We start from the raw sequence: 56,605 nt of genomic DNA on the forward strand, positions 1-56,605 counted from the left end.
GATTGAGCCCTTCGAACTGCTGGCTGACCACCACGGCCTTGAAATGCGTCTGCAGGCCACGGCTGTGCATGTGGCTTTCATCCAGCACTTGCAAGTGCTCGGGCTGCAAGAGCCCGAGTGTCGATTCGATGCGTTGTTGCATGCTCATACCGGGCTCCGCTTACGGCTTTTTCTTGGCTGGGGCGGCGGCTTTTGGCTCGAGCTCGGCCGTCATGTCGGCCAGCAGCTTGTTGACCACCGGCACCGCGCTTTCAAGCTTGGCCTGGGTCAGCTGGGCCGATTGCTGGGTCAGCTGTGGCATTTTTTCCAGGACTTTCTTGCCCAATGGCGATTGGTAGAAAGCCACCAGGTCCTTGAGCTCCGACTCGTTGAAGTTGCTGGTGTAGAGCTTGACCATGTCAGGCTTGAGCTTGTTCCAGCCGATGGCTTGGTCCAGCGCGGCATTGGCCTTGGCCTGATAGGTTTCCAGGGTGGCTTTTTTCGACTCAGGGGCCTTGGTCTGTTCAAAGCGCTGGGCAAACATTTGCTGCACTTGCATGTACACCGGAGTGCCCAGTTTGTCAGCGTGCGCCAGGGTCAGGAACGCTTCGGCGCTGGCGTTGTGGCTGGCGGTATCGGCGAAAACAGGGCCGCTGGCACACACCAGAGCAACTGCGGTACAGATGGCACGAAGACGGGTCATCGAGTTTCCTTTGTTTACAGGCGAGGTAAAACCCCAAGGGCGACCATTCTGCGCCTAAAAAACGCCGGGCCTCAACCCCGATGCTTGTCGGGTCCGATTGACGGAGCGAACACACCGCTCCTGGATTGAGCGATGATTGAGGGAACCGGTGCCGCCCATCTGGGCCTAAACTGCGCATTCAGCCTTTAAGGAGTTTGACCCGATGAGCCGTATCGAAACCGACAGCCTTGGCCAGGTTGAAGTCCCGGATGAGGCCTACTGGGGAGCCCAGACGCAGCGTTCCATGATCAACTTCGCCATTGGCAACGAACGCATGCCGCTGTCGGTGCTGCATGCCTTGGCACTGATCAAGAAGGCCGCCGCGCGGGTCAATGATCGCAATGGCGACCTCCCCGCCGACATCGCCCGCCTGATCGAACAGGCCGCCGACGAAGTGCTCGCCGGCCAGCACGACGACCAGTTCCCACTAGTGGTCTGGCAGACCGGCAGCGGGACCCAGAGCAATATGAACGTCAACGAGGTGATCGCCGGGCGCGCCAACGAACTGGCCGGCAACCCCCGCGGCGGCAAGAGCCCGGTGCACCCCAACGACCACGTCAACCGCTCGCAGAGTTCCAACGACTGCTTCCCCACCGCCATGCACATCGCCGCCGCCCAGGCTGTCCATCAGCAATTGCTGCCGGCCATCAGCGAACTCTCCGGCGGCCTCGCGGAACTGGCGGCGCGCCACATGAAGCTGGTCAAGACCGGCCGCACCCACATGATGGATGCCACGCCAATCACCTTTGGCCAGGAGCTGTCGGCGTTCATTGCCCAGCTCGATTATGCCGAACGGGCGATCCGCGCCGCGCTGCCGGCCGTCTGCGAACTGGCCCAGGGCGGCACAGCCGTGGGCACCGGGCTCAATTCACCCCATGGTTTCGGCGAAGCGATTGCCGCTGAACTGGCGGCGCTCTCGGGCCTGCCGTTCGTCACCGCACCGAACAAGTTCGCCGCGCTGGCCGGCCATGAACCCCTGACTTCCTTGTCCGGCGCCCTGAAGACCCTCGCCGTGACCCTGATGAAAATCGCCAACGACCTGCGTCTGCTGGGCTCAGGCCCCCGGGCCGGCTTCGCCGAGGTGAAATTGCCAGCCAACGAACCGGGCAGCTCCATCATGCCTGGCAAGGTCAACCCGACCCAGTGCGAAGCCTTGTCGATGCTGGCCTGCCAGGTCATGGGCAACGACGTGACCATTGGTTTTGCCGCCAGCCAGGGGCATTTGCAGTTGAACGTGTTCAAACCGGTGATCATCCACAACCTGCTGCAGTCGATACGCCTGCTGGCCGACGGCTGCAGCAACTTCCAGCAGCACTGCATCGCCGGTCTCGAACCGGACGCCGAGCAGATGGCCGCGCACCTGGAACGTGGGTTGATGCTGGTGACCGCACTGAACCCGCATATCGGCTACGACAAGTCAGCGGAAATCGCCAAGAAAGCCTACGGCGAAGGGCTGACCTTGCGCGAGGCGGCGCTGCAACTGGGGTACCTGACCGATGAAGAATTCGATGCCTGGGTGAGGCCGGAGAATATGTTGGAGGCCGGTAGCCAGGGCTAACGCCATCCCTCCTGTGGGAGCGAGCCTGCTCGCGATGAGGCCGGCAGGCTCGACATCCTCATCGCCTGCCAAGCCGCTTTCGCGAGCAAGCCCGCTCCCACAATGGATCTTCAGTGTATGCAATACTACGGCTCACATAGATTCCCTGTGGGAGCGGGCTTGCTCGCGAAGAACGATAACGCGGTTTAACGCCCGACAGCCAAACGCTCGCGTCGGGCCTTGAGCCCGGCGATCAACGAGGGGCCCAGGGCGACCAGCGCCGAACCCAGCACTACCAGCACCGCCCCGCCATAGCCCAGCAGGTTGATCTGCTCGGCATGGACATAATCAGGCCACCACCAGGCCGCCATCGCCACTGCGGAGAAGGTCACCAGCGGCGTGATCGCCAGGGTCGCGCTGACCCGCGACGCTTCCCAATGGGCCAGGGCTTCGGCAAACGCGCCATAGGCAATCAAGGTATTGAGGCAGCACGCGAGCAACAACCAGCCTTGCAGCGGGCTCAATTGCAGCGCCTCCAACGGATGCACCCAGGGCGTGAGCAGCAGCGCGCAGAACAGGTAGATCACCATCATCACCTGCAGCGAATTCCACACCGTCAACAATTGCTTCTGGCCCAGGGCGTAGAACGTCCAGACCGTCGATGCCAACAACACCATCAACACCCCGGCGGTGTATTCGCTCAGGGACGTCAGCAACTCGCCCAGGCGCTGGTTGAAAAACAGCGTGAAACCGATCAGCAACACCAACAGGCCAATGCCCTGCCCCACGCTGAACCGCTCCTTGAACACGAACAGGCTGGCGACCAGCAACATGATCGGCCCCATCTGCACCACCAGTTGCGCGGTGCCGGGGCTCAAGCGGTTCAGGCCCATCAGGTACAACACGTAGTTGCCCACCAGCCCGAGCACGGCCATCGCCACCAGCCAGCCGCCGCGCGGGCCGAGCACCTTGCGACTGGGCAGGCGCCGAGTCGCCGCCAAATAAATGAACAGCAAACCGCCGGACACCAGCAAGCGAAACCAGGTCACGGTGACCGGGTCCATCACTTGCAGCACTTGCTTGAGCTTGATCGGCAGGATTCCCCAGAGCAGGGCCGTCAACAGGGCGAGGAACAAGCCGTAGACCCAGCGACCGGACGATATGTGCATGCAACCCTCGAAGCCCTAGACAAAGAACGCCCATTCTAGGCGCCTGCGACCGAGCAACACAGGAACAGTTGGGGATTAATTGAACCGGTTACCGGCATGGCACATGGCCGCCTATCGGCTCGCCAAGCAACGGTCCACGCCAGCCTCTAAACTTCACTCAACCTGTTCCCGCCGCCCCTTTTGGAGCCCCTCATGCTTGGCAAACGCGCCCAGGACCTCGCCCCGGCGATGGTCTTTCCCAGTGACCGGATTTGCCGCATCAACGGTGAATTTTACTTCAACACCCGGGAAGGCACCCAGGAAGGGCCGTTCGCCAATCGCGAGGAGGCGTTGCGGGAGGTGGAAGCGTATGTACAGCGGATGTTGCAACTGACTCAGGTCGCCAGCTAGCGCCGTACTCCTGTGGCGAGGGAGCTTGCTCCCGCTGGGTCGCGAAGCGGCCCCCTGCCCCATTCAATAAACCGCATCGACAGTTTGGCGCCTGCTTCGCAGCCGAGCGGGAGCAAGCTCCCTCGCCACAAAAGCTCTGTGCAAGCATACTTTTTGCGGTTATCTCACCGCCTCGAACAACCCCGTCGCCCCCATCCCGCCGCCCACACACATGGTCACGATGCCGTAGCGCAGGTTGCGCCGTTGCAGCTCACGCACCAGATGCCCGACTTGCCGCGAACCGGTCATGCCGAACGGATGGCCGATGGAGATCGAGCCGCCGTTGACGTTGTATTTCTCTGGATCGATTTCCAGCCGGTTGCGGCTGTACAGGCACTGGGAAGCAAACGCCTCGTTGAGTTCCCACAGGTCGATATCGGCGATCTGCAAGCCCTTGGCCTTGAGCAGCTTGGGCACTGAAAATACCGGGCCGATGCCCATTTCGTCCGGCTCGCAACCGGCCACGGTGAAACCACGGAAAAATGCCTTGGGCTTGAGCCCCAGCGCCAAGGCCTTTTCCAGGCTCATGACCAAGGTCATCGAGGCGCCGTCGGACAACTGCGACGAGTTGCCCGCCGTCACCGAACCGTCTTCGGCGAACACCGGCTTCAGGCCCGCCAGGCTTTCATAGGTGGTGTCCGGGCGGTTGCAATCGTCATGATCGACCACGCCTTCAAGAATCTGCACCGCACCGGTCTGCTTGTCCTCGACCCGGTACTTGACCGCCATCGGGATGATTTCATCATCGAACAATCCCGCCGCCTGGGCCTTGGCGGTGCGTTGCTGGCTCTGCAAGGCGTAACGGTCCTGCTCCTCGCGGCTGACCTGGTAACGGCGAGCGACGATCTCCGCTGTCTGGCCCATGGGGAAATAAATCCCGGGCACTTGCTCCTTGAGCAGTGGGTTGATCAGGTTGTCGGTATTGACGCTTTTCATCGTCAGGCTGATGGATTCCACACCGCCCGCCACAATGATGTCGCTGCAACCGGAAGCGATCTGGTTGGCGGCGATGGCAATGGCTTGCAGGCCCGAGGAACAGAAACGGTTGAGGGTCATGCCGGCCGTGCCGATGCCCAATCGCGAGAGCACCGCCACGTTGCGCCCGATGTTGTAGCCCTGGGCGCCCTCATTGGAGCCGGCCCCGACGATGCAATCCTCGACGCTGGCCGGGTTGATGTCGTTGCGCGCCAACAAGGCATCGACACAATGGGCCGCCATGTCGTCTGGACGGGTCATGTTGAACTTGCCACGAAAGGACTTGGCCAGGCCGGTCCGTACGCTGTCGACGATCACCACTTCACGCATGGCTGTACCTCATTGTTCTGGTCGGTTGAGAGTGAATCGAGCATAGATCCACTGGATAACCGACCGCGACAATCATTCACCTCGCGTATGCGTACCCATCGCCCTAGCGCTTCTTCTTGCGAGCCTGTTTTGCGCTGCGCTCGAAAGCCGCCTCCAATGCCTGGTTAAGGGTGCGCAGTACCTTGACCCGCGCCCAGCGCTTGTCGTTGGCCTCCACCAAGGTCCAGGGGGAAATCTCGGTGCTGGTGCGGTCGACCATGTCGCACACTGCGGCGCGGTAGGCGTCCCACTTGTCGCGGTTGCGCCAGTCATCCTCGGTGATCTTGAAACGCTTGAACGGGATTTCCTCGCGCTCCTGGAACCGCTCCAGCTGGGTTTCCTTGTCGATGGCCAGCCAGAACTTGACCACCACCACACCGGCGTCGGCGATCTGCTCCTCGAAGTCGTTGATTTCCCCGTAGGCCCGCAGCCAGTCGGCCTGGCTGCAAAACCCTTCGACCCGCTCCACCAACACCCGGCCATACCAGGAACGGTCGAACATGGTGAACTTGCCGCGGGCAGGAATATGCCGCCAGAACCGCCACATGTAGGGGTGGGCGCGCTCTTCTTCCGTGGGGGCGGCAATCGGCACGATGCTGTATTGGCGCGGGTCCAGGGCCGCCGCAACCCGTCGGATCGCCCCGCCCTTGCCTGCCGCGTCATTGCCTTCGAACACCGCGACCAAGGCATGCTGGCGCATGCGTTTATCCCGCAGCAGGCCGGCGAACCGCGCCTGCTCGGTGATCAGTTGCTCTTCGTAGTCGGCCTTGTCCAGGCGGCGGGTCATGTCCAGGCTGTCGAGCAGCGTGACCTGGCCGTCCAGCGCAGGCAACGGCGCCACGTTGACCTTTTGCGGCTTGATCTTCGACCGGTCCAGGGCCTGTCGCAAGCCGTCGAGCAGGATCCGCCCGACGGTGAGGCTGCGATAACAGCTGTCCATGCCTTCGATGACATGCCACGGCGCGTAGTCGCGACTGGTGCGGCGCAGCACACGCTCGCCGTATTTGACGAACTTGTCGTAGGTCTGGGACTGCTGCCAGTCCAGCGGGCTGATGCGCCAGCTGTGCAGCGGGTCATCCTTGAGCCCCTTGAGCCGAGCCTTCATCTGCTTCTTGGAGAGGTGGAACCAGAACTTGAAGATCAGCGCGCCTTCATCGCAGAGCATTTTTTCCAGGCGCTCGGCACCGGCGATCGCCTGGTCGAGCCGCGGGTCCTTGAACTCGCCATGGACCCGACCTTGCAGCATCTGGCTGTACCAGTTGCCGAAGAAAATCCCCATGCGCCCCTTGGCCGGCAGCATCCGCCAATAGCGCCATGCGGGAGGCCGCGCCAGCTCCTCGTCGGTCTGCTGGTCGAAAGTGCGCACCTCGATCAGCCGCGGGTCCATCCATTCGTTGAGCAACTTCACCGTCTCGCCCTTGCCCGCGCCTTCGATGCCGTTGATCAACACGATGACCGGAAACCGGCCCTGCTGCTGCAACTCGAACTGCGCTTCCAGCAGCGCTTCACGCAGGGCCGGCACCTTGGCCTCAAAGGTGTCTTTATCGATCACATGGCCGATTTCAGCGGATTCAAACATGGGCAGCTCCTTCCAAGGATGGCTCAAGACTAGCGGATTGGATGCGGCCCTGTGCAGCAGATTCCATTCAGATGCGCGCTCTGTTGCGATGGGTCAAGCAAGCCGATACCGATCGGCTAGAATGGCCGCTCAGTTTTGACCGAGCCTGCCATGACGCCCATCCAGCAACACGCCCAACTCGACTGGGATGATCAGGGGCGCCCGCGTTCGCGGGTGTTCGACGATGTGTATTTTTCCGATCAGTCGGGCCTGGATGAAACCCGTTATGTGTTCCTCGAGCAGAACAACCTGGCCGAGCGCTTCGCTGCGCTGGCCGCTGGCGGGCGGCTGGTGATCGGCGAGACCGGGTTTGGCACCGGCTTGAATTTTCTCTGCGCCTGGCAATTGTTCGAACAGTGCGCGCCAGCAGGCGCTCGGCTGCACTTCGTCAGCGTCGAGAAGTATCCCTTGAGCCCCGAAGACTTGCGCCGGGCCCTTGCCCTGTGGCCGCAACTGAGCCTTCAAGCGGAACAATTGCTTGAGCAGTACGTGGCGATCCACCAGGGTTTCCAGCGCTTGGTCCTGGCCAATGGCCGGGTGACGCTGACCTTGTTGATCGGCGATGCCCTGGAGCAGTTGCCGCAGCTGGACGGGCAGATCGACGCCTGGTTCCTCGACGGTTTTGCGCCGGCCAGGAACCCCGAGATGTGGACCGCCGAGCTGTTCGCCGAACTGGCCCGGCTGGCCGCACCCGGCGCGACCCTCAGTACCTTCACCAGCACCGGTTGGGTTCGGCGGTTGCTGAACGCGGCGGGCTTCAAGATGAAGCGCACGCCCGGCATTGGCCATAAATGGGAAATCCTGCGCGGCGTGTTTCTTGGCTGGCCCGAGCAGACACCCGCGCCGTCCCTGGCAAAACCCTGGTATGCCCGCCCCTTGCCGCCCACCGGCGAGCGTCGGGCCTTGGTCATCGGCGGCGGCCTGGCCGGGTGCGCCAGCGCGGCGAGCCTCGCCGCCCGTGGTTGGCAGGTGACGCTGCTGGAGCGTCATGCCGGGTTGGCCGAGGAAGCGTCCGGCAATCCCCAAGGCGTGCTGTACCTCAAATTGTCGGCCCATGGCACGGCGTTGTCGCAGATGATCCTCAGCGGCTTCGGCTACACCCGCCGTGTGCTGGAGCAACTGCAACGCGGCGTTGACTGGGATGCCTGCGGCGTCTTGCAACTGGCCTTCAACAGCAAGGAAGCCGAGCGCCAGGCGCAACTGGCCGAGGCGTTCCCAGCGGACTTGCTGCATTCACTGGATCAGTCCGAGGCCCAGGTTCGCGCCGGCATCGGCCTGGCCTGTGGTGGCTTGTTTTATCCCGAAGGCGGTTGGGTGCATCCGCCGGCGCTGTGTCGCTGGCAAGCTTCGGAGCCCGCCATTGATGTGCGAACCCATCATGACGTGCTGCACCTGCGCCGAGTCGACGGCCAATGGCTGGCATGGGACGGCGAACGCTGCCTGGCCAGTGCGCCAGTGGTGATCCTCGCCAGCGCTGCCGAGATCAAACGCTTCGAACCTGCCGCTGGTCTGCCGCTCAAGCGCATTCGCGGGCAGATCACGCGGTTGCCGCAAACCCGCCGCAGCCAGAGCCTGGCGACGGTGGTCTGCGCCGAAGGTTATGTGGCGCCGCCACGGCTGGGCGAACATACCCTGGGCGCCAGTTTCGATTTCAATAGCGACGACCTGACCCCCACCGCTGCCGAGCATGCCGGCAATCTGCAGATGCTCGAAGAGATCTCCCACGACTTGGTGGAGCGCCTGGATGCTGGCACCCTGGACCCGCACCACCTCGAAGGCCGCGCGGCGTTTCGTTGCACCAGCCCCGATTACCTGCCGATTGTCGGACCGCTGGCCGAGCGCCAGGCCTTCACCGAGGCCTACGCTGCCCTGGGCAAAGATGCACGCCAAGTGCCGGACGCCCCCTGCCCATGGCTCGATGGCCTGTACATCAACAGCGGCCACGGTTCCCGCGGCCTGATCACCGCGCCCCTGTCGGGCGAACTGATCGCCGCCTGGCTGGACAACGAACCCCTGCCACTGCCCCGCAGCGTGGCCGAGGCCTGCCATCCGAACCGGTTCGCGTTGCGGGCCTTGATTCGGGGCAAGACCTGACACAGATGGATGACCCGCCACAAACCCTGTGGGAGCTGAGCTTGCTCGCGATAGCGATGTGTCAGCCAACTAAGATGCCGACTGATCCACCGCCATCGCGAGCAAGCCCACTCCCACAAAGAGCCTGTGCCAGACGCATCATTTCTGCGGTCGATGAAAATCAACGGTGGGAGCGAGCCTGCTCGCGATTGCGGTGTGTCAGTCGCTTAGATACCAACTGATCTACCGCAATCGCGAGCAGGCTCGCTCCCACAGGTTTCGCTCTATTCTTCAGTCATGCAGCAGACCAAACGGGCCCCACCCCGCCGGCTTATAACGCATTGATCTAAAACTCACAGCAATCCCTCCGGTCAGTTTCAGAGTACCCGCCCTTTCGGCGCGTGCTGCTTGACCCCTCCCCAACGGAAACACCGGTAAGGACTTATGTGCGGATTAGCTGGAGAGTTACGTTTCGATCAACAACCTGCGGACCTTGCGGCCGTAGAGCGAATCACCCATCACCTGGCCCCTCGCGGCCCTGATGCCTGGGGTTTTCATAGCCAGGGACCGATTGCCCTCGGCCACCGACGCCTGAAAATCATGGACCTGTCGGACGGCTCGGCCCAGCCGATGATCGACAATCAATTGGGCCTGTCGCTGGCCTTCAACGGCGCGATCTACAACTACCCGGAGCTTCGCACCGAGCTGGAAGGCCTGGGCTACACCTTCTATTCCGGTGGCGACACCGAAGTGCTGCTCAAGGGTTACCACGCCTGGGGCGAAGCGCTGCTGCCCAAACTCAACGGCATGTTCGCCTTCGCCATTTGGGAGCGTGATGCCAAGCGGCTGTTCATCGCCCGCGACCGCCTCGGCGTCAAGCCGCTGTACCTGTCGCGCACCGGCCAGCGCCTGCGCTTCGCCTCGGCATTGCCGGCGCTGCTCAAGGGCGGCGACATCAATCCGATGCTCGATCCGGTGGCCCTCAACCATTACCTGAATTTCCACGCGGTGGTCCCGGCGCCCCGCACCTTGTTGGCCGGTGTTGAAAAACTGCCGCCCGCCACCTGGATGCGCATCGAAGCCGACGGCACCACCGAGCAGAAAACCTGGTGGACCCTGCCCTACGGCCCTCGCGCCGACGAACAGCACCTGAATCTGGAAGACTGGATCGATCGCGTTCTCGACAGCACCCGCGAAGCGGTTGCCATTCGCCAGCGCGCCGCCGTCGACGTCGGCGTGCTGCTGTCCGGCGGCGTCGACTCAAGTATGTTGGTGGGCCTGTTGCGGGAAGTCGGCGTCGAGGACTTGTCGACATTCTCCATCGGTTTCCAGGATGCCGGCGGCGAGCGCGGTGACGAATTCCAATATTCGGACCTGATCGCCAAGCACTACGGCACTCGCCACCACCAACTGCGCATCGACGAAAAAGAGATCATCGAGCAACTGCCCGCCGCGTTCCGCGCCATGAGCGAGCCGATGGTCAGCCACGACTGCATCGCCTTCTACCTACTGTCGCGGGAAGTCGCCAAGCATTGCAAAGTGGTGCAAAGCGGCCAAGGCGCGGATGAGCTGTTCGCCGGTTATCACTGGTACCCGCAGGTCGACGGCGCCAGCGATCCGTACGCCGCCTATCGCGCGGCATTCTTCGACCGCAGTTACGCAGAATATGCCGCCACTGTGCAGCCCAACTGGTTGACGGCCAACGACGCGGCCGGGGACTTCGTCAAGGAGCATTTCGCCCAACCCGGCGCCGATGCCGCGGTGGACAAGGCCCTGCGCCTGGACAGCACCGTGATGCTGGTGGACGACCCGGTCAAGCGCGTCGACAACATGACCATGGCCTGGGGCCTGGAAGCGCGCACACCGTTTCTCGACTATCGCCTGGTGGAACTCTCGGCCCGGGTCCCGGCGAAATTCAAGTTGCCCGATGGCGGCAAGCAGGTGCTCAAGGAAGCCGCCCGACGGGTGATTCCCAGCGAAGTGATCGACCGCAAGAAAGGCTATTTCCCGGTGCCGGGCCTCAAGCACCTGGAAGGCGACACCCTGGCCTGGGTTCGCGAACTGCTGCTGGATCCGAGCCAGGATCGCGGCCTGTTCAACCCAGCCATGCTCGACCGCCTGCTCACCGACCCCAACGGGCAACTCACGCCGTTGCGCGGTTCGCGACTATGGCAACTGGCGGCGCTGAACCTGTGGCTCAGCGAGCAAGGAATTTGATCGATGAAACCTCACGCAACTGTTCACAACCAACGCCTCTTGCGCGGCCAGGCGCCCTCCTATGAACGCCTGCAGGCACGCCTGGCCGAAGACGGCAGCGAATTGGGCGCCGACCCGATCGCGGTGCATTGCGGCTGGGGCCGACTGCTGATCGGCCACACCTTCCCGGACGCGGCGTGCCTGGCCCGGGAACTGCTCAACGAACAACCCGGCGAACGCGACATTGCCTTGTACGTGGCCGCGCCCCAGCAGGTGCTGGGGCTGGAACCGGCGCAATTGTTCCTCGATCCGTCCGACACCTTGCGCCTGTGGTTCAGCGACTATCGCCAGTCCACCCGGGTGTTTCGCGGCTTCCGCATTCGCCGCGCCCAGAGCGAGACCGACTGGCAGGCCATCAACCAGCTCTACCAGGCCCGGGGCATGCTGCCCATCGACCCGCTGCGACTGACCCCGCGTCACGAAGGCGGACCGGTGTACTGGCTGGCTGAAGACGACGATACCGGTGCGGTGATCGGCAGCGTCATGGGCCTGAATCATCAGAAGGCCTTCAACGACCCGGAAAACGGCAGCAGCCTCTGGTGCCTGGCCGTCGATCCGCAATGCCCGCGACCCGGTGTCGGCGAGGTGCTGGTGCGTCACCTTATCGAGCATTTCATGAGCCGTGGCTTGAGCTACCTCGACCTGTCGGTGCTGCACGACAATCGCCAGGCAAAAAATCTCTACGCCAAACTCGGCTTTCGCAACCTCTCGACCTTCGCCATCAAGCGCAAGAACGGCATCAACCAGCCGTTGTTCCTTGGGCCCGGCCCCGAGGCGGAGTTCAATCCGTATGCGCGGATCATCGTCGAAGAAGCTCACCGGCGCGGCATCGAAGTGCAGGTGGACGATGCCGAGGCCGGCTTGTTCACCCTGGTCCACGGCAGCCGCCGGGTGCGCTGCCGCGAGTCCCTGAGCGACCTGACCAGCGCCATCAGCATGACCCTGTGCCAGAACAAAAGCCTGACCCACAAGGTGCTGAAAAACGCCGGCCTGAACCTGCCGGCGCAACAGCTGGTGGGGAACGCCGATGACAACCTGGCGTTTCTCGATGAGCACGAACGGGTGGTGGTCAAGCCGCTGGACGGTGAGCAGGGCCAAGGCGTGGCGGTGGACTTGCGCACTATCGAGGAGGTGCAGAGCGCCATTGAAGCGGCTCGGCAGTTCGATAGCCGGGTGCTGCTGGAGAGCTTCCACGAAGGGCTGGACCTGCGCATCCTGGTGATCGGCTTTGAAGTGGTGGCCGCGGCGATCCGGCGCCCGGCGGAGGTGATCGGCGACGGCCGGCACACCATCGGGGCCCTGATCGAAGCCCAGAGCCGCCGACGGCAGGCCGCTACGGGGGGTGAAAGCAAGATACCGATGGACGCCGAGACCCTGCGCACCCTCAATGCGGCGGGGTACGACTACGACAGCGTCCTGCCGGCCGGAGAGCACCTGTTCGTACGCCGTACAGCGAACCTTCATACCGGCGGCGTCCTGGAGGATGTCACCGGTATCCTGCATCCGACCCTTGCCGATGCGGCGGTGCGTGCCGCGCGGGCGCTGGACATCCCCATGGTCGGCCTCGACCTGCTGGTGCCGGCGGCCGATCAACCCGAGTATGTGTTCATCGAAGCCAACGAACGCGCAGGTTTAGCCAACCACGAACCCCAGCCCACCGCCGAGCGTTTTGTGGATCTGTTGTTTCCTCATAGCCAGACGGTGGCTTAGCCCTTCTTCCGTGGCGAGGGACCTTGCTCCCGCTCGACTTTGTAGGAGCTGTGTAGGAGCTGTCGAGTGCAACGAGGCTGCGATCTTTCCCCAGACACTTGAATCCCAAGCGAAAGATCAAAAGATCGCAGGCTTCGCCAGCTCCTACAGAGCTCAGCGGGAGCAATCTCTGACCACAGGGTTCCCCTATTTCAACCTAATGTTCCGAGAGGAGTTTCCATGATCAGCAAAATTCCCGAACCGGATCTCGAATACCTGCAAAAGGTCCTGCTGGAAATGCTCGCCATCCCCAGCCCGACCGGCTTCACCGACACCATCGTGCGCTACGTCGCCGAGCGGCTCGAAGAGTTGGGTATCGCCTTCGAAATGACCCGTCGTGGCACGATCCGCGCCACGCTCAAGGGCCGCAAGAGCAGCCCCGACCGGGCCGTGTCGGCGCACCTGGATACCATCGGTGCCTCGGTGCGGGCCATCAAGGACAACGGTCGCCTGACCCTGGCTCCGGTGGGGTGCTGGTCCAGCCGGTTTGCCGAAGGCAGCCGGGTCAGCTTGTTCACCGACACCGGCGTGATTCGTGGCAGCGTGCTGCCATTGATGGCATCCGGTCACGCGTTCAACACCGCCGTGGATGAAATGCCCATCAGTTGGGACCACATCGAGCTGCGCCTGGACGCCTATTGCGCCACCCGCGCCGATTGCGAAACCCTGGGCGTGGGCATCGGCGATTACGTGGCCTTCGACCCCTTGCCGGAATTCACCGAAAGCGGTCACATCAGCGCCCGGCACTTGGACGACAAGGCCGGGGTCGCGGCACTGCTGGCGGCGCTCAAGGCGATTGTCGACAGTGGCGAGGAACTGCTGATCGACTGTCACCCCCTGTTCACCATCACTGAGGAAACCGGCAGCGGCGCAGCGGCCGCACTGCCCTGGGACGTCAGCGAATTCGTCGGTATCGACATCGCGCCCGTCGCCCCTGGCCAGCACTCGAGCGAACATTCGGTCAGCGTGGCGATGCAGGACTCCGGCGGCCCTTACGACTATCATCTGTCGCGGCATTTGCTGAAACTGGCCAAGGAGAACGACATCTCGGCACGCCGCGACCTGTTCCGCTATTACTTCAGCGACGCTCATTCGGCCATCACCGCTGGCCACGATATCCGTACCGCCCTGCTCGCCTTCGGCTGCGACGCCACCCATGGCTACGAACGCACCCACATCGACAGCCTGGCCGCCCTCAGCCGCCTGCTCGGCGCCTACATCCTCAGCCCACCGGTGTTCGCCAGCGACGCGCAGCCGGCCCAAGGCTCCCTGGACCGCTTCAGTCACCAGATCGAGCACGATGCCCAGATGGAAAGCGATACCCGGGTGCCGTCGGTGGACAGCCTTGTGGGGCAGCGGTCGGACAGCTGATCCCGCTCGCGATGTCGGCTGACACATGACGCTTTCGGAGTCTACACAAATCAAATTGTGGGAGCGGGCTTGCTCGCGAAAGCGGTGGGTCGGCTAGCATAGAGTTTGAATGTACCGCCGCCTTCGCGAGCAAGCCCGCTCCCACAAGGATTCGCAATGGTCAAAACCCAGGCTAGCCGCAAAAGCCCATTGGCCGTAGCATCGCCCTATTGTCTAGCCGAGGTCCCCCATGCTCATCCCCCACGACCAACTCGAAGTCGACACGCTCACTCGCCTGATCGAAGATTTCGTGACCCGCGACGGCACCGACAACGGTGACGACACGCCCCTGGAGACGCGGGTGCTGCGGGTCCGACAAGCCCTGACCAAAGGCCAGGCCTTGATTGTCTTCGACCCGGAAAGCGAACAGTGCCAACTGATGCTCAAGCACGACGTGCCCAAGCACCTATTCGACTGAACAGGCCTTGCGGGCGGCGTTAGCCTTTTTCCTCTGGATCTTTTCATAGATTTCGAAGCGATGGACATCGACGTGCCGTGGCGCTTCGACGCCAAAACGCACGGTGGTGCCACTGACCGACAGCACCCGGACGGAAATATCGTCACCGATGGAAATCAACTCGCCCACAGCACGGCTTAATACGAGCATGGTTCTTGTCCTTAAGAATGTCTGGACCCTGACCATGCCCGGCCTGCTTTCCGTTCTCAAGACACCAGCGAGAATTCAGTAAGGCCCTACAAGCAAAGTTCTCGCGACTGAAGGAAACGTCCTGCAAAAACCTGGCGAACCGTAGGTTATTTCAGGAAGCTGAGAGCCGTGGGCCGAATAGAATCACGCTCGCCCCCAACACGCAGAGCGCCACGCCAATCCAGTCGGAACCCAGTGGCCGGACCCGCTCCACCACGGCCAGCCAGCCGATCGAGGCAATGATATAGATACCGCCATAAGCGGCGTAGGCGCGCCCGGCGTAGGTCGCTTCGATGCGGGTCAGCAACAGCGCGAACAAGGTCAGGCTGAGCAGCGCCGGGGCGATCCACCAGGCGCTCTTGCCCTGGCGCAGCCACATCCAGAAGGCGTAGCAACCGGCGATTTCAAACAGCGCGGCGAGAAAGAACCACAGGTAGTTGAGCATGCAGATGTCCATCAAGAGGGCCGAATGGCGCCATCCTGAGGACATCGCGCAGCCAGGTCAATTCAGGTTCTGGCGGGCCTTGGCGCGCATCTTGTCGGCCATGGCGGTCATTTCGTCGTAGAGCAACTGTGGGTTCTTCTGCTTGAGCGCCCAGGCCATGCGCCCCTGTTCATGGGGCAGGATCATGAACTGCCCTTGGGCCACTTGCTGGTAGATGTAGTCGGCAATGTCAGCGGCGCTGATCGGTGAGCTTTCCAGCAACTTGCCGACCTGAGCCTTCATGGCTGGGGTCGGCCCGCGGAAGGAGTCCAGCAGATTGGTCTGGAAAAACGACGGGCACACCACGTGGACGCCGACTTCCTGCTGCGCCAACTCTACCAGCAGGCTCTCCGATAACGCCACGACGCCTGCCTTGGCCACGTTGTAGTTGCTCATGGCTGGCCCCTGCATCAAGGCCGCCATGGAGGCGATGTTGATGATCTTGCCGCGGCTCTTTTCCAGCAATGGCAGGAAAGCCTTGCAGCCCTTGACGACGCCCATCAGGTTGATCGCGATCTGCCAGTCCCAATCTTCCAGGGACAGTTCGCTGAAGAACCCGCCCGAAGCGACGCCAGCATTGTTGACGATGATATCGATGCCGCCGAGTTTCTCTTCGCAAGCCTGGGCGAACGCCGTCAATTGGCTGTAGTCGCGCACATCGCAACGCTGGATGAAGCCTTCACCACCGGCAGCGCGCACCAATTTCAGAGTTTCCACCAGGCCTGGCTCGCTGACATCCGACAAGGCCAGGCGCCAGCCTTCACGAGCCCAGCGCAGCGCGATTTCGCGACCCAGGCCGGAGCCGGCCCCAGTGATCATCATGCGATTTTGCATAGCAAACAGCCTTGTTCCGGGAGAGATAGGCCGAGTGTAGCGAAGGCGTCTGCCGGACCCACGCTCCATCAGATTGCTGAATGGCGAGGGCAAACTGTAGGAGCTGGCGAAGCCTGCGATCTTTTGATCTTTCGCTTGGGATTCAAGTGTCTGGGGAAAGATCGCAGCCTCGTTTCACTCGACAGCTCCTACACAGCGCCTACCGGCGCCTACAAAAACTTTGAATTTTTTACAGGACGTTACGGTCGGACTTATTAAGCCGCCCGGATTTAACGCATGCGTGCTGGTAGTTGGAAGTTGCATCAATCCAAAACTGACCAATAAGGAAATCTACAATGGGCACAATACTTATCATTATTCTGATCCTCCTGCTGATCGGTGGTCTTCCGGTCTTCCCGCACTCCAGAAGTTGGGGCTACGGTCCGTCCGGTATCATCGGTGTAGTGTTGGTGGTGCTGTTGGTCCTGCTATTACTGGGCAAGATATAAACCACTAAGTAAGCGCAAAAAAAAGAGGCCTCTGCAGGCCTCTTTTTTATGCTCGCCGTTTCTCAGTCCGGCTTGCCGTCAATCACGCCGGCCGTGTTATCCAGCAGGCTCTTGGTCGCGGTTTGCAGGAACGATTCGAGCTTGAGTTTCATCTCAGCCGTCTCCGGTGCATCCGGGATGACCTCTGCGTGTGGATTGGCGCCCAGTTGATAACGGAACAGTTTCGGTGCCATTGCCTTTTCCTCTGGCAACACCAGGATCTTGTCGTCGTGGATAAGTGCCGTGGTCTGATCGCTACCCGACGGTTTGATCACGCCAAAACCGGTGTCGCCTGGCGGCAGATTCAACAGGTCGCGGCCCCAGCACTGGTTGCGCACTTCCCCGCCGAGCCGGCCCATGATGGTCGGGACGATATCGACCTGGGTGCCAATGGTGTGGTTGCGCTGGCCGAATTTCTCTTGGACGCCCGGCCCGATCAGCAGCATCGGCACATTGAAGCGGCCCAGGTCCATCTCGGTGATCTGGCGCTCGTTGCCGAAGCCATGGTCACCGACCACGACGAACAGGGTTTCCTTGAAGTAAGGTTCCTTGCGCGCCTTCTCGAAGAACTGGCCCAGCGCCCAATCGGCGTAACGCATGGCGGTCAGGTGTTCGTTCAGGCGGCCACGGTCAGTGACCGGCTCCACCGGCAACGGCGTCGGCAGCGCATAAGGCGTATGGTTGGACAGAGTCTGCAGCAACGCATAGAACGGCTTGCCGTTTTCCCGCGCCTTGAGTTCGATCAGGCCCCGGTCGAACATGTCCTGGTCGGACACGCCCCAGGTCGGGTCGGAGAACACCGGGTTCACGAAGTCGTTACGCCCAATAAATGTTGTCATGCCTTGGCTGCTGAAAAAACCCGACTGGTTGTCCCAGGCAAAATCGCCGTTGTAGACATACACATCGTCGTAGTTGCGGGCGCTGAGCAGTTGCGGCAGGCCCGACAGCTTGTGGCTGCCCTCCGGCGTCTGCATCAGGTATTCGAAACCCGGCAGGTTCGGGAAGCACGCCATGGTGGCGAACATGCCTTGGTGAGTGTGGGTGCCATTGGAGAAAAAACGATCGAACAACAGGCCTTCCTTGGACAGTTTGTCCAGGTAAGGCGTGATGTTGCCTGGCGCGCCCAGGGCGCCCACCGAGTGACCGGCCATGCTCTCCATGAGAATCACGACCACGTTCTTAATCGGCAGGGTCTTGTCCGCTGGCGGCGTGTAGTCGCGGCGCACGGCGGCTGTCTCGGCGTCCACGAGTTTGTCGTCAGGCATCACCAGCATGTCGCGCACGGTCTGCTGTGCCAGCGGTTGCTCGAGTGTGGCCTTCCAGATGTTGTCACGGTGTTCGGACAACCGGCTCTTGGCCGCCGCCACCAATGACAAGGTGCCATTGAGGCCCAACTGGTTGGCGAAGTTCGAATCGGTGGTATAGACGTCGCCCCAACGCAGTGGCGGACCTTGGCGCAGGGTACCGCGCGCAGCGGCCACGGCCACCAGCAGGCAAACCATGAACACCGCGACACGTCCGTACCACGGCGCGAGCTGACGCGTGCCGATGCTGCCGCCGCTGAACGGCCCACGCGGGCGGGTGGCATGGTCGGCGCCCTTGAACGCCAGGCTCAGGATAAGGGTGCCGCCCACCCAGGCCAGCAGGTAGCGCACTACCGGGAAACCGTACCAGAGCATGCTCATCACGGTTTTCGGGTCTTCCTTCACATACTGGAAGACCAGGCCGTTGAGGCGCTGGTGGAATTCACGGTAGAAGTCCATCTCCATCAAGCCGAGGAACAGCGCAACACTGGAGGTAATGGTCAGCCAGAAACGAAAGAAACCACGGGCGGCCATGGCCCTTGCGCTGAACAATGCCAGCAGCAACGGGATGCTGAGGTAGACCACCAGGCGCAAGTCAAAGCGCAGGCCATTGAAAAACGCTTCAACGAAGGTCGAGGCCGGGGTGTCGAGGATCATCTCGCGGTTGTAGACCAGCAGCGCCACGCGCAGCAGGCTCAGCATGACCATCATTACCAGGGCGCAAAGCAACGTGTAGGCCAGGTGCGATTTGACGGTCGGTTGCAGCAGGCGATGCGTGGTGCGCTGCTGACTCAGGGCGTCCGGGATTGCCATGTCGTTTAAGGACCCTATTGGAGTTGGAGTGTCAAAAAAAGAAACAACGGCGCGCCCTCTGTTGGCCAAAGCCTGGCCCCGGGGCTTGCGCGAGTGCGCAAATGTTGCACGAACGGCTATGGCATTGCCATTAAATAACCGGCGGCGATATGAGCGCGGGGGATTGTCCGCAAGATTTGGTGAAAATTTCGTTCAAAGAATATTCGGAAACACAAAAAGCCCGGCCTACTGCACGGATGTGCCGAACGCCATTGTGGTGGAGGACTTGATTGTGGCGAGGGAGCTTGCTCCCGCTCGGCTGCGCAGCAGTCTTAAAATCTGGATAGCGAAATATGCCTGACAGACCACGGTGGCTGGATTGGGGCTGCTTCTCAGCCCAGCGGGAGCAAGCTCCCTCGCCACAGGGTTGCCGATCACTTCCAGATCAGTGTGAAACGATCACTTCAGTGGAACTTGCGCCCCAGCCCCGCCGGCACGCCTTCAATGGTGGTTTCTTCCCACGGGCCGTTCGGGCTGACGGAACGGCTCCAACCGTTGTTCCAGCGGAAATAGGTGCGCTGGCGGTAGAACGTATTGGTCTGGTTATCCAGCACATAGACCCCCAGCTTGGCGTCCCAATGGCTGTTGCCACCCGGTGGCGGGGCGAAACTGGCGGAAGTACGTGGCACCGGCTTGGCCGGTTTGTTCGGGATGACTGGCTTGCCAGGAGGCGTGGACGGGGCCGGCTTGGTGGTCGGGGTCGACGGTGGAATCGGTGGCAGTGGCGCCGAGGGCTCCGGCGGACGCTGGACCGCGCAAGCGCTCAGGCCCATGACGAGCGTGAGCAGGGTGATACGAGCGATGGCGGTCATGGTGCGAATTCCTGTTATTTATCCGGGCTGTCGATGGTCAATTGTTGTTGCGCCGTGGTGCTGCTCGCCAGGGGCTGGCTGCGGCCGATCCACTCACCCGCGGTCGGCTGGCCGGCCCGGGAGACGCGCGCCATCAGTTGGACTTCGGGGAAGTTCGACAGTTTCAACTGGGGCATCATGGCGTCTGCATCGCCCAGTTCAACCGTGACCGGCAGATCGGCCACTGTCAGGCGCTTGGCGGCCAGGGGTGCCGGCGGGCCGGACACGGCGCGGGCAAAGATGAACACGCTGTCGCCAGGCTGAACCTTGGCCTTGAGCTCCGGCGCCAGGTCGACGCGAACCTTGAGCACTGCCCCGGTCTTGGCCGGCGGGGCCTGGACGACTTTGCCACCACTGGCCTGCAGCTTCTCGGTGGCCCGGGTAATGCCGCCCTGCAGCGCCTCGCGGGATTTGTCGCCTTCCGGCAGTTGCGCGAGCAGGCGCCCCCAGTAATCGATCGCTTCCTGATAGCGTTCGCCTTCAAACGCGGCGATGCCCAACAGGCCGAGGCTGGTGACTTCCTTCGGATCGAGCTTGAGCGCTTCGTCGGTCAAGGCCTGGACTTTATCCGACCATTTCTTGCCATCGGCGAAATACTGCGCCTGGGCCCACTGGCCCAACAGTTCCGGTTGGCGACCGGCGACCGCCACGGTGCGCTCGAAAATCTTCGCCGCATCCGCGGGCCGATCCTGGGCCATGTAGGTACGCCCGAGGAAATACAGGCCTTCGGCCGAGTCTGGCTGTGCCGCCACCGCGCGCTCCAGGCGCTGGGTCATCTCTTCCATCGACTGCGGCGCCTGGGCGAATTCGCGCGTCAGCTCGACCTTGTCACTGGCACCGAAATGCAGGTACAGCGCCAGGCCCAGCACCGGCACCAATACGGCGGCGAGCAACGGCAACGGTTTGCCTAGCCGGGATTCGCGCGGAGCATCGGCGCCCTCGGTGTCGGCGAGCAGCTCCCGGGCGGCTTCGGCACGACCGGTGTCCAGTTGCGCGGCGTTGAGCACGCCCTCCTCCCGCTCGGCTTGCAGTTCGGCCACGCGCTCCTGATACAGCGCCACGTTGAGTGCGGTGCGGTCCTCTTCGCGTTGAGCGCGACGACCGCGCAGTACAGGGATCAACAGAAAACTCAGGGCAACCAGAAGAAGCAGACCTGCGGCGAGCCAGAAATCAATCATGCTTGGTTTTATCCAACAGTTGGTCGAGGCGCTGGCGCTCTTCGACAGAAAGCGTGTCCGGTGCGGCCGTGCGCTGGACCCGGCGCCGGCGCACGATGACTGCGATGATCACGAGACCACCGAGCAACAGCCCGGCGGGGCCGAACCAAAGCACCGCGGTCTTGGAGGACAGGGCGGGGTTGTAGCGCACGAACTCACCGTAGCGATCGACCATGAAGTCGATGATCTGCTGGTTGTCCTTGCCCTCGCCGAGCATGCGGAAGATTTCCTTGCGCAGATCGGCGGCAATCGGGGCGTTGGAGTCGGCGATGTCCTGGTTCTGGCATTTGGGGCAGCGCAGTTCCTTGGTCAGTTCGCGAAACCGCTCGCGCTCGCCGTCGTTGGCGAATTCGTAGGTGTCGATGGCCGCCTGGGCCACACCGACCAGGCTCAACCCCAGGATGGCAGCGGCTAACCAGCGCTTCATGGCTTGGCCTCGTCCACCAGGGACTGGTATTTGGCGGCCAGTTTCTCGCGCCAGACCTGTTCGTCGATCACGCCGACGAACTTGTCGCGGATCACGCCCTTGGCATCGATGAAGAAGGTTTCCGGCGCGCCATAGACGCCCAGGTTCAGGCCCAGGGAGCCCTCTTCGTCACGAATGTCCAATTGGTACGGATTGTGAAACTCGGCCAGCCACTTCAGAGCGTCAGCATTGACGTCCTTGTAGTTGACGCCGTAGATCACCACGCCGTTCTGGGCCAGCTTGTTCAGCACCGGGTGCTCGACCCGGCAGGAAATGCACCAGGTGCCCCACACGTTGACCAGCGCCGGCTTGCCCAGCAGGTCGGCACGGGTCAGGGTCTTGTCGCCTTGCACCGAAGGCAGGGAAAACTCCGGGAATGGCTTGCCGATCATCGCCGAGGGCAACTCGCTCGGGTTCAGGTACAACCCCCGGTACAAGAACACCGCCATCAGCAGGAACAGCGCCAACGGCAACAGCATCAACCAACGTTTCATGCAGTGGCTCCCGTCACGCCCAGGGCTTCACGCACCCGGGTTCTCACCTTGACTCGATAACGCCGATCCAGCGCCGCCAGCATCCCGCCCAGGCCGGTGAGCAAGCCACCGAACCAGATCCAGCGCACGAACGGCTTGACATGAACGCGCACCGCCCACGCGCCGTCGCCCAGGGACTCGCCCAGGGCCACGTAGAGATCGCGAGTGAACCCGGCATCGATCCCGGCTTCAGTCATGACCGAGTTCTGCACGGTGTAGAGGCGTTTTTCCGGGTGCAGCACGGTGATTTCCTGGCCGTTGCGAATGACCCGCACAGTGCCTTTGTCAGAGGTGAAGTTCGGCCCTTCGAAATGCTTGGCGCCTTCGAACACGAACTGATAGCCCCCCAGGTCCATGGACTCCCCCGGCGCCAGGCGCAGGTCGCGCTCGGCACTGTTCTGGCTGGACAGCACCACGCCCAAGGCGCAGACGGCGATGCCCAGGTGGGCGATCTGCATGCCCCAATAACTGCGGGTCAGGGATGGCAGGCCTTTGATCAGGCCTTTGTGGCGGGTCTTGTCGAAAATGTCCCGGACGCCGGCCAGCAACACCCAGGCCGCCAGCACGAACGTCGCCAGCACCGCCCAGTTGAAATCGCCGTAGGCCACGCCGGCCACCACGGCCAGGGCGGCCGTGCCCAGCAGCACCGGGGTCAACATGCCCAGTAGCCACTTGACCGGGGTGTCTTTCCAGCGCACCAGCATACCGATGGCCATCACCACCATCAGGATCGCCATCAGCGGGATGAACAACGCGTTGAAGTACGGCGGACCCACCGACAGCTTGGCGCCGGACAGTGCATCGAGCACCAGCGGGTACAACGTCCCCAGCAGGATCATCGACGCCGCCACAACCAGCACCAGGTTGTTGCCCAGCAATAGGGTTTCCCGCGACCAGAGGTTGAAGCCGACCTGGCTCTTGACCACCGGCGCCCGCAGGGCGAACAGCGTCAGCGAACCGCCAACGACGAACAGCAGGAACATCAGGATGAACACGCCACGTTCAGGGTCCGAGGCAAAGGCATGCACCGACGTCAGCACGCCGGAACGCACCAGGAACGTGCCCAACAGGCTCAACGAGAACGCCGCGATGGCCAGCAGCACGGTCCAGCTCTTGAACACACCGCGTTTTTCCGTGACGGCGAGGGAGTGAATCAGCGCGGTACCCACCAGCCAGGGCATGAAGGATGCGTTTTCCACCGGATCCCAGAACCACCAGCCGCCCCAGCCCAGTTCGTAGTAGGCCCACCAGGAGCCCAACGTGATACCGACACCGAGGAAGGCCCAGGCGACGATGGTCCACGGGCGCGACCAGCGCGCCCAGGCGGCATCGAGACGCCCGCCGAGCAACGCGGCGATGGCGAAGGCGAAGGCCACGGAAAAACCGACGTAACCCATGTAGAGCATCGGCGGGTGAACGATCAGGCCGATGTCTTGCAGCAATGGATTGAGGTCGCGGCCATCCATCGGCATCTGCGGCAGGATGCGCTCGAACGGGTTGGACGTGACGATCAGGAACAGCAGGAAACCGGTGCTGATCATGCCCATGATCGCCAGTACGCGGGCGAGCATCACGCGTGGTAATTGCCGGGAGAACACCGAGACCGCAAAGGTCCATCCGGCGAGAATCAAAGCCCAGAGCAACAGCGACCCTTCGTGGGCACCCCACACCGCGCTGAACTTGTAATACCAGGGCAAGGCGCTGTTGGAGTTGCTGGCAACGTACTCCACGGAAAAATCGTCAGCCATGAACGCGTAGGTCAGGCAACCGAAGGCGAACAGCATGAACGCGAACTGCCCCCATGCCGCCGGCTGTGCCAGGCTCATCCACAACCGGTCGCCACGCCAAGCACCGAGCAGGGGCACCACGGCCTGGACCAGGGAGAAACACAGGGCCAGGATCATCGCCAGGTGGCCCAACTCGGGAATAAAGATACCAGCCGTCATCGGTCAGCCCTCCTTCACAGGCGCGGGTGCCGACTGGCCGCTGTCTTTCAGGGCCTTGGTCACTTCCGGCGGCATGTATTTCTCATCGTGCTTGGCCAGCACTTCATCGGCGACCACAACGCCGTCAGCGTTGAGCTTGCCCAGGGCGACGATCCCCTGCCCTTCGCGGAACAGGTCCGGGAGAATGCCGCGATAGGTGATCGTCACGGTCTTGCTGAAATCGGTGACGTTGAATTTCACGTCCAGCGAATCCCCGGAACGCACCAGCGAGCCCTGCTCCACCATGCCACCGGCGCGGATGCGTGTGTCTTTCGGCGCTTCGCCATTGGCGATCTGGGTTGGGGTGTAGAACAGGTTGATGTTCTGCTGCAAGGCGCTGAGAGCCAGGCCGACCGCGGCACCGACACCCACCAGGATCGCCAGAATGATGACAAGACGTTTTTTTGCGCAGCGGATTCACTGACCGTTCTCCCGGCGCAGACGACGCGCCTCTTGTTGCAGATACCGCTTGCGGGCCAGGATCGGCACCGCCACGTTGAGGGCCAGCACCACCAGGCAAATGCCATAGGCTGACCAGACATACAGGCCATGATGGCCCATGGCGAGGAAATCGCCGAATGAAGCGAAACTCATCGAGCGGCCTCCAGGCTGTTCTGTACTTCGGCCTTCACCCAACTGGCCCGGGACTCGCGCTTGAGCACTTCGAGGCGCATGCGCAGCAACAGCACCGCGCCAAAGAAACAGTAGAAGCCCAGTACCGTCAGCAACAGCGGCAGCCACATTTCGACGGGCATCGCCGGTTTTTCGGTCAGGGTGAAGGTCGCGCCCTGATGCAAGGTGTTCCACCACTCCACCGAATACTTGATGATCGGGATGTTGATCACGCCGACAATCGCCAGCACCGCGCAGGCCTTGGCCGCGCTGTCACGATTGCTGATGGCGTTGCCCAGCGCAATAAGACCGAAGTACAGGAACAGCAGGATCAGCATTGACGTCAGCCGCGCATCCCAGACCCACCACGAACCCCAGGTCGGCTTGCCCCAGATGGCCCCGGTGACCAGCGCCACGGCGGTCATCCAGGCGCCGATGGGGGCGGCGCATTGCAGGGCGACGTCGGCCAGTTTCATCTTCCACACCAGCCCGACCACACCGCACACCGCCAGCATCACATAGATGGACTGGGCCAGCAGGGCCGTGGGCACGTGGATATAAATGATGCGAAAGCTGTTGCCCTGTTGGTAGTCCGGCGGGGCGAAGGCCAGGCCCCACACCACGCCAGAACCCATCAATAGCAGCGCGAAGAGGCTCAACCAGGGGAGCAGTTTGCCGCTGATGCCGTAGAACCACTTGGGTGAGCCGAGCTTATGAAACCAGGTCCAGTTCATTGCTGTTTCCATCACGGTTGCGGTTCGCCATCACGAACCGCCAGGTCTGCCTTTACTTCCAGGGAAGTGGTCAATTTTTGACCAGGCCTCGTTATTATTCGCCGACGCTGATTTTCAAGCCAGCGGCTATTGCGAAGGGTGTCAGGGTTATCGCCAGGGCGGTCAGGCTCCCAAGCCACAGCAGATAACCGGTCGCGGGCATGCCTTGCAATGCGGCTTGCAAGGCACCGCTGCCCAGGATCAACACCGGGATATACAACGGCAGGATCAGCAGCGCCAACAACAGGCCGCCGCGCTTCAAACCCACCGTCAACGCCGCGCCCACCGCACCGAGCAAGCTCAGCACCGGAGTGCCCAGCAGCAGCGACACCAGCAGCACCGGCATGCACGCGGCGGGCAAGCCCAGCATCATCGCCAGCAGCGGCGAGAGCAGCACCAGTGCCAGCCCGGAAAAAACCCAGTGTGCCAGTACCTTGGCCAAAACCAGAAGGGCCAGGGGGTGCGACGAAAGGACCCACTGTTCCAGTGAGCCGTCTTCGAAATCACTGCGGAAAAGCCCGTCCAGCGAGAGCAGGACCGATAAAAGCGCGGCCACCCAGACCAGTCCTGGAGACAAGGTTTGCAACAATTGAGTCTCCGGACCGACCGCCAACGGGAAGAGCGCGATGACAATCGCGAAGAATACCAGCGGATTGGCCAATTCGGCCGGACGACGAAACAGCAGGCGCGCCTCGCGGGCAAGCAGCAGGCCAAACACACTCATACGGCCCAGTTCCCCAGATCGATATTGCGATAACCGGACGGCATCCGCGCCAGCGTGTGGTGGGTCGTCAACAGGACCATTCCGCCATTTTCGCAGTGCCGGGCCAGGTGTTCCTCGAGTTGCGCGACGCCCTGCTTGTCCAGGGCAGTGAACGGCTCGTCGAGAATCCACAGCGGCGGGCCGTCCAGGTACAACCGGGCCAAGGCCACTCGGCGCTGCTGGCCGGCGGACAGGGTGTGGCTCGGCACGTCTTCGAAGCCGCGCAGCCCGACCGCCGCCAACGCTTGCCAGATCGCCTCGCGCTCGGCCGGCGTATGCAGCGCACAGAGCCAACTGAGGTTTTCTTCGGGGGTCAGCAAATCCTTGATGCCCGCGGCGTGGCCGATCCAGAGCAGGTTACGGGCCAGTTCGCTGCGCTGGCTGTGCAAGGGCTGGCCATTGAGCAACACTTGCCCTGCGGTGGGCTGCATCAACCCGGCGAGCAGGCGCAACAGACTGGTCTTGCCACTGCCGTTGGGGCCACTGATCTGCACCATGTCGCCAGGCGAGAGTCTCAATTCCAGATGTTCGAAAAGCAGCCGCAAGTCTCGCTCACAGGCGAGGCCAACGGTTTGCAGGAGAGGACTGGTCAAGGGATCGCGGGCCTTATACGGTGTTCAAGTCGGCGGTGCAGCGGCCGTTAAAGAGGTGCAGCATAGATGCTTTGACGGCCTGTTCCACAGAGCTGCGTCAAACAATTGCAAGGTTTTCGCCACTCCCTGAAAGACGGGCGGCATTATACATGCCCTGACCTACTCTCAAGAGAGCTTATTTCCCCAAGGTAAGACCGCAAATGACAGGCGACATGAACATCCTGCCGCTGCCCCAGGCCACGGCAACGACGCGTATGCCAACGGTGACGGGGGAGCTGCTCAAGTTGCTGGCACCAGCCGAAGGGCTGATCGGGCCCGGCCAGACCGCCAAGGCCGAAGTGCTGTCGCTCAAGCAGGCGGACCAGACTTTTCAGCTACTGCTCAAGGTCACCCTGGAGAGCGGTCGACAGGCCACCGTGCAGGCCACCAGCACCCAGCCACTGCCGCAGGGCACCAGCCTGGCCGTGACCCAGCCGTCCGCCAGCAACCTGGCGATTGCCGTGCAACAGGCCGTTGCCTCCAGCGTTGCCACCTTGACGCGCATCGACACCGCGCAGATGCCGGTGGGCACGTTGCTGCAAGGCAAGGTGTTGACCAGCCAGGCGTTGCCCGCCTTGCCCGGACAGCCGGTGGTCTACCGGTCGTTGGTGAGCCTGCTCAACACCGCCCAGGCTGGCAGCACCCTGGACATCGACAGTCCCCAACCGCTGCGCATCGGCACACTCTTGAGCGCCCAGGTGCAAGATGCCCAGACGCTGAAATTCGTACCCCTGAGCAACCGTCAGGAGCAACTGGCGGTAAGCCAGCAACTGGTTACCCAAGTCAGCCGCCAGGGCTCGCTGGACAGTCTGATCACTGCGCTGCAAAACCTTCCCGTCACTGACGACACAGAAACACAGCTGCGCGCGGCGGTGACTCGCTTGCTGGCAGGCCTGCCGGATGTCCAGCAACTGAGCACGCCCAAGGGCGTGGCCCAGGCCATGATCGCCAGCGGTGTGTTCCTGGAAAGCAAACTGCTCGCCGGACAGCCACCGAGCCTGGCGCCGGACATGAAGGGCGACCTGCTGAAACTGATTGCCCAGCTGACACCGGCCCTGCCCGCCTCGACCAACCTCGGCGCCATCATTGCCGCCAACACGCTGGCCCAGGCCCTGCCGAGTTTCGTTCGCAGTGCCCTGGGGATGCTTGGCCAGGTCAGCGCCAAACCGTCGCCCACCAGCTTTCCGCTGCCCTCCCGGCAGCTGAAAGAGCAGGACGAAGAAGGCGACCTGGAACACCTGCTGCGCCTGGCCGCCGCGGCCGTGTCGCGCCTGCAAAGCCATCAGTTGTCGAGCCTTGAACAGACCGGCCTGACCGACGACGGCCGACTGATGAGTACCTGGCAGTTGGAGATCCCGATGCGCAACTTGCAGGACATCGTGCCATTGCAGGTCAAGTTCCAGCGCGAGGAAACCCCGCCCCGGGAACAACCCGACGAACGCCGGGAAGAACGCGAGCCGAAACAGCAGCTCTGGCGGGTGGAGCTGGCGTTCGACGTGGAACCGCTCGGCCCCTTACAGGTCCAGGCCCAGTTGCTCAGCGGCAGCCTGTCCAGCCAGTTATGGGCAGAACGGCCATATACCGCGAGCCTGATCGAAAGCAACTTGACCGCCTTGCGTGAACGCCTTGTGACCTGTGGCCTGAACGTCGGTGACCTGGACTGCCACCTCGGTACCCCGCCCCAAGGCCCCAAGACTCGCCTGGAACAGCGCTGGGTGGACGAAACCGCATGACCACCCACACTGAACCCCGCCAAGCCATCGCCCTCAAGTACGACGGCCACCACGCCCCGACCCTCACCGCCAAGGGCGACGAGGCCCTGGCCGAGGAAATCCTGCGCATCGCCCGCGAAAGCGAAGTACCGATCTATGAAAACGCCGAGTTGGTGAAGTTGCTGGCACGGATGGAATTGGGGGACAGCATCCCGGAGGAGCTGTACCGCACGATTGCCGAGATCATTGCGTTTGCTTGGAACCTCAAGGGCAAGTTTCCGCAAGGGTTTGACCCGCACGCACCGAGTGTCGAAAAGGATGTGACCGACCGCGGCGACGATTACTGATCAGTGGCGAGGAGATTTATCCCCGCTGGGTTGCGCAGCGACCCCATTTTTGCGGCTGCTGCGCACCCGAGCGGGGATAAATCCCCTCGCCACAGGGCTGGGCTGGAAAGATTGGCGCGCCAGAAAACCTGTGGGAGCGAGCCTGCTCGCAATGACGGAATCACACCCGACATTTCTATCGACTGCCACACCGCTATCGCGAGCAGGCTCGCTCCCACATTGGATCTGCGGCAGGACGCGACATCGTGGCGAGGGAGCTTGCTCCCGCTCGGCTGCGCAGCAGTCGCAAAACCGGGCGATACGGTCTGCCTGGGAACAATGCTGGGGCCCGCTTCGCAGGCCAGCGGGAGCAAGCTCCCTCGCCACAAGCACTGCGTGTGCTGGAATGATCAGTCGGTGAGCGCCAGAAAAACTGTGGGAGCGAGCCTGCTCGCGATGGGGCCCTGTCAGTCAAGGTTGATTTGACTGGCACACCGCTATCGCGAGCAGGCTCGCTCCCACATTGGATCTGCGGCAGGACGCGACATCGTGGCGAGGGAGCTTGCTCCCGCTCGGCTGCGCAGCAGTCGCAAAACCGGGCGATACGGTCTGCCTGGGAACAATGCTGGGGCCCGCTTCGCAGGCCAGCGGGAGCAAGCTCCCTCGCCACAAGCACTGCGTGTGCTGGAATGATCAGTCGGTGAGCGCCAGAAAAACTGTGGGAGCGAGCCTGCTCGCGATGGGGCCCTGTCAGTCAAGGTTGATTTGACTGGCACACCGCTATCGCGAGCAGGCTCGCTCCCACATTGGATCTGCGGCAGGACGCGACATCGTGGCGAGGGAGCTTGCTCCCGCTCGGCTGCGCAGCAGTCGCAAAACCGGGCGATACGGTCTGCCTGGGAAGAATGCGGGGGCCCGCTTCGCAGGCCAGCGGGAGCAAGCTCCCTCGCCACAAGCACTGCGTGTGCTGGAATGATCAGTCGGTGAGCGCCAGAAAAACCTGTGGGAGCGAGCCTGCTCGCGATGACGGAATCACACCCGACATTTCTATCGACTGCCACACCGCTATCGCGAGCAGGCTCGCTCCCACATTGGATCTGCGGCAGGACGCGACATCGTGGCGAGGGAGCTTGCTCCCGCTCGGCTGCGCAGCAGCCGCAAAACCGGGCGATACGGTCTGCCTGGGAACAATGCGGGGGCCCGCTTCGCAGGCCAGTGGGAGCAAGCTCCCTCGCCACAAGCGCTGCGTGTGCTGGAATGAACAGTCGGTGAGCGCCAGAAAAACCTGTGGGAGCGAGCCTGCTCGCAATGACGGAATCACACCCGACATTTCTATCGACTGCCACACCGCTATCGCGAGCAGGCTCGCTCCCACATTGGATCTGCGGCAGGACGCGACATCGTGGCGAGGGAGCTTGCTCCCGCTCGGCTGCGCAGCAGCCGCAAAACCGGGCGATACGGTCTGCCTGGGAACAATGCGGGGGCCCGCTTCGCAGGCCAGTGGGAGCAAGCTCCCTCGCCACAAGCACTGCGTGTGCTGGAATGATCAGTCGGTGAGCGCCAGAAAAACCTGTGGGAGCGAGCCTGCTCGCGATGGGGCCCTGTCAGTCAAGGTTGATTTGACTGGCACACCGCTATCGCGAGCAGGCTCGCTCCCACATTGGATCTGCGGCAGGACGCGACATCGTGGCGAGGGAGCTTGCTCCCGCTCGGCTGCGCAGCAGTCGCAAAACCGGGCGATACGGTCTGCCTGGGAAGAATGCTGGGGCCCGCTTCGCAGGCCAGCGGGAGCAAGCTCCCTCGCCACAAGCGCTGCGTGTGCTGGAATGATCAGTCGGTGAGCGCCAGAAAAACCTGTGGGAGCGAGCCTGCTCGCGATGACGGAATCACACCCGACATTTCTATCGACTGCCACACCGCTATCGCGAGCAGGCTCGCTCCCACATTGGATCTGCGGCAGGACGCGACATCGTGGCGAGGGAGCTTGCTCCCGCTCGGCTGCGCAGCAGTCGCAAAACCGGGCGATACGGTCTGCCTGGGAAGAATGCTGGGGCCCGCTTCGCAGGCCAGCGGGAGCAAGCTCCCTCGCCACAAGCGCTGCGTGTGCTGGAATGATCAGTCGGTGAGCGCCAGAAAAACCTGTGGGAGCGAGCCTGCTCGCGATGACGGAATCACACCCGACATTTCTATCGACTGCCACACCGCTATCGCGAGCAGGCTCGCTCCCACATTGGATCTGCGGCAGGACGCGACATCGTGGCGAGGGAGCTTGCTCCCGCTCGGCTGCGCAGCAGCCGCAAAACCGGGCGATACGGTCTGCCTGGGAACAATGCGGGGGCCCGCTTCGCAGGCCAGTGGGAGCAAGCTCCCTCGCCACAAGCGCTGCGTGTGCTGGAATGATCAGTCGGTGAGCGCCAGAAAACCTGTGGGAGCGAGCCTGCTCGCAATGACGGAATCACACCCGACATTTCTATCGACTGCCACACCGCTATCGCGAGCAGGCTCGCTCCCACATTGGTCTTGGGTAATAGCTAAAGATCAGCCGCCCTTGTGCAGCTTGCTCATCAACTCCGCCTCGGCCTGGGTCAGGCCGCAGGCTTGGGTCAGTTCGTCGACGCTGGCGCCCATGCCCACCAGGCGGGCGGCCTGGGCGAAGGACAGGCTGGAGGGGTCGCGCTGTTCCAACTGGGCGAGCTTGTCCGGCAACGGCGCAACCACGGCACGCAGCTCATGGAGCGCTTCGCCCATGCGCACGGTGCCGTTCTGGTAATCGTCGACGCGCTTGGCCAGGTCCTTGATGCGCTGGTCGCGCAGCGCATCGCCCTGGGCCTGCTGAGCGGCGATCTGCCGCTGGCCACGTATGTACGCCAAGAACATCGCCAGCGTGCCTGCCCAGAAAAGGAACAGGACAATGACTGCTACCTCAAGAATCAAATCAGATACTCTCCAGTTCCGACCACTCTTCTTCGCTCATCATCTTGTCCAGTTCAACCAGAATCAGCAACTCGTTGTTCTTGTTGCACACGCCCTGAATGAACTTGGCGGATTCTTCGTTACCCACGTTCGGCGCGGTTTCGATTTCCGACTGGCGCAGGTAAACCACTTCGGCGACGCTGTCGACCATGATGCCAACCACTTGCTTGTCGGCTTCGATGATGACGATCCGGGTGTTGTCGCTGATCTCGGCGTTCATCAGGCCGAAGCGCTGACGGGTATCGATCACGGTGACCACGTTGCCGCGCAGGTTGATGATGCCCAGCACATAGCTGGGTGCACCCGGTACCGGGGCGATCTCGGTATAGCGCAGCACTTCCTGAACGCGCATCACGTTGATGCCGTAGGTTTCGTTATCGAGTTTGAAGGTCACCCATTGCAGAATCGGATCTTCAGAACCCTTTTGAGACGACGCCTTATCATTCATACCCTGACCCCTCGAAAAACCGCCTGTGGCGGCGTGTATTCTGTCCGGCGACGCTGCGCGCCACCGGTTGTCTTATTTCGGTTTCTGGACCGGCTTCTTGCTGCCGCCCAAGTGTTTTGCCCCGCCGCTGGCAATCAACTCCGCCAGTTCGGAAACGTCCAGCAAGGCGCACATGTGCTCGATCACCGTACCGGCCAGCCATGGCCGTTGCCCTCGATGGCTGCGCCACTTGATCTCGTTCGGGTCCAGGCGCAGCGAACGGCTGACCTGATGCACCGCCAATCCCCATTCATAACCTTGCACCGAAATCACGTATTGCAAGCCCTGGCGAAAGTCATCGCGATAACGGTCCGGCATGACCCAGCGCGCCGTATCCAGCACCTTCAGGTTGCCGGCCTGGCTCGGCAGGATCCCGAGGAACCATTCCGGCTGGCCAAACAACGGCGTCAACTCCTGCCCGGCCAGGGAGTAGATCGACCCCAGGCAGACCAGCGGCACCGCCAGGGTCAACCCGGCCACATCGAACAACAAACACTCGAACGGCTCGGCCGCCCAGGCCGGACGGTCGTCGCCCGGCACCGGTGGCGGCGGACTGCTCGGCGGCAAGTGGACTTCCACCACCGGCGTCACCAGGCCCTGCAGCAACGGGGCGACGGTCGAGACCGGAGCCAGGATCGGCGCAGGTGCGTCCATGACCGCCAGTTGCGGCTTGATGAACGGTGCTTCGACCGCCGCAGCCACTACTGATTTGCGTGCATCACGGGCCTGCTCTTCGAGCACGGCCGCTTGAAATTCATCCAGCACACCCTCGGCTTCGACGGGTTCGGGCAACGCCTCGATCACGCTTGGCGGCGGTGGTAGTTCTTCGGTCGCTTCCTGCAACAGCCCATCCAGATAGGACTGCAGGGCCATTTGCGGACGCGAGGTTGTCTTTATCGGGCGGCTCATGGGAACAGTGCGCCACTTGAAGAGGTTATCGGCATGAATGCGCTAGGACTTGAGTGCTCGCAAGCGAACACGATGCCAGTGGAAAGCCTCGTCACCTTAAGCCACCTGCTGCGGAACAAGCTGTTGGGCCAGCAGGTGCTTGAGCAGCGCCCGGTAAGCCAGTACGCCACGGCTCTTGCCATCGAATTGCGAAGGGGTCACACCGGCACGGCTGGCATCGCGCAGGCGCGTATCAACGGGGATATAGCCTTGCCAGATGTCCTCCGGGTACATGTCCCGCAAGACGCGCAGGGTGCCCAGGGACGCCTGGGTGCGACGGTCGAACAGGGTCGGCACGATGTTGAAGGCCAGCGTCTGCTTGCGCGAACGATTGACCATCGCCAGGGTATTGACCATGCGCTCCAGGCCCTTGACCGCCAAATGCTCGGTCTGCACCGGGATCACCAGTTGTTGGCTGGCTGCCAAGGCATTGACCATCAGCAAACCCAGCAACGGCGGGCTGTCGATGATCGCGTAATCGAAATCCTGCCACAGCTGCGCCAGACTCTTGGCGATCACCAGGCCCAGCCCGCTCTGCCCAGGCGACTGTCGCTCCAGGGTGGCCAGGGCGGTGCTCGACGGCAACAGCGAAATGCGCTCGTCGCTGGTGGACAACAGCAACTGCCCCGGCAGGCCCTCGGGCACCACGCCCTTGTGCAGGAACAGGTCGTAGTTGCTGTGCTCCAGGCTGTCGGGATCGTAGCCGAAATAGCTGGTCATCGAGCCGTGGGGGTCCAGGTCGACGATGACCACGCGCTTGCCCGCCTCGGCCAGCAACCCGGCTAAAGCGATGGAAGATGTGGTCTTGCCCACACCACCTTTTTGATTGGCGACTGCCCAGACTCTCATTCGGATCGTTCCTCCCGGCCGAAACTGGCTCGACCGAGAAATAGCTCGGTTATAAAGCGGGTGACGGAGAATTGACGGCACTCTGTCTTCCCGGCGACTTGACCGGAGACGGTGCAGTTTGTGTGCCAGCCCGCTTCAATGCCGCGTCCGGGGTTGCTTTGGCCGTACCGGTACCGGTCAGACTGCGACGCACATCGAGGTTGCGCGACACCACCAATATTACGCGACGGTTGCGCGCACGCCCCTCGGCGGTGGCGTTGTTGGCCACCGGCTGGAACTCGCCATACCCCACCGATGCCAAGCGCCCGGGATTGAGTCCCTGCATCGCCAGCATGCGCACGATGCTCGCCGAGCGGGCCGAGGACAGTTCCCAGTTGGTCGGGTATTGCGCGGTACGGATCGGCTGGTCGTCGGTGAAGCCTTCGACGTGGATCGGGTTGTCGAACGGCTTGAGGATCGCCGCGACCTTATCGATGATGTTGAACGCCATGTCGCTGGGCATGGCATCGCCACTGCCGAACAACAGGCTGGAATTGAGTTCGATCTCGACCCACAGCTCGTTGCCGCGCACGGTCATCTGGTTGGAGCTGATCAGGTCGCCGAACGCCGCGCTGATGTCGTCGGCGATGCTTTTCAACGGATCGCTACTGCCGGCGATACCGGCGTCGACCTGCTCGCTGTCCTTGACCAAGGGTTTGGCCGGCGTGGTGGTCTTGGGCCGCTCCTCGCCGATCGGAATGGGCTTGAGAGCCCGGTCGGAATCAGTGAAGACCCCGATCAACGCCTCGGAAATGACTTTGTACTTGCCTTCGTTGACTGACGAGATCGAATACATGACCACGAAAAAAGCGAACAGCAGCGTGATGAAGTCGGCGTAGGAAACCAGCCAGCGTTCATGGTTGACGTGTTCTTCACGATGCCTGCGACGTGCCATGCTCCATATCCCCCATTAATCCATGAAGCCCTGGAGCTTCAATTCAATGGAGCGCGGGTTCTCACCCTCGGCGATCGACAGGATCCCTTCCAGCAGCATTTCGCGATAGCGCGACTGACGCAACGCGATGGACTTGAGTTTGGCCGCGATCGGCAGCAACACCAGGTTGGCGCTCGCCACGCCGTAGATCGTCGCGACGAATGCCACGGCGATGCCGCTGCCCAGTTGCGACGGATCGGCCAGGTTGCCCATTACATGGATCAGACCCATCACCGCGCCGATGATGCCAATGGTCGGCGCGTAGCCGCCCATGCTTTCGAAGACCTTGGCCGCCTCGATGTCGCGACTTTCCTGGGTGTAGAAGTCCACCTCCAGGATGCTGCGGATGGCTTCCGGCTCGGCGCCGTCCACCAGCAATTGCAGGCCTTTGCGCGAATAGCTGTCAGGCTCGGCATCGGCCACCCCTTCCAGGCCCAGCAAGCCTTCCTTGCGAGCGGTCAGGCTCCAGTTCACCACGCGGTCGATGCCACCAGCCAGGTCGACACGGGGCGGGAACAGAATCCAGATCAGCACCTGCATGGCGCGCTTGAAAGCGCTCATGGGTGATTGCAACAGCGCCGCGCCAATGGTGCCGCCGATCACGATCAACGCCGCCGGACCGTTGGCCAGCGCGCCGAGATGACCGCCTTCCAGGTAATTGCCGCCAATGATGGCGACGAACGCCATGGTGATGCCAATCAGGCTGAGCACATCCATTACAGGCAGGCCTCGACCAGGTGTCGACCGATGTCATCCAATCCGTACACCGCGTCGGCAAGATCAGCTTTCACGATCGCCATGGGCATGCCGTAGATCACGCAACTGGCTTCGTCCTGGGCCCAGATCGCACTGCCGCCCTGCTTGAGCAGGCGCGCGCCTTCGCGACCGTCGGCGCCCATGCCGGTCAGCACCACTGCCAAAACTTTGTCACCGTAGGACTTGGCGGCGGAACCGAAGGTAATGTCCACGCAAGGCTTGTAGTTCAGACGCTCATCGCCCGGCAGGATTTTCACCGCGCCGCGGCCGTCGATCATCATCTGCTTGCCACCCGGTGCCAGCAACGCCAGGCCGGGACGCAGGATGTCGCCATCCTCGGCCTCCTTGACGCTGATGTTGCAGAGCTTGTCCAAGCGCTCGGCAAATGCCTTGGTGAACGCCGCCGGCATGTGCTGGATCAGCACGATGGGGGCCGGGAAGTTGGCGGGCAACTGAGTCAGGACCCGTTGCAGCGCCACCGGGCCGCCGGTGGACGTGCCGATCGCCACCAGCTTGTAGGCTTTGCGCTTGGGTGCCGGCGACGATGCACTGGCAGGCGCCGAACGCGTCGGCGCAGGTGCCGGGGCGCTACGCACCGGTGCAGGATTGAAGCTGCTCGAAGCCGTCGGCGCAGGCGCAGGGCTTGGCGCCGCCACCGGGGCAGGTGCCGGCGCGCTATAGGCACTGACACGGCGATTGCTGCGGGAAATGCTGTGGACCTTTTCGCACAGCAACTGCCGGACCTTGTCCGGGTTGCGCGAAATGTCTTCGAAATTCTTCGGCAGGAAATCCACCGCCCCGGCGTCCAGCGCATCGAGGGTCACCCGGGCGCCTTCATGAGTCAGGGAGGAGAACATCAAGACCGGGGTCGGGCAGCGCTGCATGATATGCCGCACGGCCGTGATGCCGTCCATCATCGGCATCTCGTAGTCCATGGTGATCACGTCCGGCTTGAGTGCCAGGGCCTGATCGATCGCCTCTTTGCCGTTAGTCGCGGTACCGACGACCTGAATACTCGTGTCCGCTGAAAGAATTTCCGAGACGCGGCGACGGAAAAAACCCGAATCGTCCACCACCAGGACTTTAACTACCATAAACACTCCGTTAGACGAGACGCGGCCCTGGGCCACGCCCCTCCAGAATCAAATACGCCGGGCGGCGTAACGCTTGAGCATGCTCGGCACATCGAGAATCAACGCGATGCGGCCGTCGCCGGTGATGGTGGCGCCGGACATGCCCGGGGTGCCCTGGAGCATCTTGCCCAACGGCTTGATGACCACTTCTTCCTGGCCCACCAACTGGTCGACGACAAAGCCGATCCGCTGGGTGCCCACCGAAAGGATCACCACGTGGCCTTCGCCCTGCTCGACGTGAGCAGCGGAGCTGACCAGCCAGCGCTTGAGGTAGAACAGCGGCAGCGCCTTGTCCCGCACGATGACCACTTCCTGGCCATCGACCACGTTGGTGCGCGACAGGTCGAGGTGGAAAATCTCGTTGACGTTGACCAACGGGAAGGCGAAGGCCTGGTTGCCCAGCATCACCATGAGCGTCGGCATGATCGCCAGGGTCAACGGGACCTTGATGACGATCTTCGAGCCCTGGCCCTTGGTCGAGTAGATATTGATCGAACCGTTGAGCTGGGAAATCTTGGTTTTCACCACGTCCATGCCCACGCCACGGCCCGACACGTCGGAGATCTCGGTCTTGGTCGAGAAACCCGGGGCGAAGATCAGGTTGTAGCACTCGGTGTCGCTCAGGCGGTCGGCGGCATCCTTGTCCATCACACCGCGTTTCACCGCGATGGCACGCAACACGTTCGGGTCCATGCCTTTGCCGTCATCGGAGATCGACAGCAGGATGTGGTCGCCCTCCTGCTCGGCGGCCAGGATCACCTTGCCGCTGCGGACCTTGCCCGAGGCTTCGCGTTCTTCCGGCGACTCGATGCCGTGGTCGACCGCGTTGCGCACCAAGTGGACCAGCGGGTCGGCCAGGGCCTCGACAAGGTTCTTGTCGAGGTCGGTCTCTTCACCCACCAGTTCCAGGTTGATTTCTTTCTTGAGCTGGCGAGCCAGGTCGCGAACCAAGCGCGGGAAGCGCCCGAAAACTTTCTTGATCGGCTGCATCCGCGTCTTCATGACCGCAGTCTGCAAATCGGCCGTGACCACGTCGAGGTTCGACACAGCCTTGGACATGGCTTCGTCCTGGCTGTTGAGGCCCAGGCGCACCAGGCGGTTACGCACCAGCACCAGTTCGCCGACCATGTTCATGATCTCGTCCAGGCGCGCGGTATCGACCCGAACGGTGGTCTCGGCTTCGCTGGCCGGTTTTTCCGCTGGCGCAGCCGCTGGAGCACGGGCTGGCGCCGGGGCGGCGGCAGCGGCAGGCTTGGCGGGCTCGGCCTTGGGTTCCGGTGCCTTGGCGGCGGGTTTGGGCGCGGCCTTGGCCGCCGGTGCGGCCGTCTTGGCGGCGGCAGGCGCGGCGGAAGCGGTACCGACCTCGCTGAACTTGCCCTTGCCGTGCAGCTCATCGAGCAGCGATTCGAATTCGTGGTCGCTGATCAGGTCGCTGCCTGCGGCAGCGGCAGCAGGTTTGGCCGGCGTCGGTGCCGAAGCGATGGCCGAATCCAGGGCGTCAACGGCAAAGGTGCCCTTGCCATGCAACTGGTCGAGCAAGGCTTCGAATTCGTCGTCGGTGATGTCCGAGCTGTCGCCCGCCGCTTTCGCGGCGGCCGGGGCTGCTGGCGGGACAACGGCATCTGGCGCGAATTGGCCCTTGCCGTGAAGCTGGTCGAGCAGCGACTCGAACTCGGCATCGGTGATTTCGTCGCTGCCAGCCCCATTGCTGGCCGGTGCAGCCGGCGCAACCTGAGCGGCCGGTGCCTCGGCCTGGGCCTTGACGGCACTCAGGGAGTCCAGCAACTGTTCGAATTCATTATCGGTGATGTCGCCCGATTCTTCGGCGACCGGTTCTTCAACCACTGCCTCGGCAACCGGCGCGGCTTCGTCAGCCGATTGCGGCTCGGCCAGGCGTGCCAGCGCGGCGAGCAGCTCGGGGGTGGCCGGGGTAATCGGCGAGCGCTCGCGCACTTCGCTGAACATGCTGTTGACCGCATCCAGCGCTTCGAGCACCACGTCCATCAATTCCGAATCAACGCGACGCTCACCCTTGCGCAGGATGTCGAACACGTTCTCGGCAATGTGACAGCACTCCACCAGCTCGTTGAGCTGGAGGAAGCCGGCGCCTCCTTTTACAGTGTGGAAACCGCGAAAAATTGCATTGAGCAGATCCGCATCATCAGGTCGGCTTTCCAGCTCGACCAGCTGTTCGGACAGTTGCTCTAGAATCTCGCCGGCCTCAACCAGGAAATCCTGAAGGATCTCTTCATCGGCGCCGAAGCTCATTAATGGCTGCTCCTAAAATAGGGCTAAATCAAAATCCAAGGCTGGACAGCAAATCGTCCACATCGTCCTGACCGGACATAACGTCTTCTCTTTTATCGGCATGAATTTGCGGACCTTCACCCTGAGAGAGATGTTTTTGTGGATCTTTTTCAGCAAGTATCGCTTCACGGTCGTGTTCGATGCCTGCAAAGCGGTCGACCTGGCTAGCCATCAGCACCAGTTTGAGCAGGTTGCTTTCCACTTCGGTGACCAGTTGGGTCACACGCTTGATCACCTGGCCGGTCAGGTCTTGATAGTCCTGGGCCAGCAGAATGTCGTTGAGGTTACTGGCCACGGCGCGGTTTTCGTTGCTGCTGCGCGTCAGGAAACCGTCGACCCGACGGGCCAGCTCCCGAAATTCTTCAGCACCGACTTCGCGACGCATGAACCGGCCCCAGTCGGTGCTCAAGGCCTGGGCCTCTTCACTCAGGCCATTGACCAGCGGTGTTGCGCTTTCCACCAGGTCCATGGTGCGGTTGGCCGCGGCCTCCGTCAGCTTGACCACATAGCCCAGGCGCTCGGTGGCGTCGGTGATCTGCGAGACTTCCTCGGCCTGCGGCATGTGCGGGTCGATCTGGAAATTGACAATCGCGCTGTGCAGTTCACGCGTGAGCTTGCCCACTTCCTGATACAGACCACGGTCACGGGTCTGGTTGAGCTCATGGATCATTTGAACCGCATCGCCAAAGCGACCTTTTTCAAGGCTGTCGACCAGTTCGCGGGCATGTTTTTTCAGGGTCGATTCGAAATCGCCCATTGAAGATTCGTTGTCCATAGCTCCCCCGTGGCGCCGTTAACCGATGCGTTCGAAGATTTTTTCGATCTTCTCTTTCAACGCCTGGGCCGTGAAGGGCTTGACCACATAGCCGTTTACACCGGCCTGGGCCGCTTCGATGATCTGCTCGCGCTTGGCTTCGGCAGTCACCATCAGCACCGGGAGGTGCTTGAGTTTTTCGTCGGCGCGCACATGGCGCAGCAAGTCGATACCGGTCATGCCGGGCATGTTCCAGTCAGTCACCAGAAAGTCGATGCTCCCGCTGTTGAGGACCGGAATGGCTGTGACGCCATCATCCGCCTCGACCGTGTTGGTGAACCCAAGGTCACGCAACAGGTTTTTTATGATCCGCCGCATCGTTGAGAAGTCATCAACGATGAGGATTTTCATGTTCTTGTCCAATTCGACCTCCAAGCAGTCTTAAACGCGCCCAGCACCTGGACGCGCCATTTCAATCAATTCCGGCACAACACTCGACAACGGTCTGGAGCACAACGGATGGAAACTGACCCGGCAACGCCATGCCAGTCCCGCTCGCAGTGTCCCCACACTGCCTGTCAGCGCGCTCGCCACTCCCCCAAACGGCCCCGCAAGCGGGCCGCGCACTGGCTGTGTAACTGGCTGACCCGAGATTCGCTGACCCCCAGGACCTCACCGATTTCCTTGAGGTTCAGCTCTTCGTCGTAGTACAGCGCCAAGACCAGTCGCTCACGTTCCGGCAAATTGGCAATCGCATCCGCCAGCGCGCTCTGGAAACGTTCATCTTCCAGGTCACGTGACGGCTCCATGTGAGCACTCGCGTTATCCTCATGCAGCCCTTCGTGCTCGCCGTCCTGCAAGAGGTCGTCGAAGCTGAACAGGCGACTGCCCAAGGTATCGTTCAAAATCCCGTAATAATCATCGAGACTCAACTGGAGTTCGGCCGCAACCTCGTGATCTTTAGCGTCACGCCCAGTTTTAGCTTCGATTGCCCGAATCGCGTCACTGACCATGCGGGTATTGCGGTGCACCGAACGCGGCGCCCAATCGCCCTTGCGGACTTCATCGAGCATCGCCCCACGAATGCGAATACCGGCATAGGTCTCGAAACTGGCGCCCTTGCTGGCGTCGTATTTGTTCGACACTTCAAGCAGGCCGATCATGCCGGCCTGGATCAAATCCTCGACCTGGACACTGGCCGGCAACCGCGCCAGCAAGTGATAGGCGATACGCTTGACCAGTGGCGCATAACGCTCGATCAATTCGTATTGGGCGTCCCGTGCCGATTTTTTGTAGAGATGGTTGTAACCGCTGGCTGTCATAACACGGGCCCTGCTGTTTGTTGCACAAGACGCTCGACGAAAAACTCCAGATGCCCGCGGGGGTTGGCCGGCAGCGGCCAGGTATCGACCTTTTGGGCGATCGCCTTGAACGCCAGCGCGCATTTGGAACGTGGAAAGGCTTCATAAACGGCACGTTGCTTCTGGACGGCCTTGCGCACGCTTTCGTCGTAAGGCACTGCACCGACGTATTGTAGGGCGACGTCCAGGAAGCGATCGGTGACCTTCGTCAACTTGGCGAACAGGTTGCGTCCTTCCTGCGGGCTCTGGGCCATGTTGGCCAGGACGCGGAAGCGGTTCATGCCATAGTCGCGGTTAAGCAGTTTGATCAGGGCATAGGCGTCGGTGATGGACGTCGGTTCGTCGCAGACCACCAGCAGCACTTCCTGGGCGGCGCGCACGAAACTGACGACCGAGTCGCCGATGCCGGCCGCGGTGTCGATCACCAGCACATCGAGGTTATCGCCGATGTCGCTGAACGCCTGGATCAGGCCCGCGTGCTGCGCCGGGGTCAGGTGAACCATGCTCTGGGTGCCGGAGGCAGCCGGCACGATGCGAATCCCGCCCGGCCCCTGCAACAGCACGTCGCGCAGTTCGCAACGGCCTTCGATCACGTCCGCCAGGGTGCGTTTGGGGGTAAGCCCCAGCAACACGTCGACGTTCGCCAGGCCCAGGTCGGCGTCCAGCAGCATGACCCGTCGGCCAAGCTCTGCCAGAGCCAGGGACAAGTTCACTGACACGTTAGTCTTCCCGACGCCACCTTTGCCGCCGGTCACCGCGATCACCTGTACGGGATGCATGCTGCCCATGTTCGTTCTTTACCTTGTCTTCTTAGACGGAGGCCACATTACTGGCTGCGCGTTCGCATACGGAACAATGCATGGCAGACCATCGATGTAGGTACAAAAAATATTCATGATTACCTCAGCCGACCTGCTTGGTCGGGCTGTGGTAGATGTCAGCGAACATGTCAGCCATGGCTTCTTCGCTGGGTTCTTCCTGCATTTGCACACTCACGGCACGACTGACCAGTTGATGACGGCGCGGCAGATGCAAATCATCCGGGATCCGCGGCCCGTCGGTCAGGTAGGCCACCGGCAGTTCATGACCGATCGCCAGGCTCAACACCTCGCCCAGGCTTGCCGTTTCGTCCAGCTTAGTCAGGATGCAGCCGGCCAGCCCGCAGCGTTTGTAGCTGTGGTATGCGGCGGTTAGAACCTGTTTCTGGCTGGTGGTTGCCAACACGAGATAATTTTTTGACTTGATACCGCGTCCGGCCAGGCTTTCGAGCTGCATGCGCAGGGCCGGATCGCTGGCTTGCAGGCCGGCGGTATCGATCAGCACGACGCGTTTGCGCAGCAGCGGTTCCAGCGCCTGGGCCAGGGATTGGCCCGGATCCACATGGGTCACCGACACATTGAGGATCCGGCCCAGGGTCTTGAGTTGTTCCTGGGCACCGATGCGGAAACTGTCCATGCTTACCAGGGCGATGCTCTGGGCGCCGTACTTGAGTACATAACGGGCGGCGAGCTTGGCCAGGGTGGTGGTCTTGCCCATGCCGGCAGGACCGACCATGGCAATGACCCCGCCCTCTTCCAGCGGCTCGACTTCCGGCGTGGCAATCATGCGTGCCAGGTGCGCCAGCAGCATGCGCCAGGCCTGGCGCGGCTCTTCGATACCATTGATCAGCGCCAGCAGGTCGCGGGACAACGGGCCGGACAGGCCGATGCGTTGCAGGCGACGCCACAGGTTGGCCTGGGCCGGACGGCTGCCTTGCAGCTGGTTCCAGGCCAGGGAGCCGAGCTGGACTTCCATCAGCTCGCGCAGGCTGTTGAGTTCGAAGCGCATCGAGTCCAGGGCGCGCGGGTCAAGCCCACGGGCTGGCGCGGCAGGTGCCGGCTCTGGACGACGCGGTTCGGCCTGGACCTGTTCCATCAGCGGTTCGGCGGCGGTCAACGGCAGGCCGGCGGTCAGCGGCTGACCGGCGAACAATTGACGATTGGTGCCCGGCGCGCCTTCGCCTTCGCTGCTGCGCAGGCTCAGTTCGGCCTGGGCGCTGGCGATGCGCGATTGAGTCTTGCGCAGCTCGTCTTCAAGTTCCATGTTCGGAACCCGTGGCGCCAGCGCCGACAATTTGTAATCCAGGGCCGCCGTCAGCTCGACACCGCCGGCGATACGACGGTTGCCAATGATGGCTGCTTCAGCGCCCAGCTCGTCACGAACCAGTTTCATGGCCTGACGCATGTCTGCGGCGAAAAAACGCTTCACTTGCATAAACCACTACCTCAGCCGTTGGGCCCTACTGTCGCAACGATGGTCACTTGCTTGTTGTCCGGTATTTCCTGGTACGCCAGCACATGCAGCCCCGGGACCGCGAGGCGTCCGAATCGCGAGAGCATCGCGCGAATCGGACCGGCCACCAGCAGGATCACCGGTTGGCCTTGCATCTCTTGCCGCTGGGCTGCCTCGATCAGCGAACGCTGCAGCTTCTCGGCCATGCTTGGCTCCAGCAGAACACCCTCTTCCGAGCCTTGTCCTGCCTTCTGCAGACTATTGAGCAATATCTGTTCCAACCTTGGCTCCAAGGTGATAACAGGCAGCTCAGACTCAGTGCCTACAATGCTTTGGACGATTGCACGGGATACGCCGACCCGAACCGCGGCCACCAGGGCGGCGGTATCTTGACTCTTGGACGCGTTGTTGGCGATGGCTTCGGCAATACTGCGTATGTCGCGCACAGGCACTTGCTCGGCCAACAACGCTTGCAGGACCTTGAGCAACTGCGACAACGAAACCACGCCCGGCACCAACTCTTCAGCCAGCTTCGGCGAGCCTTTGGCCAGTACTTGCAGGAGTTGCTGGACTTCTTCGTGGCCAATCAACTCGCTGGAGTGCTTGTACAGAATCTGGTTCAAGTGGGTCGCCACCACGGTACTGGCGTCCACCACGGTGTAGCCGAGGGACTGGGCCTGGGCCCGCTGGCTGATTTCGATCCACACCGCCTCCAGGCCAAAAGCCGGATCCTTGGCGGTGATGCCGTTGAGGCTGCCGTAGACCTGGCCAGGGTTGATCGCCAGCTCGCGGTCGGGGTAGATCTCGGCTTCGGCCAGGATCACACCCATCAGTGTCAGGCGATAGGCGCTCGGCGCCAGGTCGAGGTTGTCGCGGATGTGCACGGTGGGCATCAGGAAGCCCAGGTCCTGGGAGAGCTTCTTGCGCACCCCCTTGATCCGCGCCAGCAACTGACCACCCTGGTTGCGGTCGACCAACGGAATCAGGCGATAACCGACTTCCAGGCCGATCATGTCGATGGGCGTCACGTCATCCCAGCCCAATTCCTTGGTTTCCATGGCGCGGGCCGGCGACGGCAGCAGTTCCTGCTGGCGCTTGACCTCTTGCAGGGCCTGGACTTTCTGCACGTTCTGCTTCTTCCAGAACAGGTAGGCACCGCCAGCCGCCAGGGCCGCCATGCTCAGGAAGGAGAAATGCGGCATGCCAGGCACCAGGCCCATCACCGCCATCAGGCCGGCGGCAACGGCCAGGGCCTTGGGCGAGGCGAACATTTGTCGGCTGATCTGCTTGCCCATGTCTTCGGAGCCCGACGCACGGGTCACCATGATCGCGGCGGCTGTGGATAACAGCAGTGATGGCAATTGCGCCACCAAACCGTCACCAATGGTCAACAAGGCGTAGACCTTGCCGGCATCGCCGAAGGTCATGCCGTGCTGAAAGATGCCGACGGCCATGCCGCCGATCAGGTTGATGAACAGAATCAACAGGCCGGCGATGGCGTCACCGCGCACGAATTTGCTGGCACCGTCCATGGAGCCGTAGAACTCGGCTTCCTGGGCCACTTCCAGGCGACGCAGCTTGGCCTGGCTCTGGTCGATCAGGCCGGCGTTGAGGTCGGCGTCGATCGCCATCTGCTTGCCGGGCATCGCATCGAGGGTGAAACGTGCGCTCACCTCGGAAATCCGCCCGGCGCCCTTGGTCACCACGACGAAGTTGATGATCATCAAGATCGCAAAAACCACGATACCGACCACGTAGTTACCGCCGATCACCACCTCACCGAAGGCCTGGATCACCTTACCGGCGGCGGCGTGGCCTTCTTGGCCATGAATCATCACCACCCGGGTGGACGCCACGTTCAGCGCCAGGCGCAACAGCGTGGCCACCAGCAGGATGGTCGGGAACACGGCGAAATCCAGCGGCCGCAGGGCGTAGACGCACACCAGCAGCACCACGATCGACAGGGCGATGTTGAACGTGAAGAACACGTCCAGCAGGAACGGCGGCACCGGCAGCATCATCATGGCGAGCATGACCAGCAGCAACAGCGGCACGCCCAGATTACCCCGGCTGAGGTCTACGACATTGCTGCGTGCAGAGCTGAGTAACTGAGAGCGATCCACCAAAATTCCCCGTTCCTGTGAAGCAAACTTTTGACGCCCGGAAGGGGCGCAGACGGGGTATTGCAAGAAGCCTTCCAACTTTTCTTGAAGACTGCAATAGAGCGGCTGACGCACATTCAACCCTGTGGGAGCGAGCCTGCTCGCGATTGCGATTTGTCAGTCAACATTTGCATGGACTGGATTACCGCATTCGCGAGCAGGCTCGCTCCACAGGGTCATGCTGTTCACCTAAGGCAAACGACGAACCTGTGGCGAGGGAGCTTGCTCCCGCTGGGTCGCGAAGCGGCCCCGAAACCAGCCGAATGCGCAGCATCAGACACACCGCAGCCCCTGTGTTATGGCGGTCGCTGCGCAACCGAGCGGGAGCAAGCTCCCTCGCCACGGGGCCTGTCGCTTTCCAGGCAAACCTAACAGTTCTGCTAGTTTCCCCTCTGCATCCCAACCCCGATAATCCAACGGAGCCTCACCCGAACGGAGCATCGACCATGTCAGCCACGCGCCTCTGCACTTACCGCTATGACCCACTGGATCGCCTCACCAGCCACACCTTGATGACTCACGCGCCTGTCCAGCGGTTTTATTGCAAGTCTCGCCTGGCGACAGAAATCGAAGGAGCCATCAGCCGGTCAATTGTTCAACATGGCGATCAATTGCTGGCCCAGACCGAAACCCAAGGCAGCGCAAAGCAAGCGACACTGTTGGCGACCGATCAACAACGCTCGGTATTGCATGCCGTTTCCGCCAATGAAAGGCAGTCCCATGCCTATTCGCCTTATGGCAATCGAACTATCGACAACGGTTTGTTGAGCTTGCTCGGCTTCAATGGAGAGCGACCGGATCCGGTGACCGGGCATTATTTGCTGGGAAATGGTTATCTGGCGTTCAATCCGGTTTTGATGCGAATTAATAGTCCAGACAGTTTGAGCCCGTTTGGCGAGGGTGGATTGAATCCGTATGCATATTGCATCGGCGACCCTATCAATCGGAGAGACCCAACGGGACACGTCGGCGCTCCAGCTAGTCTGATGTCCCAGTATTTGAAGCAAACCGCGCTAAGGCGGGTCCAAAAGACCTTGTTATCGATAAATAAACCGAGCTCGGCAAAAATCAAATCGGTTGTGGAAAAAACGGTTAAAGATCAGCTAACGTTAATCTCAGAAACCAAAACACTGCAAGCAGCACTCTCGGAAAAAATCCAAATCAGCTTCAGACCGACTCCAAATAAAAAAAACGCTGCTGAAGCATATTTCTCACATCATCAAAACATTCCGTTCGACAATGAAGGAATACCGGCCCCCCAAAGCCCCTTCACTGAAATCGATGCTTCCGGAAAAAAAATTCTGAAGACGAATTTTTATGACGACGCAATAGTTTTTTTTCACGAGCAAGCCATCAAATCAGGAACCCCAGGCAGCAAAAACATGGCTTATCGCAATGAGATGTCTATAAAAACGGGCGAAACCATTGAAAGAAGAATTAGATATATCCGCAGGTATATTTTAGAGGCGGCTGATTACTAGCGCCGATAAGCACTCAAGTGTCACGCCGCAAATCCGGCGGGATCGGCAAATCCTTGAGCGGCTCAGGGCGCTTACCCTTGCCAGCGCGGTGCTGGCGGATCTGGTAGACGTAGGCCAATACCTGCGCAACAGCCAAATACAGCCCCCCAGGGATTTCCTGGTCGAGTTCGGTGGAGTAATAAATCGATCGCGCCAACGCCGGGGATTCGAGCAGCATCACTTCATTGGCCACGGCGATCTCACGGATCTTCAGTGCCAGGAAGTCACTGCCCTTGGCCAGCAACACGGGAGCGTTGCCTTTTTCGGGGTCGTACTTGAGGGCGACAGCGTAGTGCGTCGGGTTGGTGATGACCACATCGGCATCGGGGATTGCCGCCATCATCCGCCGCTGGGAGACCTCGCGCTGCAACTGGCGGATCCGTTGCTTGACCTCCGGTTTGCCTTCCTGATCCTTGTGTTCGTCGCGTATCTCCTGCTTGGTCATCATCAGCTTCTGCTTGCTCTGATAGAGCTGGATCGGCACATCGATCGCAGCAATCAGGATCAAGCCGCAGGCCATCCACAACGTGCTCCAGCCCACTAACTGCACGCTGTGGATAATGGCCTGTTCCAGCGGCTCATGGGCAATGCGCAGCAGGTCATCGATGTCAGCCTGCAAAACCGTCAACGCGACAAAAAGAACCAGGAAGAATTTTCCGAGGGCCTTGAGCAGCTCCATCAACGCATTGGTGGAAAACATCCGCTTCAGACCGCTGGCCGGGTTCATTCGACTGAACTTCGGCGCAAGGCTTTTGCCGGCGAACAGCCAGCCACCCAAGGAAATAGGACCAATAATGGCGGCCAGCAGCAGAAATATCAGCACTGGCTGCACCGCCAGAATCGCGATCTTGCCGGAATGCAGCAAATATTGCCCCATCGCCTCCGGACTGAGCAGCACCTCACGAGGCAGGGAAAAATTAAGCCGCATGATTTCCAGCAGATCCAACGCCAGCCCCCCGCCGTAGATCAGCAACCCGCCCGCCCCGGCCAGCATCACCGCCAGCGTATTGAGCTCCTTGGATCGGGCGATCTCGCCCTTTTCACGGGATTCGCGCAGGCGCTTTTCCGTGGGGTCTTCTGTCTTGTCCTGACCACTCTCGCTCTCGGCCATGGTTCAGCGTGCCTGTGCCATGTCGCGCAGCAGCTGCAAGGCCTGGGTGGCCAGCGGCTGATACTGGTTGAGGATATCCCCCAGGCTGACCCAGAAAATCACCAGGCCCAGCACCAGGGTCAACGGGAAACCGATGGAGAAAATATTCAATTGCGGCGCCGCCCGGGTCATCACGCCAAACGCGATGTTGACCACCAGCAACGCCGTGATCGCCGGCAATACCAGCACCATCGCGGCGCCGAGGACCCAGCCGAGCTTGCCGGCGATGTCCCAGAAATGATTGACCAGCAATGCGCTGCCCACTGGCATGGTGGTAAAGCTCTCGGTCAAGACCTCGAACACCACCAGATGTCCGTTCATGGCGAGGAACAACAGGGTCACCAGCATCGTCAGGAACTGGCCGATCACCGCGGTGTTGACGCCGTTGGTGGGGTCGATCATGGACGCGAAGGCCATGCCCATCTGGATCGAAATGATTTGCCCGGCCACCACAAAGGCCTGGAAGAACAGTTGCAGCGAGAACCCCATCAAGGCACCGATGAGAATCTGCTCGGCCACCAGCATCAGCGCACTGAGGTCCAGGGCATTGACCGGCGGCATCGGTGGCAGCCCAGGTGCGATAACCACCGTGATCGCCAGGGCGAAGTACAAACGCACCCGAGTTGGCACCAGTGTCGTGCCGAAGATCGGCATGCTCATCAGCACCGCGGTGACGCGAAACAGCGGCAGAATGAATGATGCCACCCACGTGCTGATCTGGGTGTCCGTCAGCTCGAGCATCGACATGGGGTCAGCCGATCAACTGCGGAATACTGCCGTACAACTGCAGGATGTATTCCATGAAGGTCTGTACCATCCAGGGGCCGGCGACGATCAACGTCACCAGCATCACCAACAGGCGCGGCAGGAAGCTCAAGGTCTGTTCGTTGATCTGGGTCGCAGCCTGGAACATCGCCACCAGCAAGCCCACCAGCAGGCTGGGGATCACCAGGATGGCAACCATCATAGTCGTCAGCCAGAGCGCTTCACGGAACAGGTCTACCGCTACTTCAGGCGTCATATTGTCCTACCCGTACAAGAGGCCTAAACACCGCCGAAACTGCCCGCCAGGGTACCGATGATCAGCGCCCAGCCATCCACCAATACAAACAGCATGATCTTGAACGGCAGGGAAATGATCAGCGGCGAGAGCATCATCATACCCATGGCCATCAGTACGCTGGCGACCACCAGGTCGATGATCAGGAACGGGATGAAAATCATGAAACCGATCTGGAACGCGGTCTTCAGCTCGGACGTCACGAACGCCGGCACCAGGATGGTCAGCGGTGCCTGGTCAGCACTCGGGATGTCGGTGCGCTTGGACAGGCGCATGAACAATTCCAAGTCACTGCTGCGAGTCTGGGCCAGCATGAAGTCCTTGATCGGCACCTGGGCCTTGGCTACGGCATCCTGGGCGCTGAGTTGTTCCGCCAGGTAAGGCTGCAGCGCATCCCGGTTCACCCGGTCGAACACGGGCGCCATGATGAACATGGTCAGGAACAGCGCCATGCCAGTGAGGATCTGGTTCGAGGGGGTCTGTTGCAGGCCCAGGGCCTGGCGCAGGATCGAAAAGACAATGATGATCCGGGTGAAGCTGGTCATCAGCATGACGAACGCCGGAATGAAACTCAGCGCGGTCATGATCAGCAGGATCTGCAGGCTGACCGAGTATTCCTGGGCCCCTTCGGCGTTGGTTCCCAGGGTGATCGCCGGGATCGACAGCGGGTCCGCGGCGAACGCCAACGGTGCGGCCAGCATCAGGGCCAATGCCAACAGAATGCGCAACGGCATTACTTTTTATCCTTCTGGTCTTTCCCCAGCAGCTCCATGAGGCGCTGGGCAAATTCGGGGCTGGCCGACTCGGTGGAGGGTACCTGTACCGGCTCCTTGAGGACGTGCAACGCAGTGATGGTGCCCGGGCTCAGGCCCAGCAGGATCTGCTCGTTGCCGACCTGCACCAGCACCAGCCGGTCGCGCGGCCCGAGCGCACGGGAACCGACGATGTCGATGACCTGGCCCTTGCCGGCCGGCCCCGCCTGTTGCACGCGCCGCAACAACCAGGCGAGAAAGAAGATCAAGCCCAGCACCAGCAGCAAGCCGAGCACCAGTTGCGCCAGTTGCCCGGCGATCCCCGTGCCCGACGTCGGCGCAACGGCGGCCGTGGCAACCGGTTCGGCCGCCAGCACGCTCAAGGGCAGCATCGACGCTGCGGCGAGAAAACCTTTCACTCAGCGCAGCTTCTTGATGCGTTCGCTCGGGCTGATCACGTCCGTCAGGCGAATGCCGAACTTCTCGTTGACCACCACCACTTCGCCATGGGCGATCAAGGTGCCGTTGACCAGCACGTCGAGCGGCTCGCCGGCCAGGCGGTCCAGCTCGATCACCGAGCCCTGGTTGAGCTGCAGCAGGTTGCGGATGTTGATATCGGTGCTGCCCACTTCCATGGAGATGGACACCGGAATGTCGAGGATCACGTCCAGGTTCGGCCCGTCCAGCGTCACCTGTTCGTTGCTCTTGGGCACGCTGCCAAACTCTTCCATCGGCAAGCGATTGGAGCCGTGGTTACCGCTATCGGCGGCCAGCAAGGCATCGATGTCAGCCTGCCCGGCATCGCCGGTTTCTTCCAGGGCCGCGGCCCATTCGTCGGCCAGCGCCTGGTCATCCTGGGTGTTCATATCGTTAGCCATCATTTGTCCTCGGCGGGCAAAAATCAGTTAGAAACGCAAACATAAAAATTCGACACCGCTCAGCGGCGTTCGATCGGCTCGATCACCTGCAACGCCAGGTTGCCTTTGTGAGAGCCCATCTTGACCTTGAAGGCCGGTACGCCATTGGCGCGCATGATCATTTCGTCGGGCATCTCGACCGGAATGATGTCACCCGGCTGCATGTGCAAGATGTCCCGCAGGCGCAGTTGGCGCCGGGCGACCGTCGCGCCGATCGGCACATCGACGTCGAGCACGTCCTGGCGCAAGGCGTTGATCCAACGTTCATCCTGGTCGTCGAGGTCCGACTGGAAACCGGCGTCGAGCATTTCCCGCACCGGCTCGATCATCGAATACGGCATGGTCACGTGCAGGTCGCCGCCACCGCCATCGAGTTCGATGTGGAAGGTCGAGACCACGATGGCTTCGCTCGGCCCGACGATGTTGGCCATGGCCGGGTTCACTTCCGAGTTGATGTACTCGAAGTTCACTTCCATGATCGCCTGCCAGGCTTCCTTCAAATCGATGAAGGCCTGCTCCAGCACCATGCGCACCACTCGCAGCTCGGTCGGGGTGAATTCGCGACCTTCGATCTTGGCGTGACGACCGTCGCCGCCGAAGAAGTTGTCCACCAGCTTGAACACCAGTTTGGCGTCGAGGATGAACAACGCAGTACCGCGCAACGGCTTGATCTTCACCAAGTTGAGGCTGGTGGGCACGTACAGCGAATGCACGTACTCGCCGAACTTCATCACCTGCACGCCACCCACGGCCACATCGGCCGAGCGGCGCAGCATGTTGAACATGCTGATGCGGGTGTACCGGGCGAAACGCTCGTTGATCATTTCCAGGGTCGGCATGCGTCCGCGAACGATGCGATCCTGGCTGGTCAGGTCGTAGCTTTTGACGCTGCCCGGTTCAGCAGCGTTTTCGGTCTGTACCAGACCGTCGTCGACACCATGCAACAGCGCATCGATTTCGTCCTGGGACAGCAGGTCCTGCACGGCCATGTCGTGTTCCTACTGCAATACGAAGTTAGTGAAGAGCAACTGTTCGATCACCACTTTGCCGAGCTCTTTCTGAGCCACTTCCTGCACGCTGGCCGTGGCTTTCTGGCGCAGCATTTCCTGGCCGACGGGGGTGGCCAGGGTGTCGAAACTCTGTCCGGAAAACAGCATCACCAGATTGTTGCGAATCAGCGGCATGTGGACCCGAAGCGCTTCCAGGTCAGCCTGGTTGCGCCCCTGCAACGTAATGCTGACCTGCATGTAGCGTTGGCGACCGTTCACGGTGTAGTTGGCCACGAAGGCCGGCGCCATCGGTTCGAAAATCGCCGGCTGCTTGCCCACTGGCGCGACTTCGGCCGCTGCCGCCGCCGGCTTGCTTTGAGCGCTGTGCATGAAATACCAGGTTGCCCCCACGGACACGCCGATCGCCAGGAGCAAACCCACCACGATCATGATGATCAGCTTGAGTTTGCCTTTGGTTGCAGGGTCTTTTACAGCTGCTGCTTCGCTCTTCGCCATGCCAATAATCCGTCACTAATCGGGGTTTTCACTGTTGCACGGCAAGGCTGGAGCAAGTGTTATGCCAGAAGAGGAAGGACGACCTCAGATGCAATCTTCAAATGCCAGAAACCAATGTGGGAGCGGGCTTGCTCGCGAAGGCGGTGTTTCAGTCGACGTAGCTGTTAACTGACACACCGCCTTCGCGAGCAAGCCCGCTCCCACAGGGGGAAAACGTCATTGGATCAGGCGTAATAGTCGACCGCGCTGGTGCCGATGACGCTGGTCGTGCTGGCGGCCACTTCAGCGATGCTGGCCGCAGTGGCTTCATCCCCGGCTTCCACCGGTCCACCGGAAGAGGTCGAACGCCCCGCCCGGGCCTGCTGCTGGGCTTGCTGCTCCTGGTTCTGCGAACCACGGGATTGGTCCGACACGCTGACGTCGACCTGGCCCATGCCCTGTTGGGCAAAACTGTCCCGCAGGCGATGCATCTGGCCTTCGAGGGCTTCGCGAACGCCGGAGTGGGCGCTCATGAAGGTGACCTGGGTCTGCTGGTCCGGCACCATGTTCACCCGGATATCCAGGCGCCCGAGTTCGGCGGGCTGCAATTGGATGTCGGCCGCCTTGAGATTGACGCTGGACAGGTACATCACCCGGTTCACCACCTCTTCGGTCCAACCGCTCTGGTTCATTGCGATAGGTTGGTTGATCGGCACCGCGTTGGCGGTTTTGGGCGTGGCGGCCTGGGTCAGTGCAGCCAGGCGGTTGGCGAAATCGTCTACGCGGGTGTCACTGGACGCGGCGCCCAAGTCTTTGAGGCCCTCGCTGATCAAGCCGCCGAAGGCCTTGTCACCGCCCTGGCTGCCGGACTCCGTGCTGTTCTGGTCGGCTTGCACGCCGAGCATGCTGGCCATGCCGGCGGCGAAGGTCTGCGCTGAAGTCGGCTCGCCGTCGAGCGACGCCGGGGCAGCGCTCTTGGGCTGCGCCTGGCTGCTGGCGGAAACATGACCGCTCTGCTCCATTGCCAAGCGCAAGGCGGGCAATGCGTCGAGCGGATCGGCTTGTGGATCGAAGGCTGGATCGACGACCGGAACCGCAGGCTGGGCCGGTGCGGCCAATGGGACAACCGGTGCCGCGACCGCAGTCGTTACCTGAGCCTCAGCCGTAACCACTACGGGGGCAGGTTCGGCCGGGGCTGTCGCGACCGGCACCGCCATGTCCGTCAGCGCGCCTGGGTCGAGGCTCGGATCGACCGGTGCCGCATCCGCCACCGGCGCTTGAGCCGCGTCGGCATCGTTATCGCTGGCCGCTTTGTCGTCGGTGCTGGCCGGTTTGTCCGCGGGCAAGGGTTTGCCGCTATCGGCAACAGTCGGTTCCGGGGCGGCGGGGGTTTCGTTGCCGTCGTCTTTTTTGACGGTGTTGTCAGCGGCCTTGTCGCGCGCCGGTTTCACCACGGGCTCTGGGGCCGCTGCGGCTTTGGCAGGTGCCTGCTTGGCGAAGACTTGAGCGAAGCTGGAGGCTCTATCCCCGAGGTCCGGGGCCGCTGCCGGTGAATTGACGGCGGCCTGGGGCTTGGCCTGGACGGAGGCCTGGAGCAATGAATTAGGGGTGACGGGCATAAAAAGGTCTCCGCTGTACTGGAATCATAGGTACAGTCGAGACTAGGCAATGCAAGGCACGGGCCAACGTTTTACCCGACCGTCAAATCTCAGCAGTGGAAACCTTCACGCTCTTCCCGGCACAGCTTGCGGACATGGGCGAATTCGCTGTCGATTTCGTTGACCAGATTTTCGATGCCGCCCAATGACGGCTGCTTGGCACGCTGTTCCAGCTCGCCGCACAGCTCGGCCAGGCGAATGGCGCCCATGTTGCTGCTGCTGCCCTTGAAGCTGTGGGCGGTGGCGCTCAGTTTTTCAGCGTCCCGTGCTTCATGCAGCACGCGCAAGCGAGCCTCGGAGTCGTTGAGAAACGTATCCAGCAACTCCGGATACCCCTCCTCCATGACTTCCTTCAACGTGCTAAGCACGTCGCGGTCCAGATGAATCTCGTTCACTTGTTCGCTCCCTGATCAAGAATGGCCCCAATTATGCCAGAGCCTCCCAGAAAAACTCCACGCGCGCACTACGACCATCGTCTGACCAACTGGCCTGATGGCTCAGTTGGCGAACCAGGCTCACGCCGCGCCCCGACAATCGATCACTGTCCACGGGCCGTGCCAGCACCCGGGCGACATCGAACCCTTCGCCACTGTCTTCGACTTCGATGGCCAGGCGTCCGCCCTCGCCGTTTGGCGAAACGTGCAAGTGCACCCGCACGTAACCGTCGCTCAACTCATCCAGGCGCGTATTGCGCTCCCTGTAGTAGCGGGCGAAACCCGCCGCATCACGCTTGAGACTCGAATCGAGGCCCAGCACCCCGTGATCCAGGGCATTGGAGTAGAGCTCCGACATGACGCTGTAAAGGGCGCCACTCTGCGCCCTGAGCCCATGCACCTCCAGCAGCAACTGCAACAGGTAGGGCATCGGGTTGAAGCGCTTGAGGGTCTGCGCACGGAACTCGAAGCTCACCGACCAATCCAGCGGGCTGGACTGGCCGCTATCGGAATAGACCGGTGGTGGCGGATTGAGTTGCGTCGGAGCGACCAGCCGCACCTCGACCATGCTGAAGTCGTCACGGGCCTCACCACGAAAATCCAGCAGCGCCTGCTGGATATCTTCAAAAAGACGGTCGGGCTCACGGTTGGCCGAAAACACCTGCTGCAACCGCTCCACGCCAAACGGCTGGTCGTCGCGGTCACTGGTCTCGATGACGCCATCGGACAGCAGGAACACCCGATCCCCCAGCGACATCGGATGCACTTCGGTGCGGTCATCGAACAACTGCGGGGTGAGCACGCCCAATGGCAAGTGCCGCGCCGGCAAAGGCGTGCGCACGCCGCTGAGGCTGTCATGCAGGTAACCATCGGGCATGCCGCCGTTCCAGATCTCCACCGTGCAGCGCTGGAAGCTCAGGCATAACAGCGTCGCGCAGCAGAACATATCCACTGGCAGGATGCGTTTGAGCTTGGCATTCATCTCCCGCAGGATTTGCGCCAGCCCATAGCCCTTGGCCGTCATCCCGTAGAACACTTCCGCCAGGGGCATCGCGCCGACCGCCGCCGGCAAGCCGTGCCCGGTGAAATCCCCCAACAGGATGTGCATGTCGCCGGCCGGGTTGAACGCGGCCAGCAGCAGGTCGCCGTTGAACAAGGCGTAGGGGGATTGCAAATAACGGATGTTCGGCGCGCTCAGGCAACCGGAGTGGGCGATCTTGTCGAACACGGCCTTGGCGACCCGTTGTTCGTTGAGCAGATAATCATGGTGCCGGGCGATCTGGTCGCGCTGTTCCACCACCGTGGCCTGCAACCGGCGCAAGCGGTCCATGGCCTTGATCTTGGCCGTCAGGATCACTTGGTTGTAGGGTTTGGCCAGGAAATCGTCGCCACCTGCTTCCAGGCAACGGGCCAGGGCTTCGCTCTCAGTCAGCGAGGTGAGGAAAATGATCGGGACCAACTGGTCCCCGGCCAACTGTTTGATTTTCTGCGCCGCTTCGAAGCCGTCCATCACCGGCATCATCGCGTCCATCAGCACCAGGTGCGGACGCTGTTGCAGATAGACATCGACCGCTTCGGCGCCATCGGCCGCCGTGAGCACATGGTGGCCCTGGCGGCGGACAATGGTCGACAGCAGCAGTCGATCAGCGGCGCTGTCTTCGGCAATCAGGACCGTCAGTGGCTCCGACGACGATTGCATGGCGATCAACTGATGTCGAACAGCTTGTCGAAATTGGAGATCGCGAGGATTTTCTTGACGTCGCTGCTGCTGTTGACGACGCGGATATCCGACTGGTCGCCACCGGCATGATCGCGCAACAGCAGGAGCATGCC

At 61.8% G+C, this 56,605-nt stretch carries 56 protein-coding genes and 1 pseudogene (2 of these 57 running past the window's edge); 12 read left to right on the forward strand and 45 right to left on the reverse strand.

All coding sequences use genetic code 11. The features are described 5' to 3' along the window. Positions 1 to 148: the start of a BolA family protein gene (locus tag M1D99_RS21660; RefSeq protein ID WP_014337210.1), read on the reverse strand. The gene continues 152 nt to the left of window position 1, outside the view; 148 of the gene's 300 nt are visible here — the first part of the coding sequence; its start codon is at positions 146 to 148; the stop codon falls past the left edge of the window. A 12-nt stretch (positions 149 to 160) separates the two neighbouring features. Further along, on the reverse strand, positions 161 to 682 hold the full coding sequence (locus M1D99_RS21665; protein ID WP_092167494.1) for a DUF2059 domain-containing protein: 522 nt from the start codon (positions 680 to 682) through the stop codon (positions 161 to 163). A 202-nt stretch (positions 683 to 884) separates the two neighbouring features. Between M1D99_RS21665 and M1D99_RS21670 the strand changes: the two genes are divergently transcribed. Beyond that, entirely contained in the window at positions 885 to 2,279 is a 1,395-nt protein-coding gene (locus M1D99_RS21670) for a class II fumarate hydratase (protein WP_186704707.1), read from the forward strand. Positions 2,280 to 2,464: 185 nt separating this feature from the next. On the opposite strand, the gene M1D99_RS21675 is transcribed toward M1D99_RS21670, so the two are convergent. Then, entirely contained in the window at positions 2,465 to 3,427 is a 963-nt protein-coding gene (locus M1D99_RS21675) for a DMT family transporter (protein ID WP_458130764.1), read from the reverse strand. A gap of 192 nt (positions 3,428 to 3,619) precedes the next feature. Here M1D99_RS21675 and M1D99_RS21680 point away from each other — a divergent pair, with 192 nt between their 5' ends. Next, entirely contained in the window at positions 3,620 to 3,817 is a 198-nt protein-coding gene (locus tag M1D99_RS21680) for a DUF6316 family protein (RefSeq protein WP_186704705.1), read from the forward strand. A 159-nt stretch (positions 3,818 to 3,976) separates the two neighbouring features. On the opposite strand, the gene M1D99_RS21685 is transcribed toward M1D99_RS21680, so the two are convergent. Beyond that, the gene (locus M1D99_RS21685) at positions 3,977 to 5,161 is read right to left on the reverse strand and encodes a thiolase family protein (protein WP_434571626.1); all 1,185 of its coding nucleotides are present in this window, start codon (positions 5,159 to 5,161) and stop codon (positions 3,977 to 3,979) included. A 103-nt stretch (positions 5,162 to 5,264) separates the two neighbouring features. Further along, positions 5,265 to 6,779 (reverse strand): polyphosphate:AMP phosphotransferase, encoded by a 1,515-nt coding sequence (gene pap, locus M1D99_RS21690; RefSeq protein WP_458130765.1) that lies wholly within the window; start codon positions 6,777 to 6,779, stop codon positions 5,265 to 5,267. A 150-nt stretch (positions 6,780 to 6,929) separates the two neighbouring features. Between pap and mnmC the strand changes: the two genes are divergently transcribed. The 5 genes from mnmC to M1D99_RS21715 all read left to right on the forward strand — a co-directional run bounded on the left by mnmC (position 6,930) and on the right by M1D99_RS21715 (position 14,724). Next, positions 6,930 to 8,912, forward strand: a complete 1,983-nt coding sequence (mnmC, locus tag M1D99_RS21695) for a bifunctional tRNA (5-methylaminomethyl-2-thiouridine)(34)-methyltransferase MnmD/FAD-dependent 5-carboxymethylaminomethyl-2-thiouridine(34) oxidoreductase MnmC (RefSeq protein ID WP_434571630.1) — start codon at positions 6,930 to 6,932, stop codon at positions 8,910 to 8,912. 423 nt (positions 8,913 to 9,335) lie between these two features. Continuing rightward, the gene (locus M1D99_RS21700; RefSeq protein WP_186704701.1) at positions 9,336 to 11,108 is read left to right on the forward strand and encodes an N-acetylglutaminylglutamine amidotransferase; all 1,773 of its coding nucleotides are present in this window, start codon (positions 9,336 to 9,338) and stop codon (positions 11,106 to 11,108) included. Positions 11,109 to 11,111: 3 nt separating this feature from the next. Continuing rightward, on the forward strand, positions 11,112 to 12,857 hold the full coding sequence (gene ngg / locus M1D99_RS21705) for an N-acetylglutaminylglutamine synthetase (protein WP_186704700.1): 1,746 nt from the start codon (positions 11,112 to 11,114) through the stop codon (positions 12,855 to 12,857). 219 nt (positions 12,858 to 13,076) lie between these two features. Beyond that, complete coding sequence (locus M1D99_RS21710; protein WP_053120340.1) at positions 13,077 to 14,267, forward strand: osmoprotectant NAGGN system M42 family peptidase; 1,191 nt, start codon at positions 13,077 to 13,079, stop codon at positions 14,265 to 14,267. A gap of 229 nt (positions 14,268 to 14,496) precedes the next feature. Then, positions 14,497 to 14,724, forward strand: coding sequence for a YheU family protein (locus tag M1D99_RS21715; RefSeq protein ID WP_003199186.1), 228 nt, complete (start codon positions 14,497 to 14,499; stop codon positions 14,722 to 14,724). Here the strand turns inward: M1D99_RS21715 and csrA are convergent. The 3 genes from csrA to M1D99_RS21730 form a co-directional block, all read right to left on the reverse strand. After that, complete coding sequence (gene csrA / locus M1D99_RS21720; RefSeq protein ID WP_458130766.1) at positions 14,713 to 14,913, reverse strand: carbon storage regulator CsrA; 201 nt, start codon at positions 14,911 to 14,913, stop codon at positions 14,713 to 14,715. The two genes, M1D99_RS21715 and csrA, sit on opposite strands and share 12 nt — an antisense overlap. Before the next feature lie 151 nt (positions 14,914 to 15,064). Continuing rightward, on the reverse strand, positions 15,065 to 15,397 hold the full coding sequence (locus M1D99_RS21725; RefSeq protein WP_060743066.1) for a YnfA family protein: 333 nt from the start codon (positions 15,395 to 15,397) through the stop codon (positions 15,065 to 15,067). Between the two features lie 57 nt (positions 15,398 to 15,454). Continuing rightward, positions 15,455 to 16,270: an SDR family oxidoreductase gene (locus M1D99_RS21730; RefSeq protein WP_186704699.1), complete on the reverse strand. Its 816-nt coding sequence runs from the start codon at positions 16,268 to 16,270 to the stop codon at positions 15,455 to 15,457. Positions 16,271 to 16,605: 335 nt separating this feature from the next. On the opposite strand from M1D99_RS21730, the gene M1D99_RS21735 reads away from it, so the two are divergent. Continuing rightward, entirely contained in the window at positions 16,606 to 16,758 is a 153-nt protein-coding gene (locus M1D99_RS21735; protein ID WP_003183939.1) for a DUF3309 family protein, read from the forward strand. Positions 16,759 to 16,820: 62 nt separating this feature from the next. Here the strand turns inward: M1D99_RS21735 and M1D99_RS21740 are convergent, their stop codons facing one another. Then, positions 16,821 to 18,914 carry an LTA synthase family protein gene (locus tag M1D99_RS21740; RefSeq protein ID WP_434571637.1) on the reverse strand — a complete coding sequence of 698 codons (2,094 nt, stop codon included), beginning with the start codon at positions 18,912 to 18,914 and terminating at the stop codon, positions 16,821 to 16,823. Positions 18,915 to 19,032: 118 nt separating this feature from the next. Here M1D99_RS21740 and M1D99_RS21745 point away from each other — a divergent pair, with 118 nt between their 5' ends. Further along, on the forward strand, positions 19,033 to 19,254 hold the full coding sequence (locus M1D99_RS21745; RefSeq protein WP_434571639.1) for a hypothetical protein: 222 nt from the start codon (positions 19,033 to 19,035) through the stop codon (positions 19,252 to 19,254). A 103-nt stretch (positions 19,255 to 19,357) separates the two neighbouring features. Here the strand turns inward: M1D99_RS21745 and M1D99_RS21750 are convergent, their stop codons facing one another. From M1D99_RS21750 to ccmA, 10 genes and pseudogenes are all read right to left on the reverse strand, one after another. Further along, positions 19,358 to 19,765 carry a hypothetical protein gene (locus M1D99_RS21750; RefSeq protein ID WP_186728633.1) on the reverse strand — a complete coding sequence of 136 codons (408 nt, stop codon included), beginning with the start codon at positions 19,763 to 19,765 and terminating at the stop codon, positions 19,358 to 19,360. Between the two features lie 14 nt (positions 19,766 to 19,779). Beyond that, positions 19,780 to 20,982, reverse strand: coding sequence for a c-type cytochrome biogenesis protein CcmI (gene ccmI / locus M1D99_RS21755; protein ID WP_458130767.1), 1,203 nt, complete (start codon positions 20,980 to 20,982; stop codon positions 19,780 to 19,782). Further along, positions 20,975 to 21,448 (reverse strand): cytochrome c-type biogenesis protein, encoded by a 474-nt coding sequence (locus M1D99_RS21760; protein WP_186704695.1) that lies wholly within the window; start codon positions 21,446 to 21,448, stop codon positions 20,975 to 20,977. Before M1D99_RS21760 ends, ccmI begins: the two co-directional genes overlap by 8 nt. After that, positions 21,445 to 21,981: a DsbE family thiol:disulfide interchange protein gene (locus tag M1D99_RS21765; RefSeq protein ID WP_434571642.1), complete on the reverse strand. Its 537-nt coding sequence runs from the start codon at positions 21,979 to 21,981 to the stop codon at positions 21,445 to 21,447. Before M1D99_RS21765 ends, M1D99_RS21760 begins: the two co-directional genes overlap by 4 nt. Further along, the gene (locus tag M1D99_RS21770; RefSeq protein ID WP_186704693.1) at positions 21,978 to 23,966 is read right to left on the reverse strand and encodes a heme lyase CcmF/NrfE family subunit; all 1,989 of its coding nucleotides are present in this window, start codon (positions 23,964 to 23,966) and stop codon (positions 21,978 to 21,980) included. Before M1D99_RS21770 ends, M1D99_RS21765 begins: the two co-directional genes overlap by 4 nt. A 3-nt stretch (positions 23,967 to 23,969) precedes the next feature. Next, positions 23,970 to 24,426, reverse strand: a pseudogene (gene ccmE / locus M1D99_RS21775) (cytochrome c maturation protein CcmE). Continuing rightward, a complete protein-coding gene (gene ccmD / locus M1D99_RS21780) occupies positions 24,423 to 24,599 on the reverse strand; it encodes a heme exporter protein CcmD (RefSeq protein WP_003199159.1) in 177 nt (58 codons plus the stop codon). The pseudogene ccmE and the gene ccmD overlap by 4 nt, the downstream one beginning before the upstream one ends. Then, complete coding sequence (locus tag M1D99_RS21785) at positions 24,596 to 25,351, reverse strand: heme ABC transporter permease (RefSeq protein ID WP_081352495.1); 756 nt, start codon at positions 25,349 to 25,351, stop codon at positions 24,596 to 24,598. Before M1D99_RS21785 ends, ccmD begins: the two co-directional genes overlap by 4 nt. Before the next feature lie 94 nt (positions 25,352 to 25,445). After that, on the reverse strand, positions 25,446 to 26,114 hold the full coding sequence (ccmB, locus tag M1D99_RS21790) for a heme exporter protein CcmB (protein ID WP_003183957.1): 669 nt from the start codon (positions 26,112 to 26,114) through the stop codon (positions 25,446 to 25,448). Further along, positions 26,111 to 26,746 (reverse strand): cytochrome c biogenesis heme-transporting ATPase CcmA, encoded by a 636-nt coding sequence (gene ccmA / locus M1D99_RS21795; RefSeq protein WP_186704691.1) that lies wholly within the window; start codon positions 26,744 to 26,746, stop codon positions 26,111 to 26,113. The genes ccmB and ccmA overlap by 4 nt, the downstream gene beginning before the upstream one ends. 200 nt (positions 26,747 to 26,946) lie before the next feature. On the opposite strand from ccmA, the gene fliK reads away from it, so the two are divergent. Beyond that, on the forward strand, positions 26,947 to 28,518 hold the full coding sequence (gene fliK, locus M1D99_RS21800; RefSeq protein WP_434571647.1) for a flagellar hook-length control protein FliK: 1,572 nt from the start codon (positions 26,947 to 26,949) through the stop codon (positions 28,516 to 28,518). Next, positions 28,515 to 28,844, forward strand: a complete 330-nt coding sequence (locus M1D99_RS21805; RefSeq protein ID WP_186704689.1) for an EscU/YscU/HrcU family type III secretion system export apparatus switch protein — start codon at positions 28,515 to 28,517, stop codon at positions 28,842 to 28,844. The genes fliK and M1D99_RS21805 overlap by 4 nt, the downstream gene beginning before the upstream one ends. A gap of 2,517 nt (positions 28,845 to 31,361) precedes the next feature. Here the strand turns inward: M1D99_RS21805 and M1D99_RS21810 are convergent. From M1D99_RS21810 to flhA, 14 genes are all read right to left on the reverse strand, one after another. Then, positions 31,362 to 31,757: a DUF2802 domain-containing protein gene (locus M1D99_RS21810; RefSeq protein WP_003183966.1), complete on the reverse strand. Its 396-nt coding sequence runs from the start codon at positions 31,755 to 31,757 to the stop codon at positions 31,362 to 31,364. Position 31,758: 1 nt separating this feature from the next. Continuing rightward, positions 31,759 to 32,244, reverse strand: a complete 486-nt coding sequence (locus tag M1D99_RS21815; RefSeq protein ID WP_003199144.1) for a chemotaxis protein CheW — start codon at positions 32,242 to 32,244, stop codon at positions 31,759 to 31,761. A gap of 72 nt (positions 32,245 to 32,316) precedes the next feature. Continuing rightward, positions 32,317 to 33,192, reverse strand: a complete 876-nt coding sequence (locus tag M1D99_RS21820) for a CheW domain-containing protein (protein ID WP_434571650.1) — start codon at positions 33,190 to 33,192, stop codon at positions 32,317 to 32,319. 96 nt (positions 33,193 to 33,288) lie between these two features. Then, positions 33,289 to 34,080 (reverse strand): ParA family protein, encoded by a 792-nt coding sequence (locus M1D99_RS21825; RefSeq protein WP_053120309.1) that lies wholly within the window; start codon positions 34,078 to 34,080, stop codon positions 33,289 to 33,291. 49 nt (positions 34,081 to 34,129) lie between these two features. After that, positions 34,130 to 35,014, reverse strand: coding sequence for a flagellar motor protein MotD (gene motD, locus M1D99_RS21830; protein WP_458130768.1), 885 nt, complete (start codon positions 35,012 to 35,014; stop codon positions 34,130 to 34,132). 15 nt (positions 35,015 to 35,029) lie between these two features. After that, on the reverse strand, positions 35,030 to 35,770 hold the full coding sequence (locus tag M1D99_RS21835; protein WP_186728626.1) for a flagellar motor protein: 741 nt from the start codon (positions 35,768 to 35,770) through the stop codon (positions 35,030 to 35,032). Further along, the gene (locus M1D99_RS21840) at positions 35,770 to 36,903 is read right to left on the reverse strand and encodes a protein-glutamate methylesterase/protein-glutamine glutaminase (RefSeq protein ID WP_186704685.1); all 1,134 of its coding nucleotides are present in this window, start codon (positions 36,901 to 36,903) and stop codon (positions 35,770 to 35,772) included. Before M1D99_RS21840 ends, M1D99_RS21835 begins: the two co-directional genes overlap by 1 nt. Before the next feature lie 48 nt (positions 36,904 to 36,951). Then, positions 36,952 to 39,210: a chemotaxis protein CheA gene (locus tag M1D99_RS21845; RefSeq protein ID WP_458130769.1), complete on the reverse strand. Its 2,259-nt coding sequence runs from the start codon at positions 39,208 to 39,210 to the stop codon at positions 36,952 to 36,954. 28 nt (positions 39,211 to 39,238) lie between these two features. Further along, positions 39,239 to 40,024, reverse strand: a complete 786-nt coding sequence (locus tag M1D99_RS21850; RefSeq protein ID WP_186704683.1) for a protein phosphatase CheZ — start codon at positions 40,022 to 40,024, stop codon at positions 39,239 to 39,241. Between the two features lie 18 nt (positions 40,025 to 40,042). Next, positions 40,043 to 40,414, reverse strand: a complete 372-nt coding sequence (locus M1D99_RS21855) for a chemotaxis response regulator CheY (RefSeq protein ID WP_064378627.1) — start codon at positions 40,412 to 40,414, stop codon at positions 40,043 to 40,045. A gap of 167 nt (positions 40,415 to 40,581) precedes the next feature. Beyond that, on the reverse strand, positions 40,582 to 41,325 hold the full coding sequence (gene fliA, locus M1D99_RS21860) for an RNA polymerase sigma factor FliA (RefSeq protein WP_014337177.1): 744 nt from the start codon (positions 41,323 to 41,325) through the stop codon (positions 40,582 to 40,584). After that, positions 41,322 to 42,152 carry a flagellar synthesis regulator FleN gene (gene fleN / locus M1D99_RS21865; protein ID WP_003184001.1) on the reverse strand — a complete coding sequence of 277 codons (831 nt, stop codon included), beginning with the start codon at positions 42,150 to 42,152 and terminating at the stop codon, positions 41,322 to 41,324. The genes fliA and fleN overlap by 4 nt, the downstream gene beginning before the upstream one ends. Positions 42,153 to 42,267: 115 nt before the next feature. Continuing rightward, positions 42,268 to 43,617 carry a flagellar biosynthesis protein FlhF gene (gene flhF, locus M1D99_RS21870; protein ID WP_186704682.1) on the reverse strand — a complete coding sequence of 450 codons (1,350 nt, stop codon included), beginning with the start codon at positions 43,615 to 43,617 and terminating at the stop codon, positions 42,268 to 42,270. A gap of 11 nt (positions 43,618 to 43,628) precedes the next feature. Beyond that, entirely contained in the window at positions 43,629 to 45,758 is a 2,130-nt protein-coding gene (flhA, locus tag M1D99_RS21875) for a flagellar biosynthesis protein FlhA (RefSeq protein WP_186704681.1), read from the reverse strand. Positions 45,759 to 46,243: 485 nt separating this feature from the next. Here flhA and M1D99_RS21880 point away from each other — a divergent pair, with 485 nt between their 5' ends. Then, positions 46,244 to 47,278 (forward strand): RHS repeat-associated core domain-containing protein, encoded by a 1,035-nt coding sequence (locus tag M1D99_RS21880; protein WP_458130770.1) that lies wholly within the window; start codon positions 46,244 to 46,246, stop codon positions 47,276 to 47,278. 13 nt (positions 47,279 to 47,291) lie between these two features. On the opposite strand, the gene flhB is transcribed toward M1D99_RS21880, so the two are convergent. From flhB to M1D99_RS21940, 12 genes are all read right to left on the reverse strand, one after another. Next, on the reverse strand, positions 47,292 to 48,428 hold the full coding sequence (gene flhB / locus M1D99_RS21885) for a flagellar biosynthesis protein FlhB (RefSeq protein ID WP_434571657.1): 1,137 nt from the start codon (positions 48,426 to 48,428) through the stop codon (positions 47,292 to 47,294). A 3-nt stretch (positions 48,429 to 48,431) separates the two neighbouring features. Beyond that, positions 48,432 to 49,214, reverse strand: coding sequence for a flagellar biosynthetic protein FliR (gene fliR, locus M1D99_RS21890; protein ID WP_186704678.1), 783 nt, complete (start codon positions 49,212 to 49,214; stop codon positions 48,432 to 48,434). A gap of 4 nt (positions 49,215 to 49,218) precedes the next feature. Continuing rightward, on the reverse strand, positions 49,219 to 49,488 hold the full coding sequence (fliQ, locus tag M1D99_RS21895) for a flagellar biosynthesis protein FliQ (protein WP_038858957.1): 270 nt from the start codon (positions 49,486 to 49,488) through the stop codon (positions 49,219 to 49,221). A 23-nt stretch (positions 49,489 to 49,511) separates the two neighbouring features. Beyond that, positions 49,512 to 50,261 carry a flagellar type III secretion system pore protein FliP gene (fliP, locus tag M1D99_RS21900; protein ID WP_186704677.1) on the reverse strand — a complete coding sequence of 250 codons (750 nt, stop codon included), beginning with the start codon at positions 50,259 to 50,261 and terminating at the stop codon, positions 49,512 to 49,514. Then, positions 50,261 to 50,698, reverse strand: coding sequence for a flagellar biosynthetic protein FliO (gene fliO, locus M1D99_RS21905; protein ID WP_186704676.1), 438 nt, complete (start codon positions 50,696 to 50,698; stop codon positions 50,261 to 50,263). Before fliO ends, fliP begins: the two co-directional genes overlap by 1 nt. Further along, entirely contained in the window at positions 50,699 to 51,157 is a 459-nt protein-coding gene (gene fliN, locus M1D99_RS21910) for a flagellar motor switch protein FliN (RefSeq protein ID WP_053120289.1), read from the reverse strand. A gap of 59 nt (positions 51,158 to 51,216) precedes the next feature. Beyond that, positions 51,217 to 52,185 carry a flagellar motor switch protein FliM gene (fliM, locus tag M1D99_RS21915; RefSeq protein WP_186704675.1) on the reverse strand — a complete coding sequence of 323 codons (969 nt, stop codon included), beginning with the start codon at positions 52,183 to 52,185 and terminating at the stop codon, positions 51,217 to 51,219. A gap of 9 nt (positions 52,186 to 52,194) precedes the next feature. After that, positions 52,195 to 52,701, reverse strand: a complete 507-nt coding sequence (fliL, locus tag M1D99_RS21920; protein WP_186704674.1) for a flagellar basal body-associated protein FliL — start codon at positions 52,699 to 52,701, stop codon at positions 52,195 to 52,197. 224 nt (positions 52,702 to 52,925) lie between these two features. Then, positions 52,926 to 54,299, reverse strand: coding sequence for a flagellar hook-length control protein FliK (locus tag M1D99_RS21925; protein ID WP_434571662.1), 1,374 nt, complete (start codon positions 54,297 to 54,299; stop codon positions 52,926 to 52,928). Between the two features lie 89 nt (positions 54,300 to 54,388). Continuing rightward, entirely contained in the window at positions 54,389 to 54,733 is a 345-nt protein-coding gene (locus tag M1D99_RS21930) for an Hpt domain-containing protein (RefSeq protein ID WP_186728619.1), read from the reverse strand. 31 nt (positions 54,734 to 54,764) lie between these two features. Continuing rightward, positions 54,765 to 56,471 carry an ATP-binding SpoIIE family protein phosphatase gene (locus tag M1D99_RS21935; protein ID WP_250961946.1) on the reverse strand — a complete coding sequence of 569 codons (1,707 nt, stop codon included), beginning with the start codon at positions 56,469 to 56,471 and terminating at the stop codon, positions 54,765 to 54,767. Positions 56,472 to 56,476: 5 nt separating this feature from the next. Beyond that, on the reverse strand, positions 56,477 to 56,605 hold the 3' end of the coding sequence (locus M1D99_RS21940; RefSeq protein WP_186704670.1) for an STAS domain-containing protein. The gene runs 177 nt beyond the window's last position; the window shows 129 of its 306 coding nt (coding positions 178-306); its start codon lies beyond the right edge, outside the window — the gene reads right to left on this strand; the stop codon is at positions 56,477 to 56,479.

This window comes from Pseudomonas sp. R3-41, assembly GCF_054161485.1.

Coding starts and splice junctions, on each gene's coding strand:
- M1D99_RS21715 (WP_003199186.1), top strand. CDS start 14,497: ATGCTCATCCCCCACGACCAACTCGAAGTCGACACGCTCACTCGCCTG.
- M1D99_RS21700 (WP_186704701.1), top strand. CDS start 9,336: ATGTGCGGATTAGCTGGAGAGTTACGTTTCGATCAACAACCTGCGGAC.
- M1D99_RS21745 (WP_434571639.1), top strand. CDS start 19,033: ATGGCATTGCCATTAAATAACCGGCGGCGATATGAGCGCGGGGGATTG.
- fliP (WP_186704677.1), bottom strand. CDS start 50,261: ATGCCGTTGCGCATTCTGTTGGCATTGGCCCTGATGCTGGCCGCACCG.
- fliQ (WP_038858957.1), bottom strand. CDS start 49,488: ATGACGCCTGAAGTAGCGGTAGACCTGTTCCGTGAAGCGCTCTGGCTG.
- M1D99_RS21935 (WP_250961946.1), bottom strand. CDS start 56,471: ATGCAATCGTCGTCGGAGCCACTGACGGTCCTGATTGCCGAAGACAGC.
- M1D99_RS21730 (WP_186704699.1), bottom strand. CDS start 16,270: ATGCAAAATCGCATGATGATCACTGGGGCCGGCTCCGGCCTGGGTCGC.
- flhF (WP_186704682.1), bottom strand. CDS start 43,617: ATGCAAGTGAAGCGTTTTTTCGCCGCAGACATGCGTCAGGCCATGAAA.
- M1D99_RS21750 (WP_186728633.1), bottom strand. CDS start 19,765: ATGACCGCCATCGCTCGTATCACCCTGCTCACGCTCGTCATGGGCCTG.
- ccmI (WP_458130767.1), bottom strand. CDS start 20,982: ATGATTGATTTCTGGCTCGCCGCAGGTCTGCTTCTTCTGGTTGCCCTG.
- M1D99_RS21850 (WP_186704683.1), bottom strand. CDS start 40,024: ATGGACAACGAATCTTCAATGGGCGATTTCGAATCGACCCTGAAAAAA.
- ngg (WP_186704700.1), top strand. CDS start 11,112: ATGAAACCTCACGCAACTGTTCACAACCAACGCCTCTTGCGCGGCCAG.
- M1D99_RS21665 (WP_092167494.1), bottom strand. CDS start 682: ATGACCCGTCTTCGTGCCATCTGTACCGCAGTTGCTCTGGTGTGTGCC.
- M1D99_RS21820 (WP_434571650.1), bottom strand. CDS start 33,192: ATGAGCCGCCCGATAAAGACAACCTCGCGTCCGCAAATGGCCCTGCAG.
- M1D99_RS21855 (WP_064378627.1), bottom strand. CDS start 40,414: ATGAAAATCCTCATCGTTGATGACTTCTCAACGATGCGGCGGATCATA.
- ccmD (WP_003199159.1), bottom strand. CDS start 24,599: ATGAGTTTCGCTTCATTCGGCGATTTCCTCGCCATGGGCCATCATGGC.
- M1D99_RS21840 (WP_186704685.1), bottom strand. CDS start 36,903: ATGGTAGTTAAAGTCCTGGTGGTGGACGATTCGGGTTTTTTCCGTCGC.
- fliN (WP_053120289.1), bottom strand. CDS start 51,157: ATGGCTAACGATATGAACACCCAGGATGACCAGGCGCTGGCCGACGAA.
- fleN (WP_003184001.1), bottom strand. CDS start 42,152: ATGGGCAGCATGCATCCCGTACAGGTGATCGCGGTGACCGGCGGCAAA.
- M1D99_RS21740 (WP_434571637.1), bottom strand. CDS start 18,914: ATGGCAATCCCGGACGCCCTGAGTCAGCAGCGCACCACGCATCGCCTG.
- M1D99_RS21880 (WP_458130770.1), top strand. CDS start 46,244: ATGTCAGCCACGCGCCTCTGCACTTACCGCTATGACCCACTGGATCGC.
- M1D99_RS21760 (WP_186704695.1), bottom strand. CDS start 21,448: ATGAAGCGCTGGTTAGCCGCTGCCATCCTGGGGTTGAGCCTGGTCGGT.
- M1D99_RS21710 (WP_053120340.1), top strand. CDS start 13,077: ATGATCAGCAAAATTCCCGAACCGGATCTCGAATACCTGCAAAAGGTC.
- pap (WP_458130765.1), bottom strand. CDS start 6,779: ATGTTTGAATCCGCTGAAATCGGCCATGTGATCGATAAAGACACCTTT.
- csrA (WP_458130766.1), bottom strand. CDS start 14,913: ATGCTCGTATTAAGCCGTGCTGTGGGCGAGTTGATTTCCATCGGTGAC.
- M1D99_RS21925 (WP_434571662.1), bottom strand. CDS start 54,299: ATGCCCGTCACCCCTAATTCATTGCTCCAGGCCTCCGTCCAGGCCAAG.
- ccmB (WP_003183957.1), bottom strand. CDS start 26,114: ATGAGTGTGTTTGGCCTGCTGCTTGCCCGCGAGGCGCGCCTGCTGTTT.
- M1D99_RS21770 (WP_186704693.1), bottom strand. CDS start 23,966: ATGACGGCTGGTATCTTTATTCCCGAGTTGGGCCACCTGGCGATGATC.
- M1D99_RS21835 (WP_186728626.1), bottom strand. CDS start 35,770: ATGGATGTGCTCAGCCTGATTGGCATCACCATGGCGTTCGTCGCCATC.
- fliK (WP_434571647.1), top strand. CDS start 26,947: ATGACAGGCGACATGAACATCCTGCCGCTGCCCCAGGCCACGGCAACG.
- M1D99_RS21685 (WP_434571626.1), bottom strand. CDS start 5,161: ATGCGTGAAGTGGTGATCGTCGACAGCGTACGGACCGGCCTGGCCAAG.
- M1D99_RS21845 (WP_458130769.1), bottom strand. CDS start 39,210: ATGAGCTTCGGCGCCGATGAAGAGATCCTTCAGGATTTCCTGGTTGAG.
- mnmC (WP_434571630.1), top strand. CDS start 6,930: ATGACGCCCATCCAGCAACACGCCCAACTCGACTGGGATGATCAGGGG.
- M1D99_RS21815 (WP_003199144.1), bottom strand. CDS start 32,244: ATGAATGATAAGGCGTCGTCTCAAAAGGGTTCTGAAGATCCGATTCTG.
- M1D99_RS21680 (WP_186704705.1), top strand. CDS start 3,620: ATGCTTGGCAAACGCGCCCAGGACCTCGCCCCGGCGATGGTCTTTCCC.
- fliL (WP_186704674.1), bottom strand. CDS start 52,701: ATGGCGAAGAGCGAAGCAGCAGCTGTAAAAGACCCTGCAACCAAAGGC.
- fliM (WP_186704675.1), bottom strand. CDS start 52,185: ATGGCCGTGCAGGACCTGCTGTCCCAGGACGAAATCGATGCGCTGTTG.
- M1D99_RS21765 (WP_434571642.1), bottom strand. CDS start 21,981: ATGAAACGTTGGTTGATGCTGTTGCCGTTGGCGCTGTTCCTGCTGATG.
- M1D99_RS21670 (WP_186704707.1), top strand. CDS start 885: ATGAGCCGTATCGAAACCGACAGCCTTGGCCAGGTTGAAGTCCCGGAT.
- M1D99_RS21725 (WP_060743066.1), bottom strand. CDS start 15,397: ATGCTCAACTACCTGTGGTTCTTTCTCGCCGCGCTGTTTGAAATCGCC.
- fliR (WP_186704678.1), bottom strand. CDS start 49,214: ATGTCGATGCTCGAGCTGACGGACACCCAGATCAGCACGTGGGTGGCA.
- flhB (WP_434571657.1), bottom strand. CDS start 48,428: ATGGCCGAGAGCGAGAGTGGTCAGGACAAGACAGAAGACCCCACGGAA.
- M1D99_RS21825 (WP_053120309.1), bottom strand. CDS start 34,080: ATGAGAGTCTGGGCAGTCGCCAATCAAAAAGGTGGTGTGGGCAAGACC.
- M1D99_RS21675 (WP_458130764.1), bottom strand. CDS start 3,427: ATGCACATATCGTCCGGTCGCTGGGTCTACGGCTTGTTCCTCGCCCTG.
- fliA (WP_014337177.1), bottom strand. CDS start 41,325: ATGACAGCCAGCGGTTACAACCATCTCTACAAAAAATCGGCACGGGAC.
- M1D99_RS21785 (WP_081352495.1), bottom strand. CDS start 25,351: ATGAACTGGACCTGGTTTCATAAGCTCGGCTCACCCAAGTGGTTCTAC.
- M1D99_RS21805 (WP_186704689.1), top strand. CDS start 28,515: ATGACCACCCACACTGAACCCCGCCAAGCCATCGCCCTCAAGTACGAC.
- motD (WP_458130768.1), bottom strand. CDS start 35,014: ATGGCACGTCGCAGGCATCGTGAAGAACACGTCAACCATGAACGCTGG.
- M1D99_RS21735 (WP_003183939.1), top strand. CDS start 16,606: ATGGGCACAATACTTATCATTATTCTGATCCTCCTGCTGATCGGTGGT.